This window comes from Cobetia crustatorum (assembly GCF_000591415.1).
GTDB classification, from domain to species: Bacteria; Pseudomonadota; Gammaproteobacteria; order Pseudomonadales; family Halomonadaceae; genus Cobetia; species Cobetia crustatorum.
Window position 1 is genome coordinate 1 of sequence record NZ_JEMF01000013.1, and the last position, 57,671, is coordinate 57,671.

The window sequence follows — 57,671 nt, forward strand, 5'->3', positions numbered from 1 at the left end:
ACGAACACCGCCACAGCGCCATACGGTTCGTCACCCCGGGGGAGCGGCATGCCGGCCTGGATAACGAGGTGCTGGCAAGGCGAGACGCCATCTATGCCGAGGCGAAACGGCAACATCCCGGGCGGTGGAGCAGTGCCACCCGCAACTGGACACCGCGCCGGACAGTCTGGCTGAACCCCGACCAGGAAGACCCGCTGGTTCAACAGGATCAGCGATTAGAAGCCGCCTGATTACAGGTTCCAACAAGCTTGACAGACATCGGAGGGCAGTTGTGTCAGGCTATCCCGCTCATCAAGCTCAAGCTGGCGCTTTGCCACATTCGATTGGGTTGCCCGTATCATCGTTCACATCGTCATCTTTGGATCAGGAAGGCCAGGTATGCCGTCATACGATTCCCTCGCTCGTTCAGCTTCATCCCCCGTTGACGCCGATATTTCCTCGGTGACGTCGCGCCCCGTGTCCTGCGGCGTTTTCCTGTTCGGTCTGCTCAGTCTGGTCCTGCCCTCTGGCTATAGCATCGGGCCGGCACTGCTGGTGTTGCTCAGTGGCTATGGGTTGCTGCGCGAGCCGCGTACGCTGCTGCGCGCGCCTTGCACGGAGGATGTGACCGTCATCGGCGTGATGGCGGGCCTCGCAGCCTTGTTGCTGGTGAGCATCCTACTGCAGGGGGATGCGTGGCAGACGGCAGGCGTGCCTATACGCCTGTTGCTGGCTGTGCCGGTGTTGTTGCTCGTGTTGTCGTGTCCTCCGTCGCTGGGGGCGATGTGGGGTGGGTTGATCCTCGGCAGTGTGCTGACTGGTAGCTGGGCGATGTGGCAGAAGCTGGTGTGGGGTGTGCACCGCGCCGGCGGCTTTACCAACACCATCAATTTCGGCGATATCTGCATGTTGATGGGGCTGATGTGTCTCGCGGGACTTGGCTGGGCCATGAGTCAGGCAGGTGCCCGGCGGCGCTATTGGATACTGGCGCTGCTGGTTGGCGGGGCGTTCGGCATCATCGGCTCGTTGATGTCGGGGACACGCGGCGGTTGGATCGGCTTTCCCTTCGCGGTCTGGGTGCTGTATCGCAGTTATGGTGAGGTGATTTCACGCCGTGTGCTCAGGCTGGGCGTCTTCATGTGTGCCGGGGTGATCGCCTTGATGGTGATGACGCCGGCGACCGGTATCCAGCAACGTGTCGAAGCCGGTGTCTCGGATGTCACGAAGTACGTGGAGGACCGCAATGCCGGCACCTCCGCGGGGGCGCGTCTCGAGATGTGGCGGGGAGCTCTGCTGATGATCGCCGAGCAGCCGTGGCTGGGCAGGGGCGAGGCGGGGTATGCCGAGGCGCGTGATGCGATGATCGAGCGGGGAGAGCTGAGTCGCCACGTCCAATCTTATGAGCATCCCCACAACGAGTTTCTCGATGCTTGGGTCAAGCGCGGAGTACTGGGCTTGCTGGCGTTGCTTGCCCTCTATCTGGTGCCGCTGCGATTCTTCTACCGTCGCCTGGACAGCAACGACCTGACATTGCGCTCACTGGCTGTCGCCGGCGTGCTGCTGCCGCTGACCTTCCTCGACTTCGGGATGACTTGGGTGATGTTCTCCCAGGCCAGCGGCGTGATGGTCTATGCCTCCTGGTTGTCGATCGTGTGGGGCACGCTGCGCGCCCACGAGCGACGCCTCGAGACACTGCAGGCACCCTGAGAGTATTTTGACCTGCGAAGGTGACGGGGCTACAGTACGCGCAAAATTTGAGCAGTCGCTCACGACTATTCACGTGGGGTGGAGGAGGTTGCTTCACCGCTCAGGAGAACTGACATGCAAGACAAGCTCAAGATCGACATCGTGTCCGACGTGATGTGCCCGTGGTGCGTGATCGGCTACAAGCGTCTCGAGGGCGCCATTCAGTCACTCGGCCTGGAAGATAGCGTCGAGATCGAATGGCAGCCCTTCGAGCTGAATCCGGACATGCCGGCACACGGCGAGAATCTGCGCGCCCATATTGAGCGCAAGTACGACACCACGCCCAAGGCCAGTGCCGAGGTACGTCGCAATCTGACCGCTCTGGCAGCCGAGGAAGGCCTGGTCTTCAATTTCTTCGACGACATGCGCATGGTGAATACCCTCGAGCTCCACGTTCTGCTCGAGTACGCCGCCGAACAGGGCATGCAGCATGACCTGATGATGCAGTTCTATGCTGACTACTTCACCTTGCAGAAGGACATGTCGGACCGCGCCGTGATGGCGGACGCTCTGGCCGCGGTCGGGCTGGATGCCACTGAAGGGCTGGCAAAACTGGACGACCCGGAAGCCCTCCAGCAGGTAAGGGCGCACGAAGCCCAGTGGCAGAAGATGGGCATCTCCAGCGTGCCGACCTTCGTCTTCAATCGTCGCAGCGCTCTGAACGGGGCCCAGCCTAAAGAGGTGTTCGAGCAGGTGTTGAGCGAGCTTTCGGGGGGTCAGGCTTGAGCCTCACCGACTGAGGTGTCACTCAAGCACTGATTTTCGGTAGTGACGATCCCGTGACAAAAACGCGGCCCCGCTGAAGAGCAGGGCCGCGTTTTTCGTTCTGGGGGTGTGAGTGTGAAATGGCAGAACTGGCCGATCCGTCACGTGCGGGCTAACAACCCTCAGAGCCCTGCCTTGATGTCGCTCAGCTGTTGGATGAGGGTCTCGAGGACGGCGTCCACCTGGGCTTCGGTGTGCTCGCAGGAGAGGAAGAAGCGCAGACGGGCGCTCTTCTCCGGCACGGCGGGGTGCAGGATGGGCTGGACGTTGAAGCCGGCCTCGAACAGTTGGTTTGAGAGGCGTGCCGCCACCAGGGAGCTGCCGAGGATGACAGGCACCACCGCGACGCCCAGGCTGTCCCCGACATCCAGCCCCAGCGCACGGGCGCGCGTGAGGAAGTAGCCGGAGACGGCATGCAGGCGCGCGATGCGCTGTCTGGCATCGTCGCCCTGGAGCAGTTCGAGGATCTTCAGCGACGGGGCGGCGACCTGTGCCGGCATGCCCACCGAGTAGAGGAAGCCCGGCGCGAAGTAGCGCAGCATGCTGACCAGTTCCTTGCAGCCGGCGATGTAGCCGCCGCAGCCGGATAGCGTCTTGCTCATCGTGCCCATCCAGATATCGACGTCACGCGCATCGATATCGAAGTGCTCCCTCAGGCCGAGCCCACGCTCCCCGAGCACGCCGAAAGAGTGGGCTTCATCGACCATCAGCCAGCAGCGGTACTGTTGCTTGAGGGCGATCAGGCGCGGCAGGTCCGGCACGTCGCCGTCCATGCTGTAGAGGCCTTCGGTGACGATCAGCACGCGCTCGAACTTGCCGCGCTGACTGCTGAGCAGGGCTTCCAGCGCGTCGGGGTCGTTGTGCGCGAAGGGCATGCGACGAGCGCCGGAGAGCTGAGCGCCGACCAGCGAGCTGTTGTGGATCCACTCGTCATGCAGGATGAGGTCCTTCGGGCCGAGCAGATAGCCCAGCGTGGACACGTTGGTGGCATGACCGCTGACGAACACCACCGCATCCTCCACCTCGTAGGTGCGCGCCACCGCCGCTTCCAGCTGCCGATGGATCGGGCGCTCACCGGAGACGGCGCGTGAGGCCGACACCGAGGTGCCGTAATGGGCCGCCGCCTCGGCCGCGGCCTTGATCACCTCGGGATGACGGGAATAGTCGAGGTAGTTGTAGCTGGCGAAGTTGACCAGCTCACGCCTATCGATGCATGTGGTGGCGCCGGCGCAGCCTTCATGAACGCGGAAAAAGGGCTCCGGCACGCCGAAGGCGGCACCGGCCTGCTGCATCATGCTCAGCTGCTGATAACCGGGCTGGCGATCGAAACGCACGAAGTCATCGCTGATCACCAGCGGTGTTGGCTTGCTGGCAAACACATCGTCGCCTGCGTCGTCCGCCACGCGAGCGGTTGTTTGGGTACGACGGGCACGCGCCTTGTCCAGCAGCTGTTGTTTCATGTCGCGGGGAGAGAGGCCGGAGGAGTGACGTGTTGCCAAAGAGGAAGTCCTTGAAGTTGAAGCGATCTTTCCCTTGATGATGATGGGGTGTCGGCAAGAGGGCAAGCCTTTGCGCGCGTGGGAACGAATCTCGATGGGACTTGCTGAGGACCCGCCACATGCGGTTGCGCGCGTGCGGTCGTCGAGTCACCCGTCAGGGCCGCTCAAGCGCCACCCACAATAATGTCCCTTATCCAACGTGTGCTGCCATATCAAGGTCTTATCGCCGTTCTTGGCTGGCCGCCAGGCGAGCGGTTGCACTCAGCGGCCAGGGCGATCAAGCGATAGGAGCCAGAAAGTCGCCAGGCAGTGGGGTACGGGTTAAATGGTTCTTGGCTCTGAGAGTAATGTGCGTATTGAGCTCCTCTCCCCGAAGCCCAGGGTGTTGCCGAATATGTTCATCGATTAGCTGAATGACAAATTCCGCATAACGCGATGAGGCGAGTTCTATTGTCGAGACAGTGCGTCCCATCAGCTGGACGATCACGAGATAAGTAGCCTGCTGCGTTCGGGCAAGGAGCAATGCGTAACCTTCGGTACTCGTAGTGATAGCTAAAGGCACATGATCTACGATGTCTCTATGTGCGTTGACAGACAGGATGCTCATTTCGTCCATGAAGGTGATCTCATCTCATGAAAATATGGGAACTTACTGGATGATGCCTATTGTCCGTTTAGGCAACACCGCTGGCTATAATACTCTAGTAAGTAAAACACTAGTTGTCATTTATTTTTTAGCGCAATAAGTGTAAGAGGGTGTAGATACTTTCGGCATCAAATTTGAAGTTAGCGTCCTAAAATGGTTGAAATATTGATGTTCACTTCATTCCCTGGATTCATCGCTTACTAGTTGATCGACGTCAGCGCCTGTCAACGTAGCCGTATTTCAAGGTGTCTACAGGTCCTTATGGCTGGCATCTCCACTTCGGTCTGCTCGAGGCAAGTGCTGAGGCACGAGCGAATGCTATCTACAAATTCAGCCTCAAATGGATTTGGAACTCAAACGACCGATGCAAAATTGTGCTCGTTTGAGTTCCAAAAGTATCAACTAATTTCAGGATTGGATGATCATCTAGTATTACGCGTTACTTGCTGACCATCTCACCGCGTTTAGAAGTCGCTGTGGCTGCTTCACTGCCATGTTGCTTCACCAGCTGCGCCATGGCCTGGTCTTCCGAGCTGATTTCGGCATCCTCGCCGTCGGTATTTGACATCTTGTGCATCAGGCGCTCCGCGAGACGCCACAGGGTGGCGGCTTCACTGATCATCATCACCGGAATGCTGATCCCCAGACGCACCTCGACTGCCGTCATCAGCTCCACCCCCATCAGTGAATCGAAGCCCATATCATAGACGCTCTTATTGACGTCAATGGCCGTGTCATCGATCAGTAGAATCTTGCTCAGCTCGCCTTTGAGTATCTCAACGATGGCCGTCTGAAGCGCCTCACCTGTAAGCCCTGCCAGTATCGCGGCGATATCATCTTGCTGTGCCTGACTGGAGTCATCCTCACCGGCGCGACGCGCGATTTCCTCAAAGCGGGGTGTAGCGGCGGTTGGTAGGAAGCGTGCAAGCGCGCCCCAGTCCAGTTCTAGCACGCCCAGTGAGCGACCTGGCAGGCCGAGTGCTTGGGCCTGTTGATCCGCGCTGATCATCTTGCCGAGACAGGCCAGGGCATGGTCTGCCATCAGCGCATCGCCACCGAGGCGATTCTTGAGTGCTTCGCGCGTCTTCTCGTTGCGTGCCAGGAAGCCGGCATCCTCGATCGCGCCCCAGCGTGCGCAGGTGGCGGGCAGGCCACGTGCACGACGGTGGGCGGCAAGCCCCTCCAGCCAGTGGTTGGCCGCCACGTAGACGCTCTGTCCCGGGTTGCCGAACAGGGTGGTAGCCGAGGAGTAGAGCACGAAGAAGTCAAGCGCATGCTCGGCACTCAGGTGATCCAGCAGGCGTGCACCTTCCAGCTTCGGCGTCATCACACGCTGGATACCCTCGGCATCGAGATGGCGAATCAGTGCATCATCGATTACCGCGGCGGCATGAATGATGCCCTTGAGCGGTGCGATGCCATCGGCGTCAGCGGACTTGCCGAAACGTGCGAACACCTTTGATAACGCGGCCTCATCGGCGACATCGCAGGCCAGCGCATGCACGCTCACGCCCTGGGCCTCGAGACGCGCGACACCTTGCTGCGCTTCTTCACTGGCCGCGCCGGAGCGCCCGAGCAGTACCAGCTCACGCGCGCCCATTGCAGCCAGCCACTCGGCGCTGCGCAGACCAAAGCCGCCCAGACCGCCGGTGACCAGATAGCTGCCCGCCGGGTCGATCGTCAGTGTTTTTTGATTAGCCGTTAGCGCGTCGGGCTGACGGGACATTGCACCTGTACTAGCTCCCGCCACCGCACTTGCATTTGTCTGTTCAGCGGCGTGTTCGGCAGCGCGCTGAGTGACGACGACCTTGCCGATCTGGCGGGCCTGCTGCATGTAGCGGAAGGCCTCGACTACCTGACTGGCATCGAAGGTGGTGTAGGGCAGCGGTGCCAGGGTGCCGTCCTCGAACAGCGCCATCATCTCGCGGAACAGACGCGTGGTCAGGCCCGGGCATTCCTTCATCAGCTGATCGGAATCGATGCCGAAATAGCTCAAGTTGTTGCGGAACGGGCGCAGCCCCATCGGGGTGTTCTCGTAGAAGTCGCGCTTGCCCAGCTCACAGAAGCGTCCGAACGGCTTGAGCACGCGCAGGTTCTGGACGATGGCTTCACCGGCCAGCGAGTTGAGCACCACATCGACACCGCGGGCATCGACAGATGGATCGCGCTGCTGGCGTGCGGCGAGATCGGCCAGGATATCCTCGGCGAAGCATGGCTGCGCGAGTCATAGACGTTGTCGATGCCCATCAGCGCGAGAAAGTCACGCTTGGCCGGCGAGCCAACGGTGGCGAACACCTCGGCGCCCAGCCATTCGGCGATCTGCAATGCCGCGATGCCCACGCCGCCGGCGCGCCGTGAATCAGTACCTTCTCGCCTTCTTCCACCCGCGCCAGATGCTTGAGCGCGTAGTAGACGGTGAAGAAGGTGGTCGGGATGGTCGCTGCGGCTTCCAGGCTGACGCCGTGGGGCACATGGGCCAGCGCCGTGTCGGCGATCACCAGACGGTCGGAGAAGCTGGCCGGGCCGAAGCCGACCACGCGCTCGCCGACCTTGAATTCGGCATTGGCACCGACCTGAGTGACGATGCCGGAGAACTCGAGCCCCAGGCTCGGGCCGGAGAAGCCGTGTTCGATGGCTTCATCCGACAGCAGGCCGAGGGTGTACATGACATCGCGGAAGTTGAGACCGCTCGCCTCGACACGCACCTCGACTTCGCCGGCTGCCACGGAGGGCAGAATGCGTGGCTGCCATTCCAGGTTGCGCAATTGACCGGGCTGGCTGAAGCCGAGGCTGACGCCGTGTCGCTGAGCGCCTGAGGTCTGCGAGCCTGAGATCTGCGAGAGGGAGCTCTCGCCACCAATGGCCTGCTGAGGCGCTGCTACCTGACGCAGACGTGTCGCGAAGCGGGCGCCAGTGGCATCCAGCACCACTTCCTGTTCGTGATCCGGCGCTTCGAGATCCTGCACCAGCGCGTCCATCAAGGCCGGCGTGCAGGCGGCATCGTGCTCCAGCGTCGGCGTATCCAGCAGGCGAATGGCCAGCGACTGGCTCTCGTTGGCCAGACTGCGCGCAAAGCCCCAGCTGGCCGCATCCGCCGGAGGAGTCGCTGCGGGGGCGCCATCTGTCTGCCACAGCGTCGCCACATCATGTGTCAGCACCCACAGGGTCGGGGCGAGGCGGCTGTCGTCCTGCTCCTGGGCGCTGTCAAAGGCCTGGGCGACCTGTGTCAGTAGCTGTTGGCGTGCGCACTGGAGGGCGTTGGTGCTGTCCGTATCATTCTGCTCAACTGTCGCCGCAGCGCTTGGCAGCGCGATCAGGTGATCAACGTCGCCAAGCTGCTCGATCAGTGCGGAGACGTCCGCGGGCAGGCTGGCTGACAGGCGCTGATGGCTGACCTGATGACCACGCGCGGCCAGTGAGTCGCTCAAGCGCGTCAGCAGTGCCTGATCCGCCGGTGCCTGCGGGCAATCCAGCAACGCGATGGAGAGCTTGTCGGCTTGGCTTGCTACTGATTCGCTCTCGACTGATTCACTTGCCGCCGTCTGGCCTTCAGCGGTTTTCGCAAGAGCCGCAAGCGGTGCCTGAGCGGCAAGCGTCGCGGAGAGCCACCAGGCGCCGGATGTTTCAGCGCCCAGGTGATCGCTGGCCAGGCTATCGCTGGCAGGCGCTGGTGACTCGATGTCGAGGCCCAGCTGGGTCAAGAGACGCTGCCATTGCGCGATGCCCGGATGACTGCGCAGCTGCTCACCATCATCGAGGGCCAGAATCGGCCCGGCCCAGGCCGCCGGCTCACAGCCACACAGCAGCAGCTGCGCGCCGGGGGCCAGACGGGCGATCAGTGCTGTCAGCAGTTCGCGCGCCTGTGACGGTGCCTCGAAGTCCAGATGCACGATGGCGAGCTGAGCCTTGCGGGTCGTGGCGGTGTCTTGGAAGGCCTCGCCCGCGATCACGTCGATCAGCGGCAAGTCATCCTGCAGGCGATTGGCTTCACTGAGGGCACCGTTACTGGCGGCCACGAAGCGGTAATCCAGCGCTGCGTAGCGACCGTTGCGTGCATCCGCCTCGCGCAGTGTCGCGAGACGCTGGCCCAACCAAGGGCCGCCGGCCCCCAGCTCCAGTACATCGAGACGCTGTCCCGCAGGCAGGGCGGCAAGTGCACTGCTGATGCGTTGATCGAGCTGGGCGCTCAACCACTGCCAGCCAGCATTGCCGACCGTCGTCTTGAGCAGCGTCGGGATCAGCGGCTGGCGCAGGTGCTCCAGTGCGGCACTGGCGTCCGTCGAGAGCAGCGCCTCGCGGTCTGCCACCACTTCATCAGCGGTGCCGTCCAGCTGAGTCCCTTCTGACTGAGTCCCGCTCAAGGGCATGCCGCGATTGAGCCATTCATCCAGGTGCAGGTGCAGGCGACCGGCGGCATGCGTCAACGGGAACTGGCCCGGGTAGTCGCGTACCAGCAGCTGCCAGATGTCATTGGCGGCGGGCAGATCCAGCGAATTGATCTGCCAGTCGCCGCTGTCGAGTGCTTCCGTCAGGCCTTGTGATTCGGCCCAGTCGAGCAGGGCACGGCTGAACAGCGGACAACGGCGCTGCCAGCGCGACAGCGCCTCGTGATCGAGATGGGCCAGCTCCGGGTCGCCCGGCGCGGCGTGACGCAGCAGGGTCTCGTGGACGCTGGCGAGCATCAGGCTGTCGAGCAGCGGCTCCAGCTCATCGCGGAAGCACTGGCTGTCGGCCAGCAGCGTCTGTGCGCTGGCGGCCGCGTCGCTCTCAGCAACATTCTCACCATCCTCACCACCATCGGCAGCCTCTGTGGCCTGCATGGCGTCATTCACCAGGCCTGCGAGATCCAGCGCCGGTGCAGACGGCTGAGTGAGCGGGTGCGGGGCGGCAGTCAGTTCGATATCCAGGTAATCCAGATGCGCCGTGCCATCACGCCCCAGGCGTACGGCGCGGAAGCGGGCCTCTTCGGCAACCGCCACGGCGCGGCCTTCGGCGTCGAACAGCTCGAAGTCGGCACACAGGGAGTGCGGGCCACGCGAGCGCAGCACGACACGTGCGGTGACGATCTGCGAGGCGCGTACCTGCTCACGTACCTGCAGGCGTCCGACGCGCACCGGCACGAAGGCCATGCCATTGCTGGCCGCCATCTGGCCCTTGAGCACGCCCAGCAGCGGAATGAACAGCTGGAAGGCGCTGTCGAGCACGCCGGGGTGCAGGTGGAAGTCGGCATCCTGGCTGGCCATTTCCTCGGTCAACGAGAAACGGGCCAGCACCTGCGGACGCGCAGTGCCTGGTGCGTGGTGGTCGGCGCCCGCGTCGACCCAGATCTTCTCGGCGGCGCGGAAATGCGGGCCGTAATGCAGGCCGAGTTGCGCGGCAGCCGCCACGTGCTCATCGCGGCCGAAATCGGCGGCGCGAGTCGGCATGATCGGGGCGGCTCGCTCCAGCAGGCGTCCACGCGTGGCGGTGAAGGCGCGCGCCACGGCGTGCAGATTCCACTTGTCGGCATCTTCCGCGCGTGTCTCACGACTCTCCAGACGCATGGCGCCATTGGCGCTGTCCAGCGACAGGCGGGTCAGACGCAGGGTGCTGTCATCGAGCAGCAGCGGGGCGCGAATCTCGAAGTCTTCCAGATCCAGCACGTCGGGCAGGCTGTCCGCATCGGCGCTGGCGGCCTGCCATTCGTGGGCGGCGGCCAGGCACTGCTCCAGATAGCCGGCCCCCGGGAAGACGGCACTCTCGCCGACCTGATGATCGGCCAGCCACGCGACCTTCTGGGTGTCGAGCTGGGCTTCCCAGGTCAGGCGTTGCTGAGCGAGACGATAACCGAGCAGCGGGTGCACGTAATGACGATCCAGCAGACGCTGGCTTTCGCTGGTGGTCTGGATCCAGCACGGGATGCGTTGCCACGGGTAGCTTGGCAGCTCGACGAACTGACCGGCGACCGGGAACAGGCCGGTGATGTCGACGGCGCCGGAAAGCAGCACGCGACCGCGCAGATGCTCCAGGGCATCTAGCCCGGCATGGCGACGGTCGAGACTGGCGAGCACCTGGCCGGCGGGCGCCTCGTCACTGCGCGCCTTGAGGATGTCGTTCAGGTAGCTGCGCAGGATCGGGTGTGCGCCGATCTCGACCAGCAGGCGATGGCGGCCGAGGGCAGCGTTCTCCTCCGCCTCGGAGTGCCAGTTGACCAGCGACGTGACGGCGGCCTCGAACATGACCGGCTGCCGGATGTTCTCCCACCAGTAGCGTGCATCCAGCTGCTCGCCGGCAATGACGCTGCCGGTGACGGTGGAGATGAACGGGGTATGGGTGGCGCGGGGCGTCAGGCCGTCGAGGGACTCGAGCAGGCCGGGCTTGATCGGGTCCATCGCCGGGCTGTGGAAGGCGTAATCCAGCCCCAGTACCCGTGCGAAGGTGCCCTGGGCGGAGAGCTCCTTGCTCAGCGCTTCCAGCAGCTCACGCTCGCCGGCCAGGGTGGTGCCGCGCGGGCCATTGATGCCGGCCAGTGACAGCGACGCCCATTGCGGCTGCTCCAGCCACTCGCGCATCTCGCACTCGCCGAGACCGACGGCCATCATTGCGCCGGTGCCCCGGGTGCGCCCCTGGTGATAGCTGCGCTGGAAGATGACGCGGGTAGCCTGTGCGAGCGTCAGCGCGCCACTGGCCCAGGCGGCAGCGACTTCGCCGACACTGTGACCGGTGACGGCAGCAGGGCGGATACCGCGTTCGATCAGCCACTCGGTGACCGCGACCTGCAGCGCGAACAGCGTCGGCTGGGCGATCTCGGTGGCGTCCAGGCGGTTCTCGCCTTTCTCGCTCAGGCTACCGTCCAGCTCCTTGAGCAGCTCGAAGCCATTGAAGTCGCGGAAGGCGACATCGAGGCGTTCAAGACAGGCGCGCACGCTGGCGGATTCTTCCAGCAGGGCACGGCCCATGCCGGCCCACTGGCAGCCATTGCCGGAATACACGAACACCGGGCCGCGCTCTTTCTGCACGCTGCTGACGGCGTTTGTGCCATGGCGTGGCGAGGCACCATTGCTGCTGGCGCTCGGCAATGCCGGCAGACGGTCTGCCAGCGTGATGCGCGGATGGTCACCGAGATCCCCCTCGCTGCCGAGGGTGTCGAGGTCCTCAAGCAGGGTAGTGAAGGTGTCTGCGCTGAGCAGGGCACCATGCACATGGTGCTCGCGGCGGGCGGCCAGCTGCCAGGCGAGATCGTAAAGGCTTGGTGCCATGTCGTTTGCGGCGAGCTCACGCAGGTGCTCTGCCAGCTCCAGCGCGGATTGCTTGAGCGCCTGTGGGGAACGAGCACTCAGGCGCAGCGGCGGCGTCTGTTCACCTTCACTGCTCGGTTGCGCTACCGACTGTTCGGGAGCACTTTCCAGCAGCACGTGGGCATTGGCGCCCCCGAAGCCGAAGGAGTTGACGCCGACGACCAGACGACCGTCAGCCTTGAGCTTGCGCGGCTGGGTGACGATATCCAGATTCCACTCGTCGGTACGAATCTTCGGATTCAGACGCTGGATATTGATCGTCGCGGGCACTTCACGGTGCGCGATCACGCCCAGAGCCTTGGCCAGGCCTGCCACGCCAGAGGCGGTTTCCAGGTGGCCCATGTTGCTCTTGATCGAGCCGATCGGCAGCGGGCTGGAGCGCTTCTGGCCGATGGCCGCGCCGATGGCACGGGTTTCCAGCGGGTCACCGACCGCGGTGCCGGTACCGTGGGCCTCGAGATAGTCGATCTCGTCCGGGCTGATGCCGGCCTGCTCGCAAGCCTGTTCCATCAACTGGATCTGCGCCGCCGGGTTGGGCACGGTCAGGCCGGACTTGTAGCCATCGGTATTGACCACGGAAGATGCCACCACGGCGAGGATACGATCGCCATCGGTGATGGCCTGGTCGAGATCCTTGAGCAGGAAGACACCGCCGCCTTCGGAGCGCGCGTAGCCGTCGCCGGCTTCATCGAATACCTGGCAGCGGCCGGTCTTCGACAGCATCGTGGCCTTGGAGAAGATCAGGAAGCCGTACGGATGCAGGTGCAGGCTGATGCCGCCGGTCAGCGCCATGTCGGTCTCGCCGCTTCTGATCGACTGGCAGGCTGATGGAAGGCAACCATCGAAGAAGAGCAGGCGGTATCCAGTGACAGGCTCGGGCCATGCAGGTCGAAGGCATACGACAGGCGGTTGGAGGCCACGCTGGAGGTATTGCCGGTCGCGGTATTCGGGCCGATGGCGCTGAGGTCATCCGCCATGCGATAGGAATAATCCAGGCTGGCGATGCCCATGAAGACGCCACAGCGTGAGCCGCGCATCTTCTCGGCGGGGATGCCGGCGTGCTCGATGGCTTCCCAGCTCATCTCCAGCAGCATGCGTTGCTGGGGGTCCATGCTGGCGGCTTCGCGCGGGCTGATGCCGAAGAAGGCGGGGTCAAAGCCGGTGATGTCGCCCAGTGAACCTGCGGCGAAGCTGTAGCTCATGCCCGGGGCTTTCTTGTCCGGGTGCGAGAGAGACTCCTTGCTCCAGCGGTCGTCGGCGACTTCGGTCACCATGTCCTTGCCGGCCAGGAGGTCGTCCCACAGGGTGGCCTGAGTGGTGCCGGGGAAACGGCTGGCTGCGCCGATGATGGCAACGCGTCGGGTCATGACAAGCTCCTGAACTTCTGAGTCACGGCACTGTGGCGAGCATGTTTCGCGGTCGCCTTCAGCAGCGCACTTCCTAATGTATCGATATTGATGACGCGCGGGTCGCCCTTGCGGCATTGCTCGTCAGTCTTGAAAGGCCCTTCGCAGTCGAGGGCCCACTCCATCAGCTCCGGGTCCTTGTCGCGCACGGCCGCCATGGTCTGGCGGGCGGTGTCGTCGGACTCCGGCAGGGCGCTGGACCAGATGAAACTGTCGGTCACGCCATTGGGCTCGCCCAGGGTCGCATAGACCTCGGGCATGATCGGCACATGGTCTCCATAGAAACACAGCAGCCCGCCGCGCGGCAGTCGCGCCAGCGCGGTGGTGAGCTGATCGATCATCGCGTCGGCATTCACCAGATGACGCAGATAGATGCCCAGTTCCTGACAGTTCTCCGGCAGGTCTCCGTCGTACCACTCCGGCAGACGTGCGCTGTCGAAGGTTTCCAGGTGCAGCGGGCCGTGATTCTCCATGGTGATCACTTGGATGAACAACGGCGTATCGCCGGCTTCCAGCAGACAGTCTTCCACCTTGGCCGCCACGGCGGCATCGCTGATGTACTGGCCACTCTTGTCGGCATCGCTGAAGTGGGCGATGTCGAGGAATTCATCGAAACCGAGCTGTTTCAGCACCTGATTGCGCAGGTAGAAGGTGCCGGGATAGGGATGGATGCACAGCGTGCGATAGCCCATTGCCTTGTAGCTGGCGGCCAGATTGGGCACGGCGCGACGCGCCAGCTGATGGTAGGGGTTGAACTGGTGCACGCCGAGCTCTTCGGCGGTCAGGCCCGTCAGGAAGGCGGTCTCGGTGCGCACGGTATTGGCGCCCCACGCCGGCACGGCCAGACGACCACACGGCAGTCCCTGGGCTAGGGCGGTGAAGTGGCAGCGGTCCAGGTTCGGCAGTAGGTCGTCACGTACCCGGGGGTAGACGCGACGGGCATCGAAGAAGGATTCGCTCTGCACACTGACGACATGGGGCAGTGCCTTGGTGGCGTCCTCGTCATCGAGTTCGCGCAAGGTGGCGTCGAGTTCTTGCTGTGCCTCCTCCAACGGATTGCGCAGTGGCGTCAGCGGGCGACGCGCCAGCCGCGCATAGGCCAGCAGGTAGGCCACCATGCCTAGCTCGCTCAGGTCGAACTCGGGGACCAGCATCACCTTGTTGGCCAGACGGTTGCCCAGGGCGTAGGTCAAGACGCTCGCGCCGATCAGTACGCTGATCAACGGCACCAGCCATAGAGCGGCGTTGCCTGAGTAGACGGCGGAGAAGCCCAGCGCGGGCTCGAGCCAGAGCCCCAGACCGATTGCCAGCGCCCCTGCCGTGGTCGCGGCGATGGTCAGCCCGATGCCGAAGAAGGGGATGTACAGGCGCGGGTGCTTGATGGCGTCGGTGAAGTACTCGAAGTCCTGGCTGAGGAAGGGTTCGCGCAGCGACACGTACTTGGTGTGGCTGACCTGCAGCACCACCAGCCACAGCGCATTGACGACGATCAGCGAGAACCAGGGCCGCTGGGTGATCAAGGTGCACAGTGACCAGCTGGCGCACCAGTACCCGACATGTACCAGTCGGGCGCTGACGGGGCGACGCCAGAATGCGGCTGGTGGTGTCGTCATCTGTTTCAGCAGCAGATGCTCAAGCCCCAGCGTCAACCCGAGGCCGACCAGCAGTGGCCCGGCCATGAAAGACACAAACGCAATGACAAACTCCATGTAATGCCGACCTCGTTAGCCTCTGCCGTCGCAGGGGCTGTGTAGTGTCCGGTCGAGTACTCGACCCTGATCAAGATCCATGGCGGCCAGGGTAGTGGTAAGTCGGCCCCTCGCCGCAGTATTTTCAGGCGCTCTGGTGTCCAGATCCTGATCGTTCCTGCGTGTTCAACTGCCGCTATGGCGTTCCCGTCACTGTCTTTCCCATCGATTCTGCACGATGTACTCCAGTGGCAGGTACTGGGGTATTACGCTAACTCATTGTCATGACAATGGAAAAAAGCTGAGCCATCGCCTGCTACCCATGGCGGGCCGGCTCACGGTTCACGGCTTAGGTTCACGGTTCACGAAGACGCAAGCCCCGATCAATGAGTGTAATTGAACCACCCGAGCAGGCGCTGGGAGATTCCGGCGGGCAGGACACTCAACCACCAGCACCCGAAGTTGAGCGGGAAGGGGAAGCTGATACGCGCCCGGTTACGCGCTGCGCCCTTGAGGATGCGGCGTGCGGCCTTCTCGGGTAGCATCTCGAAGGGCTTAGGGCCTGGCATGGCTTCACACATCGGTGAGGTGACATAGCCGGGCATGACGACGGTGACCCCTACGCCATGAGGTTTGAGCCAGCTGCGCAGGCCTTCGCCATATGCCTTGACCGCCGCCTTGCTGCCGCTGTAACTGGGCGTCAATGCCAAGCCATGCCACGCCGCCAGGGAGCTGAGCAGTACCAGCTGGCCACTGCCGCGCTGTTTCATCGCCATGGCCAGATGGTGCGCCATGCCCAGCGTGCCGATCACGTTGGTCTGCAGCAGGCGGCGTGAATCCTCCCAGCGCTCACCGTTGCCCTGGGGGCCGATATCGGTGTTCATGCCGGCGTTGGCGATGGCGATATCCGGCACGCCGCGCGCGCAGACTTCATCCAGCCAGGTGAACAGGGTCTCTTCATCACACAGATTGAGTACCGTGCATTCCACCTCGGCGCCCAGTTTGCGGCAGTCGTTGGCGATCGCATCGAGCTTGCGCTGCTTGCGGCCGGTGAGGATCAGCGTGGTACCCGACTCGGCGTAGGCGCGCGCTAGGGCACCGCCGATCTCGCCCGTGGCGCCGGTGATCAGGACGCGCCGCAGGCGGCTGGCATCCTGCGCGGCTTTCGCACTGGCGTCGCTTTCTGCAGGTCGGCTATCCGCTCGGTGAGTGCCAGCGTCGCGCTCAGCTTCGGTAGGCTCTGGCTGCTGGGGGGGCATGGCCGTCATCTTTGGTCTCCTTGAATCCCGACACCGAAGGTCGGCAGTTCCCTTGCGTTTCTCATTATGGTCGGGTGAGAGAGGCTGCCATCATTGGCGTGTCTCACCTCAATGCTTGGTCCAGCAGTCTTATTGCATGTTCAGCAACGGCTCATCATCTGCTCCAAGGGAGAGCGCTCGGCACATAGTCTCTTCGTGGCTCCTATTACAGCGAGTTGCATGCCCGGCTTGCTGTAAAACCCCCCATTGAGCTGCACGGTATGAATCACCGTATTGCGGAAATGCCGGAATAACGTCGTATCGGGGCGCTGGCCCTGGGTCCAGAAATCATGCAGCGAACCTTGGAAGGTCAGGCCCGGCAAATTGAATATCGGGTCGCCCATGCAGAAGGTCGGGCAGCGATACTGCAGCGCCACGTTGCCGGTCGTGCTGTTGACCGTAATCATGCCCTTGGCCTGCTGCAGCAGCTTCTCCAGATTGCCGCTCTCCAGATAGACGATACGCCCGATCAGATCGTAGCGGCGCTCCAATGAGCGAATTAGCCCCGGGTAATCCACCAGCCCCATGTCGAGGGGATGGTTCTTGATCACCAGGCGTGCACCGCGTGGCGCATTCAGGGCGAAGCTCTTCATCACCCGCTGGATGACTTCCTGCATGTTGGCGAAGCGCGAGTGGTGGCGTATCTGGGCATCGGTATTCAACTGCAGCGGCAGCATGTAGTAGGGTGCGCCACTGCCCATCAGCTGATCGATACGCATGGCATCACGCCGCTTGTACCAGCGCATCAAGGGCAGTCGTGTTGCATAGCCCGCGTATTCCTGCACGGCGTGAATGCTGTGCGAGCGGTAGCGCGGGAACAGCAGCGGATTGGTCGCGCCCGCCAGGTGATAGGTGATGTCGTGGCGCGCACGCTCACTGAAAGGCGCCTGGAAACGCTGCGGTGTGGGGGCATCTTCGAGATGTCTGCCTGCCTCACGGAACCAGTCTGGATCACGAGGCAGGAGGGAATGCCCATTGACGCCTTCGCGCTCCAGCGTCACCCAGTAAGGGCGGAAGTAGCCCTCCTCGAACACGTGGGTACGGATGCCGAGATATTCCGCCTTGAGCACGGCATCACGATGTACCGGGCGTCGGTCGCCGAACAATACCTGATCGGTGACGTGATGCTTGCGCCAGAGTTCGGCGATCCAGTCGCCGAGGTCCTCGAGCTTGCCGCGATAGGCATACGCCTTGTCGTGGCGCCAGTAGAAGCTGTCGCCGCTGTTGAAGTTGACCTTGATGACCTCATGGCCATCCTGCTTGAGCTTTTTCGCCAGATGCAGGAAGAAGGGCGAGCACACCCCCTGCAGCAACATGAAGACGCGCCGGCGGTCGCCTCCCGGTCGGATGTGAGCAGAGGGTGGCTGCCTCGGAGTGTGCAATTCAACACCACGCAAGGCATCGGGCTGAACTGGCGGTCGTGTCAGGACGACATCATCCGACATCTTGAGCTGGCGCAGTTTTTCGATCGCGCTAGCCACGGAAGTTGTCGGAGAGAGGCCTTGTTCCCCAAGGCTCTCCTGCGCGCGAGCGTCCGCGGGCATGAGGGCGGAAGCTGAATCGGTGAAAGGCAATGCCAGACGTCCATGTAACATGATTCAATGCTTCCCGATAAATAAGGCGCGATAGCCTCGATAAAGACGGGTTTTCCAAGGCAATGCTGGCTTCAAGGTACCTCTGCGAAGCTTGTCACGTTGTTGTTCCAGAATCGTGACGACTGTCTCAGCATTGCATAAGTGACCGTGCTCAGGGGCCACATACACGGGATACTCGATCAGAGCGCCAGCCACCAGGGCATCCACACTCAAGTGCCGAGTTCGTCTTGGGCACTCGACAAGGTCATGGGTCAGCCCCCAGCCAGCATAGAAGGGCAGGCCATGGGTCGTGACGGGCACACCTCGTATCAGGGCTTCAAAGCCGGCGAGCGAGCAGAGCGTGTGTACATGATCCACCTGCTCAAATAACCGACTGATATTGCCGGTGGTCAATTCGAGATCGTACGTCCCGCCTTCAGTCGCCACCTCGCCACTACGTCCCCCTGTGACAACGTCGGGATGCGGTTTATAGATCACGTAGCTTTCAGGGTGCAATTTCCGCGCCGCCTCAAGCAAAGCCTGATTGGTGCGTATCCCGGGGCACGCATGGCGTATCGAGGCATCTGACTCCACCTGGCCGACGACCAATATCACGTCACGGCCCTTGGCCATCGCGCGAAGGTCCGGCAATTCATCACCTTCTGAATTGTACTTGCTCAGTCCCAACTTGATCAGGCGCTCGCGTAATTGGCTTGCACGGCCTAACTCGGCATCGGTGAAATCATGATGCATCAACCAGTGCTCCAGTGTGCTTGAGCGACTGGCGTCAAAATGCATGCCGAGCGGGTCGAGGATCAGCGAAAGTGGCCGCGTGAGATCCACCCCCAGGCCGACTGAGCGCAAGAAACCGTCCTCGATTCGCCACAGAGAGCCCCCTTGTGCAATGACGGAGGCTTCCAGCTCTGCTGTGGTTCGGCTCGCCCAACTCAGCACGCGGGTAGGGTGCGGTGCCTGTTGTTCGCGCTGCGACAACGCTTGCGGATCATGAGCGGTGGTGACACAAGCATTCTTTTGCAGCTTCTGCAGTGCGATGGCATCGCTTTTGACGAAGTCGCAGTGCGCCAATGGCCCCAGGAAGCCGGGCAGGAAATTACGCTTCCAGCGCGAGTACCCCGGCGCTATCCAGTGTCCTGCCAGCCTGGTAGCCATTCGCTTCTGGTCTGCAAGCAGCTGGATGATCTCTTCGAGCGTCGCGACCTGCTGGGTATAGGGATTGGCATAGCGGCTGTATTCGAGATAGGCCGCGGCAAACACCTGCTCAAGCGTGCGTGACTGCCCTCGGCGCGGACATTGCTGGCGATCATCCGTCAGGCCCCAGCCGGCATAGAACGGCATGCCGTGACAGATCACCGGCAGGCCTGCCATCAGGGCCTCGAACCCAAGCTGGCTGGTCACGACATGGACGCCATCGACCTGTTCGAACAGGCACCAGGGGTTGATGTCGTCACTCAGCAGGGTGCAGCCAAGCTTGCGCGCCTCTTCCAGCAGATAGCCGCGCTTCTTGCCGGCGATCACATCCGGATGCACCTTGACCCACACCTCGGCTCCCTCGATTGCACATGCCTCCCTCAGCATGGCAAGGAAAGTCTCCGGGCTGGCCATGCCGCCCACGACAGACGCATCCTCGGCGGTCTGATCCACGATGAGAAGTCGCTGCATGCCAGGCTTTCGGGCAGGGAGCTTGCCCTCTGGTGCATGGTTGTACTTGCTCAAGCGATGCATGCGCAGGCTTTCGAGAGCCGCGCGCGCGCGCGCCAGCAACGCCTCACTCTGACGCGTCGGCGCTTCATTGATCAGTTGCTCGAGATCACTCGGTTGGCGCGCATCGTAATAGATGCCCTGATGATCGACCACCATCGCCATGCCAGGGTAACCGGCGCTTGCCAGGGTCAGAGAACGCAGGAAACCATCCTCCAATGCAACGTAGGGCAATCCATGTTCAAGCGCATATTGGCGCGCACGTTTCGCCGTGGGTTTATGTCCCCAACCGACGACACGCATGATGTTTGTCGAGGATTTCTGGCCCGCGAATTCTGGCGCAGTATTTATCCCTTTCGATGCCCCGAGTTCTGGCAAAGAATCAGCCTCGCTCGCTGCCGGTTGTTGTTCTTTTCCTACATTTTTTTTGCTCAGTGTACCTGTCGAGGCACGTCGCCTGGCAGCGAAAGATAAATTCTTGAAGTTGAGCGAGTTGTCATTTTTCTGACATGAAAGGGGTGTAAGCCCTCTTGTCAGTGGCAGCAACTCGGGAATGAAGCAGGCAAGAAGTGGTTGGCGATAAATACCTGAAGAAAAACAGAGCGATGCCCCAGAGATCGCGTCATTCGTGACATCTGCTGATCCGTGCCGAGCGTGAGAGGCGCAGGGCAGAGCACGCATGAGAAGCTCCCATCCTTGGTTCATTGCCGCCTTCAGCATGCAGGGTGTCCGTTTCAGATAAGAAAAGTGACTGCTTACTCGTGATGCTCAGCACGCCTGGTGAGACTGTCGTGTGAGACCGTTGACTCAGAGTCCGCAAATAGGGAAAGTACGCAAAGTGACGAACGAATTCAATCAAGTCTTTGCTCGCGATATTGATAGCAGGCAAATGATTAACCTGTGCTTTGTTTTGTTTGTCAGCTTTTTCACTGCATGCTTCAGCAGTAATAGCTTTGCTGCTAAAGTGCCACGCTCTGCGATGCATGTTCATTAATGCTTGAGCTTCATATGAACGTGAAGCGCAGGGCTTGACAAGAAGAAGCGGCAGGACGCCAAGGGAACGCTAGTAGATGGAAATCGCGCAGCACATGGATGCTTTTATCACCCTGGTGGTGACGGTAGGAGTGTTGGCAGGGCTTGTCTGGAATCGTTGGCCGGCGGAGTGGCTGATGATGGCCGCTGCCGTGTCGTTGATTCTGCTGGGCGTCATTTCTCCGGCGACCTTCCTGGCCGGATTCGCCAACCCGGGCATCATGACCATCGGCGCGCTTTTCGTGGTCGCCGCCGGCGTGCAGGAAACCGGGGCGCTGCGCTGGATGCTCGAGCGTCTGCTCGGGCGCCCCAGCTCTCCTTCTTCAGCATTGGCACGCCTGATGCCGATCACCTCGCTGCTCAGCGCCTTTCTGAACAATACTCCCGTCGTCGCACTCTTCATTGGCCTGGTTCAGGGCTGGTGCGCGCGCATGAAGATCTCGCCTTCGCGTCTGCTGATGCCCATGAGCTATGCCGCCATTCTCGGCGGTACCTGCACCCTGATCGGCACCAGTACCAATCTGGTCGTCGACGGCCTGCTGCAGTCCCAGGCCAATCTGCCCGGGCTCGGCATCTTTGATATCTCTGCGCTGGGCGTGCCTGTGCTGATCATCGGCACTCTGTGGATGGTACTGATCGGCTGGCGCTTCCTGCCCCAGCGCAAGGGGCTGGTCGAACAGCTCGGCAATGGGCGCGAGTATTCCGTGGCCATGCGAGTGGCCGACAAGGGGCCGCTGCACGACAAGAGCATCGAAGAGGCGGGCCTGCGCAGTCTTCGATTCGGCTATCTGGCCGAGATAGAACGTTCCGGCAAGCTACTGTCCATGGTCGGCCCTGACACCATTCTCCAGTCCGGTGATCGCCTCATCTTTGTGGGTGTCGCGGACACTGCGCATGAAGTGCGTGTTTTCCGCGGGCTGGAAAGCGACGCCGCAGGCCTGGATCTGGATCATCATCAGCGCCGCATGGTCGAGGCCGTCATCGCCCCAAGCTCGCCCGTCGTCGGCATGAACGTACGTGAAGCGCGCTTTCGTACTCGCTATCAGTCCGTGATTCTCGCCGTGTCACGTGATGGTGAACGCATCAACAGTAAGGTCGGTGACATCGTGCTGCGCCCTGGTGACACCCTGTTGCTGGAAGCCGCTGCCGATTTCACGCGCCTGCATCGTTATAACCGCGAATTCCTGCTGGTCAGTACGCTGGATGGCAATGGCATGCCCAATCTGACCAAGGCGCCCATCGCACTCGCCATCATGAGTCTGATGATCATCACGCACCTGGCGGGCATGGCCGAGCTGGTCGAGGCGGCGGTGGCGGCCGCCATTCTGATGGTCTTCACCGGCTGCCTCCCGGCCTCGCAGGCGCGCGCCAGCATTGATGGCAGCGTGCTGGTCGTCATTGCCGCTGCATTGGGGCTGGGACAGGCGATGACCGACAGTGGTGCGGCCCAGATGGTGGCGGACCAGCTCATGCAGCTGGGCGGTGGCTCGCCGCTGCTGATGCTGGCACTCGTCTATCTCACCACGACACTATTTACCGAGATCATCACCAACAACGCCGCCGCCGTGTTGATGTTTCCGATCGCCATGGCTGTCAGCGAGCAGCTGGGGGTCTCATTGATGCCCTATGCGATTGCCATCATGTTCGCGGCCTCGGCCAGTTTCCTTACCCCGCTGGGCTATCAGACCAACCTGATGGTGATGGGCCCGGGGGGCTACAAGGTGTCCGATTACATGAAGGTCGGTTTGCCGATGAGCATTATCGTCGGCGTCACCTCGGTCGCTCTGATTCCGCTGATCTGGCCATTTACGAGCTAAACCATGTTCTGCTTCGTCTGGCAGCCGCTGGCGAGCGTTACCCTTTACATCGTCAGCCTGGCTGGCGAATTAACACTGACAGGAAGGCACATGACGGATACGACAGTGAGCACGACCGACAGCACGACACGCGCCATGTTGAATGCGTTGGAGGCCATTGCTCGCAAGGCGGGCGCTGCCATCATGGAGATCTACGAGAGCGGTGATTTCACGGTTGATATGAAGTCGGATGATTCCCCGCTGACCACGGCAGACCGTGCAGCGCACGCCGTCATCGTCGACGGTCTGAAGGCCATGGAGGTCGAATTCGGCGCCACACCGATCCTGTCCGAGGAAGACGCGGACATCAGCTGGGATGTGCGTAGTGACTGGACGCGTTACTGGCTGGTCGATCCGCTGGATGGCACCAAGGAATTCATCAAGCGCAATGGCGAATTCACCGTCAACATCGCGCTGATCGAGCAGGGCGTGCCGACAATGGGCGTCGTCTATGCGCCGGCCATCGAGACGCTCTACGTCGGTGCCCAGCAAGGAGAAGGCCAGGCCGCCATCGCCGAGAAACAGGTTGGCGAGGGTGAGCGTCAGGCCATCGCCGTCAGTGACGTGCCGAGCACCACCGACAGCTGGCGCATCGTCGGGAGTCGCTCTCACCAGACCGAAGAATTCAAGGCGTTCGTCGCCGACTTCGCTGCCTGCGATATCGTCGCCATGGGCAGTTCACTGAAGCTGTGCCTGGTGGCGGAAGGGGCCGCAGACCTCTACCCGCGCCTCGGCCCGACCTGTGAATGGGATACCGGTGCCGCGCATGCGGTGGTCGAAGCCGCGGGTGGTCAGGTGCTGAATGCCGAGACCCGTCAGGCGCTGCGCTACAACCAGCATGACAGCGTGCTCAACCCCTATTTCATCGTCTGTGCCAAGCCGGCCGCTCCCTGGGCATGAACCAGACGCTAGACAGAGGGTAGGCAAGCGTCACCGGACTGACGCCAGAAGATGTCAGTCTCGTGTCAAAGATACTATGTTCTCTTCGCAGCGAGTTTCGTGTGTCAGCGTGTGCGAAGAGGATAAGGACAACTAGCAGAGTGATCTCAAGGAACCTGTAATGACTGCATCATCTACGGCCGACAAGCTCGGCATCACACCGGAACGTCAGACCCACCTCAAGCAGCTTGAGGCCGAATCCATTCACATCATCCGTGAAGTGGCAGCGGAATTTGCCAATCCGGTCATGTTGTACTCCATTGGCAAGGATTCCGCCGTCATGCTGCACCTGGCGCGCAAGGCCTTTGCGCCGGGCGTCCCGCCGTTCCCGCTGATGCATGTCAACACCACCTGGAAATTCCAGGAAATGATCAAGTTCCGCGACGAGATGGCTGCGGAAGTCGGCATGGAGTTGATCGAGCACATCAACCAGGAAGGCGTCGCGGCGGGCATCAACCCGTTCGATCACGGCAGCGCCAAGTACACCGACATCATGAAGACCGCCGGTCTCAAGCAGGCACTCGACAAGCACGGCTTCGATGCTGCCTTCGGTGGTGCACGTCGTGATGAGGAAGCCTCGCGGGCCAAGGAGCGTGTCTACTCCTTCCGCGATCAGTACCATCGCTGGGACCCCAAGAACCAGCGTCCGGAGCTGTGGAACATCTACAACTCCAAGATCAACAAGGGTGAGTCCATCCGCGTCTTCCCGCTCTCCAACTGGACCGAGCTGGACATCTGGCAGTATATCTATCTCGAATCCATCAAGATCGTGCCGCTCTATTACTCCGCCGTGCGTCCGGTGGTGAAGCGTGACGGCCTCGACATCATGGTCGATGACGACCGTCTGCCGCTGGCCGAAGGCGAAGTGCCGGAAATGAAGTCCGTGCGTTTCCGTACCCTGGGCTGCTACCCGCTGACCGGCGCCGTGGAATCCACCGCCGCGACCCTGCCGGAAATCATCCAGGAAATGCTGCTGACGCGTACCAGCGAGCGCTCCGGTCGTGCCATCGATCACGACCAGGCAGGCTCGATGGAGAAGAAGAAGCGCGAAGGTTATTTCTAGGCCACGCGCCAGGTACCCGGCTCTGTCGCCAGTAACGGCGATGGCATGCTTCAAGGCAAGCAAGACTCTACAAAATTGACAGGACGAGGATGTCCCAAGCGCTGGAAGCGTCGCGCCTCATACGCCACAAGACGCTCGCGCCGGACAGGCCTCGTTCAGGGAGAATGACAGTGTCACACCAGTCGACGATGATCGCGGAAAATATCGAAGCCTATCTCAAGGAACACGAGCAGAAAGACCTGCTGCGTTTCATCACCTGCGGCAGCGTGGATGACGGCAAGTCGACCCTGATCGGTCGCCTGCTTCACGACTCCAAGATGATCTATGAAGATCAGCTGGCCGCCATCACCCGCGATTCCAAGAAGAGCGGCACCACCGGCAAGGTCGATCTGGCGCTGCTGGTCGATGGCCTGCAGTCTGAGCGTGAGCAGGGCATCACCATCGATGTCGCCTACCGCTACTTCTCCACCGACAAGCGCAAGTTCATCATCGCCGATACCCCGGGGCACGAGCAGTACACCCGCAACATGGCGACCGGGGCGTCCACCGCGAGCCTGGCGATCATCCTGATCGATGCGCGTTATGGCGTGCAGACCCAGACTCGTCGTCACAGCTACATCTGCTCGCTGCTGGGTATCCAGCACCTGGTGGTCGCGGTCAACAAGATGGATATCGTCGACTACTCCCAGGAACGCTTCGACGAGATCGTTGCGGACTACAAGGAGTTCGCCAAGGACCTGGAAGTCCCGGATATCCGCTTCGTGCCGCTGTCCGCGCTGGAAGGCGACAACGTCGTCTCCATCAGCGAGCACACCCCGTGGTACGACGATGCCGCCGCCTACGAGGCGCGTCCGCTGATGGACATCCTCGAGACCGTCGATGTCACCGAGGATAGCAACCTGACCGACCTGCGCTTCCCGGTGCAGTACGTCAACCGCCCGAACCTCAACTTCCGTGGCTACTGCGGCACCCTGGCCGCCGGTACCGTCTCGCCGGGTCAGCAGATCAAGGTGCTGCCCTCCGGCAGCATCTCCACCGTCGAGCGCATCGTCACTTTCGATGGCGATCTCGACATCGCCTGGCCGGGTCAGGCCGTCACGCTGACCCTGACCGACGAGATCGATATCTCGCGTGGCGACATGATCGTCGCCGAAGATTCCGATCTGGAGCCGTGTACCGCCTTCACCGCGGATGTGGTGTGGATGCACGAAGACCCGCTGATCGTCGGCAAGGAATACGAGCTCAAGCTCGGCACTTCCAGTGTCATCGGTCGCGTCGGTCGCATCATCCACCAGACCGACGTCAATACCATGGCGCGCAACGAAGCGGAGAACATCCCGCTCAACGGCATCGCCCGCGTGCAGGTCGAACTGACCCAGCCGCTGGCCATGGACAGCTACCAGCGCTCGCCGCATACCGGCAGCTTCGTGTTCATCGACCGCCTGTCCAACATCACCATCGGTGCGGGCATGGTCAAGGAGACCCTGAGTGCCAGCAACATCGTGTGGCACGACATGGCGGTCACCAAGCAGCGTCGCGCCGATCGCAACAAGCAGAAGCCGTGCATCATCTGGTTCACCGGCCTGTCCGGTGCCGGCAAGTCCACCGCCGCCAATGCACTGGAACGTCAGTTGTTCGCCATGGGCTACAACACCTACCTGCTGGACGGCGACAACGTGCGTCACGGCCTGTGTGGTGATCTGGGCTTCAGCGAAGACGACCGCGCCGAGAACATCCGTCGTGTCGGCGAAGTTGCCAAGCTGATGGTCGATGCCGGCATGATCACCCTGGTCAGCTTCATCTCGCCGTTCCAGGCCGATCGCCAGACCGTGCGTGACATGGTCGGCACTGACGAGTTCATCGAAGTCTTCGTCAACACGCCGATCAGCGTCTGCGAAGAGCGCGATCCCAAGGGCCTGTACCGCAAGGCGCGTGCCGGTGAGATCAGCGACTTCACCGGCATCAGCTCGCCGTATGAAGCGCCGGAGAACCCGGAAATCGAGATCAACACGGGTGAACTGAGCCTCGAGCAGACCGCACTCAAGCTGGTCAATCAGCTCAAGCACTACAACGTCATCGGCTGATGCATTCACGCCGATCAGCCCTCGCCGCAAGGCGGGGGCGTTTGCCGTTTCAGGACTCACATATGACTTTATCCCGATTCAAACAGCGCTTGCCGCATGTCGTGCGTCTCGCGGCAGTGGCAGGCCTGGCACTGGCCATCACCGGTTGCGCGACCTCCTATCCGGAATCTACCGGTGCCGGCAGCACCAACCTGGCCAACCTGACCGGCGCTGCGTCACTGCCGGCGGATGTCTCGTCATTTCTCGACAGCGCCGCCCCCGGCAGCGTGATTGCCGTGCCGACTAGCCCTTGGGGCAGCAACGTCGAAGTGGTCGCCCATGAGCGCTACTTCGCGGCCAGCGGACGTATCTGTCGCGAGCTGACGGTCTCCAATTCGCGTGATCTGCCAAGCAAGGAGCTGGCGTGCCGGACCAGCAATGACGGCAAGGCCGGTGAAGGCACCTGGGTGACCCAGCGGTTGGTGACCGGCCTGCTGGAAGAGGCCCGCTGAGGAGCTTTTCAATAACTTCTCAACAACTTCTCGGCACCTTCTCGCTGAAAGGCCCGCACCTGGCTTGGCGTGAAACGACGATTGCAGGAAGCAGGCAAGTGTGACCGGCACTGTCATTCCTGACCGACGCTGCACTATTTTTTGCACGATTTTCTTTGCACTACGAGGGGCCTAGCCCGATGACAATTTCTAGATTCTTGCTCCGGGCCGGGTGCCTGGTGGCGGTAGCGTGCCTGAACGCCAGCCCTGCCATGGCAGCCGGCCTGGACAGTGGTTCCATCCTGTCCAGCAATGACCAGGCCTCAAGCATCCCGCAAAAGACGGATAGTGTAGAAGACAAGGCGCGTGCCGATTGGCGCAGCGGAACCTACGGGCCGCTGACCTCCCGTGCGCAGACCGACCCTGATTCCCTGCCGCCGTTCGGTGAAAACCTCTTTACTGGTGGTTTCCGCGGCATGATGGCCGATGGCCTCAACAGCAGCTACACCATCAAGCCGGGTGACCAGATCACCCTGCGCGTCTGGGGTGGGGTCGAGATGGAGTCCGTGCTGCCTGTCGATGCGCAGGGCAACATCTTCCTGCCGGGCATCGGACCGGTGAAGGTGCAGGGCACCACCAATTCCCAGCTGGATGGCAAGGTACGCAGCGCCATTCAAGAGGTGTATCCCGAGAACGTAAGCGTCTACACCAATCTTCAGGGCGTACAGCCGGTGGGCGTCTTCGTTACCGGGTACGTCAAGAATCCGGGCCGCTACGCCGGCACCCCGAATGATTCCATGCTCTATTTCCTCGATCAGGCCGGTGGCATCGACCAGGCACTGGGCAGTTACCGCAAGATCAAGATCAAGCGCAATGGCCGCGTCATCAATACGGTCGATCTCTATGACTTCCTGATCAATGGCAAGATCGCTCGTCCGCAGTTCCGCGATGGCGATACCGTCGTCGTCGAGGAGCGGGGTCCGGCGATCAGCGTGGTCGGGGATGTCGAGCGTGACTATCGCTATGAACTCACCGACACCCGTCTGAGCGGCGAAGACGTGCTGAATCTGGCGCGCCTCAAGTCCGGTGTCTCGCATGTGCTGCTGCGTGGCTCACGCCCTGATGGCCCCATCTCCCGCTATCTGCCGGTGGCGGAATTCCGCGGGGCAGACGTGCGCGCTGGGGATGAAGTGCTGTTCAGTGCTGACCAGCGTGACGAGACCATCGTCGTGCAGCTGGAAGGCAGCTTCTATGGCCCGTCGCGTTATGCACTGCCGCGCGATGCCCACCTGGGTGAATTGCTCAATGCCGTCGGGGTGCCCAAGGGGCTGACGGACTATCAGAGCATTTCCATCCGCCGTGAAAGCGTCAAGGAGCAGCAGGCGCAGGCGCTGCAGGATAGTCTCAAGCGACTTCAGGCGAGCTATCTAGGCGCGTCTTCCTCGACTACTGAAGAGTCCGAGCTTCGTGTCCAGGAAGCCGAGATGATCGAGAAATTCGTCGAGCAGGCCAAGAAGGAAGAGCCGACCGGGCGGCTGGTCGTGGCACGTGACGATGGCAATATCGCGGATGTGCGCCTCCAGGACGGCGATGTCATCACCATCCCGGAAATCAGCGATTCCCTGCTGATCAGCGGCGAAGTCGTGGTGCCTCAGGCCGTCGTCTACACCCAGGGCATGACGGTGATGGACTACATCAACAGCGCTGGTGGTTTCACCCAGCACGCGGATGAAGACCAGATTCTGGTCGTGCGCCAGAACGGCGCCGTACGCCGTGCCGAGGAAGTCGAGCTGCGCTCGGGTGACCAGATTCTGGTACTGCCGGAACCGCCGACCAAGAACCTGCAGCTGGCTACCAGCATCACGCAGATTCTCTATCAGGTCGCCGTTGCCACCAAAGTCGCGATAGATCTTTGATCATGGCCAGTGACATGAACGGTGACATGACCCCACCATCGAATCACTCGTCAGGTAACAACAAGAGCGGGCACAAGGCCCGCTCTGCCTGGGCCGTGACGCGCAGTGTCTGGTTCGCCATGTTCATGCGTGAAGCCATCGGCCGCACTATGACCGATCGCATGGGCTGGTTTTGGATGATCGCCGAGCCCTCCTTAATGCTGCTCGTAATGATCGGCATTCGTAGCTTCATCCGGGGTGACAAACTTATCGTCAATGCCCCGTTCATCCCCTGGATGCTGGTCGGCATGATGGGCTTTTTCCTGGTTCGAGAAGGTCTTACCCAGGGCTCCGGTGCAATAAATGCTAACCGTGCATTATTCGCATACCGTCAAGTACAACCTGTAGATGGTGTTCTTATCAGAAACTTTCTGGATGGACTTCTTCGTACATTGATCTTCCTGTTGTTCATGCTGGGTGCCCTGATGTTGGGCACGGATTTCCGCCCTGACAGTGGTTTTCAGGCGATCAGTGGCTGGTTGTCCCTATGGGCGCTTGGTTTGGGCTTCAGCCTTGTGGTGTCCGTAGCGGGCACATTGGTGCCGGAAGTCACCAAGGTGGTTAGGATGCTCAGCATGCCGCTGCTAATCTTATCCGGGGTCATCATGCCGCTCAATCATTTGCCACATTATCTGCTTGAGTACTTGATGCTGAACCCAATCGTGCATGGGCTTGAATATACACGCCACGGCTTCTTTGAAGGCTATAAGGTCGTTCATGGCACCAGCATGCTGTATTTCTGGAGCTGGACATTGGGGATGCTGGCCCTGGGCCTGTTGATGCATGTTCGATTCAAGGAGCGTTTGAAAGCCCAATGATCGAAATCAAACATGTCTACAAGCGCTATTACACACATCGTGCAACCGACTGGGTATTGCAGGATATCGATCTCACCATCCCCAGTGGCGTCAGTGTGGGGTTGGTAGGGGGTAATGGTGCCGGCAAGTCCACACTGTTGCGATTGATAGCGGGTATGGATAGCCCTACCCGTGGGGAGATCAAGCGCCACAGCAGTGTCTCATGGCCCATCGGTCTGGCGGGGGGCTTCCAAGGCAGCATGACGGGGCGACAGAACGTCAAGTTTGTTGCTCGTGTTCATGGTGGCCATGGCAATGAGGCCGAGATAATTCGCCGAGTAGAGGCCTTTGCAGAGATTGGCCCCGCCTTTGATCAGCCGATCAAGACGTATTCGTCAGGGATGCGCTCACGACTCAATTTCGGGTTGTCACTTGCGTTCGATTTCGATATCTACCTGTCGGATGAAGCCACCTCGGTGGGGGATCGTGCCTTCAAAGCCAAGGCGTCCAAGGCATTCAAGGACAAGGTTGGCAAGGCCAGCCTGATCATGGTCTCGCATGGTGTGGGGGTTCTGCGAGAGTTATGCCAGGCGGGGATCTATCTACGGGATGGGCGTGCTCACTGGTATGACGATATCAATGACGCCATTGATGCCTACCACAATGACAGCGATGCTCATGTCCTCGAGCGCAAGCTGCATCAACTAACCAATTCGAAAATGACATCACTCATGCAGGCGCAGGTATTCCATCAGGAAGCCAAGGCACACTTTGACAGCTTGCAGATTGCGCTCGAACAACTTCCTCAAGATATCCAGCCACGAGAAAGGCAAGCTTCCGTCCAGGCCGTGAATGAAGCCCGTGAAACTCTGCATGGCGCAAGACGCCTGGTACAGAAGCTCAAGTGATCGTTCTCAATGATAATAGTGACAAGGGTCTTACATGCTCAAATTGATAAAGCGTCAACCTCAATGGTTCGTCGCTATTTCCGCTATCATTCTGGTAGGGCTCTACTGGAGTTTGTGGGCGGATGATCGTTATGTTGCAAAGGCAACCGTAGTACTGGAAAGCCCTCAGGTAAGCACAGCCAGCGAGGTAAGTTTCGGCTCGTTGCTCACCGGGGATAAAAGTGACGGTGATCTATTGCTGTTGCGTGAGTATCTTTTGAGCACTGATATGTTGAAGAAAGTTCAGCACGAACTGAACTTTCGCCAACATTATAGTGAAAAGGGCGATTTCTTTGCGCGATTGAGAGACAAGGACGCGCCAATTGAGCAACTGCATGATTACTATTTGAAGCGTGTAGCTGTCGAGATGGATGAGTATTCAGGTGTACTGAATATCAAGGTACAGGCATGGACACCTGAATTCGCACAACAGTTTGCCAAGTTGTTGTTGCGTGAAGGCGAATCACATATGAATGGTATGGGGCAGCGTCTGGCAGAAGAGCAGGTGCAATTCCTGGACAAGCAGGTAGCTCTGCTCGAAAAGAACTTTCAGAAGACTCGCCAGGCGTTGTTGGATTACCAGAATGAGAATGGCCTGGTCTCACCCACTCAAACAGTGGAAAGCCTGAACACGGTCGTCTCAAGCTTGGAAGCGCAACTGGCCTCCTTGAAAGCGCGCAAGAGTGCGCTGGCCAGTTATCAAAGTGCTCGCTCGAGTGACATGGTGCGTACGGAAAGTGAAATCCGTGCATTGAGAGACCAGATCGATAAAGAGCGTAAGCGTCTCGCACAGCAGTCTGGGAACTCTCTGAATGCTGTTTCAAGTCAATATGAAACACTGCAATTACGTGCAGACTTTGCCAAGCAGACGTATTCCAACGCACTGGCAGCACTAGAGAATACTCGTATCGAGGCGGCACGGAAATTGAAGCAGGTCAGTGTTCTGCAAAGTCCTTTGTTGCCTGAATACCCTGAACAACCGGAGCGACTCTATAACACCAGTATTTTCGCTATTGTGGTCATCTTCATGGCATTCATCTTCAGCATGATCATGTTGATCGTAAAAGACCATCGCGATTGATAATTAGATTGTCATTGATGATAGTAATTGTAGGATAAGTAAATCACAGGGAATTTGAAATGCTGCCACAAATAAGTCAAAGACTTCTACGCAAGAAGCGCAAGAATGGGAGTTTGTCGTTTTCAACAGGTAAAACAAGTGATACAATTTCTACAGATGCGTCTGCTGCAGCTAAAATTGAACTGGATACAGACTTTTATAAATCACGATATGAAGATTTAGTATCACTGACAGATGAGCAGCTCAAAGAACACTGGTTGAAGCATGGCTTCAAGGAAGGCCGGTTTGCTTCAGCCAGTCATGAGTCGGGTAATGCAAAGCTTGTACTCGAAGATGAATGGACAGCTACGCACAAGTCCCCAGATTTCGCTTTTGATCCTGATTTTTATGCAAGTCTGTATGCTGATCTTGCGTTAGCGGGAATTACGGAATCTATAGCTCTTGAGAAACACTATAATTCCTTTGGCAAGAAAGAAAAGCGGCATGGTTCGATTAGAGAATGGTTGAAGGCAAATAACTTGCCTTTGGACTTCATGCCAGAGGATATCAAGTTTCGCGATATCCATGAGTGCAATCTTGAAGTAGGCCTAGAAATCACTTCTCAGGATGTCTTGAATTCAATTGCCGGGCTTTACACAACGCCTGTTGCCTTTTTCAGTGATGATGCCAAAAGCGCACGACATTACTTGATGATGGCGAAGCATTATCTGGCTATAGGCGAGAAAGAAAAGGCTAAGAAGCAACTTGAAGCCAGTAATTGTTTTCACGCCTTGTCAGGCGCGCTCGAGTTATTGGGCAATATCTATCTTGATGAAGGGCATAATCGCATTGCGCTTGGATATTATAACGCGGCCAAAGTGTTACCTAATCCCCCAAAGTGGCTGTTCTTCAATCGTGCAACCTGTCTGTCAAGGCTCCAACAATATGAAAAGGCATTGACGACTCTGGCCGAAGGGTTGGAAGTCTATGGTGACTTCACGTTTCAGCAGGATAAGCTGGATGAGTTCGCTGAAGAAGCCTGGAATAATATTTATCCCGCTCTGCTCAGCTACGTCGGACAGGGAAATCGCGATGAGCTGATCAAGGCTTTCGACGCATTCAGTGAGGTCGTCTATGATGCTTACTTGCGTGCCTGCGGTACCAGCAAGAACCCCGAGCGACTTCACTCACTCAACCTTAACCGAATCTTGATAGTCGGCGATTATCACGTTGCACAATGTGAACGCTATCGTATCAATCAAAAGGTGGAGCAACTCGAGGCGGTTGGCAAAGAGGTTACTGCAATCAACTGGCTGGACCTTGATCAACAGGCTCAGGCATTGGCGACTCACGATGTCATTATTTTTTATCGTGTGCCTGCCATGCCCAAGGTACTCAAAGCCATGGCGCAGACAAATGCGGCTGGGAAGCTCAGTATCTATGAAATCGATGATCTACTGTTTGATCCTGTTTACCCCCCGTCACTGGCAAGCTATGGTGGCTACGTCTCGCTTGATACCTATCGAGAACTGACACGCGGGATGGCGCTATTCCATGCTGCCGCCAAACAGTGTCGTCTGGGGCTGGCATCGACAGAACCTCTTCGGGAGCGTCTGGCTGAGCTGGTGTTCGGCGGGGAGTGTCTGTTGCACCGCAATGGACTGGATAGTCTCAATGAGTTTAGCCAGCCTCAGGAATCTCCCAAACAGACACTGGATATCTTCTATGGCAGTGGCACACAGGCACACAATCAGGATTTCATCGACCTGGCACTGCCTGCGATAGAAAAATTGTTGAAGCGCCATGCTCATTTGCGTCTTGTTGTCGTAGGTTATCTAAAATTACCCAAGACGTTTACAGAGCGCTTTGCCAAGCAACTATCCATGATTCCACCTTTGAAAAGTGTGCAGGGATATTGGTCATTGCTTCGCCGTGCAGATATCAACTTGGCTGTTCTGCATGATGACGTCATCAATGAGTGCAAGTCAGAGCTGAAATGGTTTGAAGCGGCATGTCATGGCGTACCATCAGTCGTCAGTAGCACCCGCAACTATCGTGATGTCATTCGTGATGGTGAAGATGCCTTCCTGGCTGTCACGGCGGATGATTGGGAAAAAGCTATTACACGCCTTGTGGAAAGCAAGGAACTACGCAAGTCAATGGGACAGGCGGCGCAAGAGCGCACGCGTAAAGAGTATTCCCTGGAAATACTGGGCACTCAGCTCGTATCCAATCTCGAAGCTTATGCCAATGAATTGATGGACAGAGCACATTGTGAGCGTGGTGAAGAAGGTACGACGAAATTGGTAAGGAAGCGCCGCAAGATCGCGCTTGTCAATGTGTTCTTCCCACCGCAATCCATCGGCGGGGCGACTCGCGTACTGGATGATAACTTCAAGGCATTACGCAAGCATTATGACGATGACTTTGAATTGGTTGTCTTCACTGCTGACAGTGAATGTCGCACCCCGCATCAGTTGTCCATCTATCGTCATGATGGAGTACGTGTCTATCGTACGGCGACTCTCTGGCGTGAGAATATGGACTGGCATGCCAAGGATGAGCGTATGTACGAGATGTTCACTGAATTTCTCGCGTGCGAACAGCCAGATATGGTGCACTTCCACTGTGTACAACGGTTGACAGGTTCCGTTGTGGAAGCTGCCCGGGATACGAAAGTACCCTATATCGTTACGGCACATGACGCATGGTGGATTTCAGACTTCCAGTTCCTGGTGGACCATACTGGGACGGTATATCCGGAGGGGCATCCCGATCCCTTTGACCCAATTGAACTTCCGCCCAGTATCACTCAGGAAGCCTCCGTAGAGCGAAAGCTATATCTCAAAGGGTTGTTGAATAGCGCTTATAAAGTACTGACGGTCTCGAATGCCTTCGCAGATATTTATCGCAAGAATGATATTCTTGATATAGAGGTCACCCCCAACGGAATCTCTGATGATTTGCCCTGGGCACCCAAGGATACATCCTATACGAATCGAGTTGTTGGCGGGCATGTAGGCGGGATGGCTGAACATAAAGGCTATTATTTACTCAAGCAGGCTGTCATGGAAACCCAGCCAGAGAATATGGAATTCCTGGTGGTTGACCACTCCAAGGAAGAAGGTTATGAATCCCGTCAATATTGGGGCAATGTGCCAGTCAGGTTCATCGGTCGCGCTAGCCAAGATAAGGTTGTTGATATTTACCGACAGATTGACGTGTTATTTGCACCTTCAACCTGGCCGGAAAGCTTCGGTTTGGTTACACGAGAAGCAGCTGCATGTGGTTGTTGGGTTGTAGCATCGAATTTGGGAGGCATTGGCGAAGATATAATTAACGGTGGCGGTTTTGTAACAAAGCCAGATGTTGATAGCTTAGTGTCTATTATAAGTAATAAGCTTAGACCTACAAAGTCCATATGTAGTCAACCAAGTCCTATTTTTGCAATGTTACAAGTCCAAAAATTGGTCAATGAGGTCTACCTGAATGAACACTAAGCAATTTGTTATTGGCATTGGATCTCAGCGTGCTGGTTCAACGTTATTGCATCGTATCCTAGACGAATGCTCGTCTGTATACATGAATCCCGTCAAGGAGCTACATTTTTTCGACTCTTTTTTTGAAATAAGAAACCCTCAAATTCTAAAGGACTTTTCCAGTAGGCAATTAAAACGTGAGTTAGACCGATTGTCGGGAAGTACGAATACTGTCTTGTCCAAACAGTATAAAAATTATCTTAGAACTAACTTTATATTATCTAATACAGATATTAAAGATGTTAATTATTTGGATCTGTTTAGGCCTTGTGTAAATGAAAGTGAAATGCTGGGTGAGATAACCCCTGAATATATGCTGCTTTCAGATTCAGAAATTTCCATTATGAGAAGGATAGTAGGAGATGCTAAAATAATACTTCTTATCAGAGATCCAATGGAACGTCTAATATCTTCATATAAACTACTTAATGTATATGGCGTTGATAATCCGAGCGCTGTAAGTATCGATGAAGAAAATCTGATTGAACACTTAAATAATAATACACAATGGATACTGCAGCAGGATCAATTAAACGCATATTGTGATGCTATTAGTAGATTCAATCGACACTTTACAGATGTGCTAGTGGTACCGTATAAAAAAATTTTTAAAGCACCAGATGAAGTCATACACCAGTTATCCTCTTTATTAACCGAAGAGATAGATTCTGCGAAGTATAAAGATATTATTAAAAACAAAGTAAATTCTTTATCTAGTGATTTAGCTATATCAGGAGCACTTAAAAAAACAATATACGGTCGGTATGAAGCTGAATATGAAAATTTAAAAGATTACTTAGGTGAAGGCTTCGATTTTATATGAAAAAAATAAATATCGTAGGCCCATCTCATATTGTTAGACTAGAAAATACATACACTCATGATTCTCTTGTACTTCCATCGGAAGTCACTTTTATAGGTAAAGGTGGTCTACCTGTATGGCATGACATTTTATCGAAACTACCAGTCAAAGCTTCGGATAAAAATTTAATAGTTGTAGGTGATTTCAGACTCGGTAATGGCTATATAGATACAGGCTTGAAATCTGATATTACAGGGATAAACAAGCATTCAATCAAACCAAGTGTCGATAATAAATGCTACCGATATACCATAGAATCGTTGTCAAAGTACGAAAAGGATTGGGATGTACAGCCTGTATATATTTTTTGGAGTTTGGCTGTACGTGAGGCAAAAAATAAAATAAAGAGAAATTATTTTTGTGAGAATGGTTTCTATAGACATCCCGTTTGGAACTTGAAGGAAGTTGAGGCAAAATTTAATAGTACGTTTTCACTTGCTGATTTAAGTCCTAGGCAATTAATAAGTATGTGTATCGATGAGTCTAACCATCCTTCCTTTTTAGGTTATGTATTCTTATCTAAGCTAATTAATTATTTGTATTTAGGTGCAGAGAATTTACGTGCACTTGATCTATATAAGGAGAGCTATAATTATATACATTCTAACTTCGTGTATGAGGGGGCTACACCCAATATCTTAGGTAAAACTATACTTCAGAGGTTTTTTAAATTAGCACAATATGATGGTATTTTGAATGAGGGTATAAATGACCCTATTAATATTAATGAATTGCCAGCTGCTATAGAAAAGTATAAAGGAGAAAATATATACATATCTAATATTAGGTATCATGAAGATTTCCCTAGATTTTGTAAAGATATTGATTCTATTAAAGAAATAATTACAGAATGTAATCATGGACAGTTGAAGATTGTTTTTTGGGATATTTATGCTCGTTGTGTTTTCGATTCAAGACATAATAAGAATGTAGATAGTACTTATATGCATCTTTATAAATTGCTATGGTCGAATTTTAGTAATTATATGTTGGACTTACCTTCCCCTAATACATTTGAATCGTTTTCCTTGGTAGAACTAAATAAAGCTGGTCAGCCAACATATAAAATGTTGTGCTATCTTGTTGATAATTCAAATTCTTATGATAGTTTTTCAAACAATTTTAAAAAGAAAATAGAATTAATGGTGGAGGAATAATGACAAATTATACTGATTTAATTGAGAGGGTTTTCTCTGAACTTGATAAAAACCCGGAAGACTACTATTTGCATCAAAATGACTTGGCAGATAAAGCATATATGACTAAGTTCTTTTTTTTCTGCACGTAGAGATATTTCCAGTGATAATCTCTGTCTGTATATGCTTTCTAATATTAGCAGGCTACCAGCTGGAGATAATTATATAGGTGGGTTTGTAACACTCCTATGTTATAGAATATTTGAAGATATATCTAGGCTTGATTGGATCTTACCAATACTACAACTTAAAAAAACTTACGATGAAGCTTGTTCGATCTATACACCGGATGATGCACGTTGGTATTTTTCTTCAAGTAATACTATTTCTACTGCCTTACTAGCTTTGGGCTACAATAATGAAGCTCAGAATGTGCTTGAAAGTACCGTGCTAATTTCACTAATTCTGCCCATACGCCATTGTTATACATGAATAAATCCTTAATTCTTTATCAGTTGGCTCTTGTTTACGCTAAAGATAATAAATATCATGAAGCTATTAATCTTTTTGAAAGATGCTTTCTGAATTCTAAAGCGGGAATCGATGAGATTTTTCATCCTAGGAATAATTACTTCTTGCGAATGTATTCAGATTGTGAAATGCTCTTGAAGTTATCAAGGCATTCTAGTATTGCTATGAATAGATTGGCGGGTAAAGTCGATTCGCGAAGTGGAACACGTTTTACAATGTTTGCTGGTAGTGAATCAGCCAAAATAAACGCTTTATTACCTTTGAAACGCTTCAATCAAGAGATTATCCCTAAAGACAATTGGTTTAAAAGTTGCCAGATGAAATTAAATGGCAGTATATGAACTTTATAAACAGGCTTACTAGAGTGTCAATATGACGAACAAGATTACAGCTTTCTTACCTTGTAGAAAAGGCAGCCAAAGAGTACCAAAAAAGAATATCAAACCTTTCAGTAATTTCCCTTTTGGCTTGATTGAGATCAAGCTTAAACAATTGATCGCAGCTCACCGTATCGATGAAATTGTATTATCCACAAATGACGAAGAAATATTGTCTTATGCTGAAACACTGACTTCGAACAAGCTAAAGATTCACGTAAGAGACGATGCATTATGCACCAGCGAGACCAGTACTGATGACTTGGTAGCGCACGCAGATAGTCTGGTCGATGAAGGTCACATTCTATGGACGCATGTGACTTCTCCCTTCGTAAACCAGAATGTTTATGATTCCCTCGTGATCTCTTATTTAAATGCTTTAAAGTCAGGTCATGATTCCTTGATGACAGCTAATGAAATCCATGGCTTTATTTGGAATCAAGATGAACCAATCTCTTATGATAGAACAAAAGAGAAGTGGCCTCGCACTCAAACAATCACTCCTCTTTATGAGTTGAATAGTGCGGCCTTTATTGCACCAAAAGAGATTTATCAGGCCAACAAAGATCGAATTGGTGATCAGCCGTATATACACGTCTTGGACAGGATAGTAGGTTTTGATATTGATTGGGTGGAAGATTTTGTTATAGCAGAATCTATCACGCAAAATAAATTAGCTCAGCTATAGGTGAAGATATGATCTATCTGGATTGCACATTGCGCGATGGTGGCTATTATAATAACTGGGATTTTCCGGAGTCTGTCGTCAAGGAATACATACGTGCGATGGATGATTGTGGTATCACTATTGTAGAAATGGGACTAAGAAGCCTCAAGAACACTGGTTTTAAAGGTGCTTCTGCCTTTTCGACTGATGATTGGCTTGCATCCCTTGAAATTCCTGCCTCTCTTAAAGTCGGCGTCATGGTCAATGCTTCGGAGCTCCTGGTTGAGGGAGAGCTTGATTATGCCGTGCTGGAAAAACTATTCCCCAACGTAGCTGAAGCTACGCGTCTGGACGTTGTCCGTATCGCTTGTCACTTCCATGAGTTCGAAAGATCTCTACCCGCCAGTAATTGGCTGAAGGAAAGGGGCTTCCTGGTAGGTTACAACTTGATGCAGATTGCAGACAAGTCCCAGGAAGATGTGGAAAAAGCTGCCCAACAGGCTTCTGCATACCCACTCGATTCACTTTATTTTGCAGACTCCATGGGAAGTATGTATCCAGATGATGCTGCGAAGATCATTCGCTGGTTACGCTCGGCTTGGACAGGCGCTCTTGGCATTCATACTCACGATAATATGGGATTGGCTCTTTCGAATACCAAGCGTTCCATTGAAGAGGGCGTAACTTGGGTTGATTCAACGGTCACTGGTATGGGCCGTGGCCCAGGTAATGCCAGTACCGAAGAAGTCGCTATCAATCTGATCGAGGGTATATCTCTTCCCAATACTATCTCCTTGCTGGAGTTGATTGATACTTACTTCAAGCCATTGCAAGCCAAGTGTGGCTGGGGCAAGAATCCATACTATTTCTTGGCAGGTATGTATGGTATTCATCCTTCTTATATACAGGAGATGCAGGCTGACTCTCGTTATTCTACATCCGATATCATTTCTGTCATTAATAAACTCAAGAAGTTAGGGGCTAGCAAATTCAGTAGTAATACGCTTGAAATAGCCAAGTCTTCAACTTTACATGATGTAGATGTTGAAAAGAGCCTTGACCTCAAGGGGGAGTTCTCTGGAAAAAATGTACTTTTGCTTGGCACTGGGCCTTCATCCTCCAAGTACGCAAAGCAATTACAACAATTCGCTACTATCAACGATTGTGTTGTCATTGCAATGAACACTGACAGACATTTGTCTGAAAAGGCAATCAATTATCGCATAGTTTGCCATCCGGTCCGTATGCTTGCTGACCAGAACAGCTATGATAAACTTGAGCAGCCTTTGATTGCTCCGTTGCTGAATCTTTCTTCTTCTGTTCGTGAGAATGTCGGTTCTGGCAAATTGATCAATATGTCACTCAAGGTGGAAGATGATACTTTCGCTATCAGTGATTCCGAGTTGACTTGTCCTAAGCAACTAGTTGCCGCTTACTCGTTGGCTGTCAGTGCTGCAGCGGGCGCTAAAGCTGTTTATTTGGCAGGTTTTGATGGCTATGCCCCAGGGGACAAGCGAAACCAAGAGATGCAACTAGTTCTCGATGCCTTCGCTCAAAGTGATATTGCGCTGCCGGTCACTTCCATTACGCCTTCTGTCTATGATGTTCAGAAGAAGAGTCTGTATGGGGAAGTTGCATAATGTTGGATATACGTGATTATGGCACGATAATTTTTGATTGTGATGGCGTAATTCTGGATTCAAATAAGGTCAAGTCAAAAGCCTTTTATAACGCTGTCATTGATTTCGGACATGAGCCAGCTCAAAAACTCGTTGATTTTCATGTTGCCAATGGCGGTGTATCTCGCTATATAAAGTTTGAATATTTTTTTACCGATATATTGCGTTACACCAGCTATGAATCAGAGTTGAATTCAGCACTTCACCGGTATGCTCAGGAAGTACAGCTGGGGTTGGCACAGTGTGCCATTACGCCAGAACTGTTGAATTTGAAAAAACAGACATCCTCTTCCTGGATGATAGCCTCTGGTGGAGATCAGAACGAGCTACGAGAGTTGTTCAAGGCGCGTGATCTGGATAAGCTTTTCGAATTAGGGATATTTGGTAGTCCAGACAAGAAAGAAGATATTGTCAAACGTGAATTGCTTGGTGATAGTATCAAAGGGCCAGTACTCTTTGTGGGCGATAGTCGGTACGATCATGTTGTCGCCAGCAGTCATCAACTTGATTTTGTTTTTGTCAATGCTTGGTCTGAATTCTCTGATTGGAATGATTATTTCAGTGATAAAGATAACGTGCACATTTGCGAGCGAGTCTCCGATCTCCTTGCATCCGATAAGCAAAGGTAAGTTATGTCCCGATTTTTAATTACTGGCGGTGCCGGCTTCATTGGCTCCGCGGTCGTCCGTGAACTGATCCGTTCTACCCGGCATACCGTCATCAACCTCGATGCGCTGACCTACGCCGGTAACCTCGAATCCTTGGCGGATGTCGCGGATTCCGAGCGCTATCACTTCGTGCAGGCCGATATCTGCGACGGCGAAAAGATGAAAGCTGTCTTCGCGGAATTCCAGCCGGATATCGTGATGCATCTGGCAGCCGAGAGCCACGTGGATCGCTCCATCGATGGTCCCGCGGATTTCATCGAGACGAACATCGTTGGTACCTATCAGCTGTTGGAAGCTGCACGTCAGTATTGGAAGGGCTTGAAGGAGACTGATGCCGAGAAGGCCGCTGGCTTCCGCTTCCATCACATCTCCACCGATGAGGTGTATGGCGATCTGGAAGGGCCAGAAGATCTCTTTACCGAGACGACCCCCTATGCGCCGAGTTCACCGTACTCTGCCAGCAAGGCGAGCTCGGACCACCTCGTGCGTGCCTGGCAGCGTACTTATGGGTTGCCGACGTTAGTGACCAACTGCTCCAACAATTATGGCCCGTACCACTTCCCCGAAAAGCTCATCCCGCTGATGATCCTGAACGCTCTGGCGGGCAAGGCGCTGCCGGTGTACGGCGATGGAAAGCAGGTACGTGACTGGCTGTACGTGGAAGACCATGCCCGTGCGCTGATCAAGGTCGCCACCGAAGGGAAGATCGCCGAGACGTATAACATCGGTGGCCATAACGAGAAGCAGAACATCGAAGTCGTCAAGACACTCTGTGCACTGCTGGAAGAGCTGGTCCCCGAGAAGCCCGCTGGCATTGCCAAGTACGAAGACCTGATCAGTTACGTGACGGATCGCCCCGGTCACGATGTACGCTATGCCATTGATGCCGCCAAGATCGAACGCGAGTTGGGCTGGGTACCGCAGGAAACCTTCGAGACCGGTCTGCGCAAGACGGTCGAGTGGTACCTAGCGAATGAAAGCTGGTGGCAGCGTGTTCAGGACGGCAGCTATCGCGGTGAACGTCTGGGTACCGGGAGCTGATGATGTCGACTTCCCATCGCTTTGGTCGCATTCTGATTCTGGGTGGCAATGGCCAGGTCGGCTTTGAGTTGCAACGCAGCTTCGCTCCCTTCGGTGAGGTGCATGCGCCGCGCCGCAGCGACGTCGATGCTAGTGATCCTGACGCTGTCGCTGCACTGATTGACACCTGGCAGCCCCAGTTGATCCTCAATGCGGCGGCCTGGACGGCCGTCGACAAGGCAGAAGAGGAGCGTGAGGGCGCCATGCGTCTCAATGCCGAGCTGCCGTCATTGCTGGCGCAGAAGGCCAGCGCGCTGGGCGCGACACTGGTGCATTACTCCTCGGACTATGTCTATCCCGGTGATGGTGACCAGGCCTGGCGCGAAGATAGCCCGACGGCGCCGCTGTCAGTCTATGGGGAAAGCAAGCTGGCAGGCGATGAGGCGGTACTTGCCAGTGATTGCCGTCATCTAGTGTTCCGCACCAGCTGGGTCTATGCCGCTCGCGGCAACAACTTCATGAAGACGATGCTCAAGCTGGGGCGCGAGCGTGACAGCCTCAACATCGTCAATGACCAGATCGGCGCACCGACACCGGCGCGTCTGATCGCGCAGCTCACCTGTGAGGCACTGCGTCAGCAGATAGACAGTGGCCTGTATCACCTGGCCCCGCAGGCACCACCAGCTGGCATGGTTTCGCCCAATCGATCTTCCGGCAGGCCATTGAGCAGGGTGAAACCCTGGCGATCGACCCACAGACGCTGGGTGGCATCCCGACAGCAGATTACCCGACGCCTGCGACACGCCCTCTGAATTCGCGGCTTTCGGTAGAAAAATTAGAAACTGCTCTCGGCCTTCAATTTCCTAACTGGGTGTCACAATTACAATTAACAATAAACGAATACACTAGCTTAAAATAATCTGAACAACAGGGGACTATATGTTAAATAAAGAAATATCTAAAAAAGTCGATGCCATTAAAGATAACCCTGAAATTGAGATAACAAACACTTACGAAGATATCCTTTCAGCAGCTATTTATTTTTACAGTATAGGTAATAAAGAAAAAGCTAACTATTACGGAACTCGGCTATTAAAATTTGACTTAGATGAGTATGGTTGCCATTGGCTGTTAAAAACAACTAGTAATAATGAAGGTTATATTTGCGACAAGCACAATCTTTTTAGTTGTGATCGGTTGAGACTTGGAAAAGTAGTTAATAAACATCAAAAGGATTATTTAAAATATATAAAAAATTTGAAAGAATTAAATGATAATCTTCCTATTCATAAGGATAAAGTTGCAGTATGTATTACTGGGCAAGTGAGAGGATTTGAACTTACAAAAAAATCTATTATGGATAATGTCGTAGATAACAATAATTCCGACATTTTTATTTGCGTTTGGGATAGCATTGGCGGTATGCCTACACGGTTTATACAACAAACAGATCCTAATATAAAAAAATTGATCAAAAGGATAAATCCGAAAAATATTAAAGAGTTATTCCCTGAATATCAAAATTATATTGATGTTAAGTATGGAGTCAATAAAAAATATATTCTTACACAATTTTCAGACATAGAATCAAAGAGTCTAGAAATACTTAGTGAAGATCATTTTGAGTTTTCAGGGGATTTTGAGTTATATAATAATGTAAATAAAAATCAAGAAAAGCTTTTTTACACTATTAACAATGCTATGTTAAGTGTTCTTGAACAAGAAAAACAGCAAGGATATAGATATCGTTATATTATTAAGCTAAGGCCAGATAAGAAAATCGTTGATAAAATAGATTTAACTAATATAGAGAGAGGGCAGTTATATTTTAATAATAACGAAAGTTTTGGGCCTGGAGATCAAACAGCGATAGGTTTCAGGAATGATATGATTGTTTTTATGTGTTTTTACGATTATTTTAAAAATAATAAAAAAGCGTATATTGACCTATTCAATGATAATTACCGTATTGCTTCGCATGATAGTATCGGGCAATTTCTTTGGAGTGCAGGTCTAAACTTTAGTCGCTATAGTGGTAATACGCCTAATGGCCGACTTCATAATATGACTATGAGTAAAGATGAGCTTTATTCGCTACCAATTTTTTCCTATTTCGATAAGATTTTAACCCCTACGCAAAAGCAAAGAATAATAAAGCATGCAGCTGCTTTTGATGATGAAATTTCCATATTAATAAAGTCGGCATCATTGCTTGAGAAGTATGATATAGATACTGCTTTAAAAGTTTTAGAAGTAGTTAGATTATTACGGCCTAATAGAAAATCCATTCAAGATACAATTAAGCGTTATAATGAAACGAAAAAAACGTTAAAATCTAGTGGAGGTCTATAATGTTTTTGATTACTATGGCCGGTCAAAGTAGTAGATTTTTTAGAGAAGGTTATACTTCTCCCAAGTTTATGTTACCGTTATGGGGAGAGACTGTATTTGATTTATCCATCAAGTCTTTCTCTAATTACTTTAGCACAGAAGACTTTGTTTTCGTTATTAAAAAATCAGAACTCATCTCTGAATTTGTAAAATACCGTTGCTCTGAGCTCGGTATACTAAACTTCACCTTAGTAGAGTTAGATCATGATACAGAAGGGCAAGCCGAAACAGCTTATTTAGCTCTAAAGACTATAGAAAAAGATTCACCAATAATTATTTTTAACATTGACACTTTTAGATATAATTATATTAAGCCATCATTTGTTGAAAATTGTGATGGTTATTTAGAGGTGTTTAGAGGCGTAGGTGTTAATTGGTCATTTATAGCTATAGATGAAATGGGCAAGGTAACTAAAACAACAGAAAAAGAACCTATATCTAACTTATGTAGTGATGGATTATATTATTTTAAATGTAAAAGTGAGTTCATTAAATTTTTTGAGAAAATACGATGCAATAATGACAAAACTAAAGGAGAGTTTTATATTGCGCCTATGTACAATTATCTTATAATTGAAAACTATTGTATAACATATGACCTTATAGAGATGCATCAAATAGATTTTTGTGGCACGCCTGATGAGTATGAAGCACTAGTCGCTAGAGGACCTTTAGCATGAAAAGATTAATCATTGATATTGATAATACTATCTGTGTCACTAATAATCAGGATTATAAAAATTCTTTGCCAGATCACGATGTAATTGAAAAAATCCATGAATATAAGAATGCAGGCTTTGAAATAGTATTTTTCACAAGTAGGAATATGAGAACTCATAATGGTAATTTGGGACTTATTAATAAGCTAACTTTACCTGTTATTATGCAATGGTTGGAAAAGCATTCCATACATTATGATGAAATATATGTTGGTAAACCATGGTGTGGAACAGATGGCTTCTATGTTGATGATAAGGCTATAAGGCCTGATGAATTTAAGTCTTTAAGTTATGAAAAAATAAGGCTATTAATAGGAGAGGGTTTATGATTTTAATCAACTCCGCTAGTTATGTTATACCTGAGTTTAGAGTAGAGTTCGGAAAAATACCTCCATGCTTAATGCCAATAGGCAATAAAAAACTCGTTGAACTACAAGTTTCTTCTCTAAAGAGTAACTTGTTAGAACCAATTTATTTAACATTGCCGACTAGTTATAGTTTATCGGCTGATGAGAAAGATTTATTTTCATCATTAAATGTTACTTTAATAAAAGTACCTGATAACTTAAAGCTTGCTGAGTCAATTTTGTATGCTTTGAATATTGCTGCATATGACTCTGAAACGCTATATTTGCTTCATGGTGATACTTTATTTGATGATTTTTTATGTATTCCTGATAGCATGCTAGTAAGCTCACACTTCCAAGATTATAACTGGGAATTAGAAGAGATTGATCAAAACATCTATGCTTGGTGTGGTTTTTTTTCTTTTTCTAGAAGAAAAGAATATATTAAGTCACTTGCAATTAGTCAGGGTGACTTTATTAAATCAGTTAAGAGCTATGATGAATCCTATCCTCTCAAGAGATTGATTTCGGAAGATTGGAAGGATTTGGGTCATGTTAATACATATTTTTCAAGTAGATCTAAGCTCACAACTCAAAGATCGTTTAATTCTCTAAATATAGATGATGGTGTTGTATACAAGAAGGGTGAACCATATTTTAAGATTGAAGCTGAGTATAATTGGTTTAATTCTATCCCTCCAGACTTAAAAAAATATTCTCCTCAGCTTATAGACTTTGGTTATAATCTACAGGGAGAAAGTTATTATTGTTTGGAATACTTGCCTAATGTCCCGCTTAATGAAGTGTATGTGCATGGCAAAAACTCATTGAGTTATTGGGATAATGTTTTCAATTTAATTGATGTGTTTCTCGAGAAGTGTAGGAAAAGTTATACGGTCGGTGATGTTGATGATTTAAGGGGGCTGTCAAGCACCTTGTTTAAAGATAAAACTTGGGATCGTTTTGTTGCTTTCTCGAATGATAACAATATTAATCTCGAGTGTGATGTTACAGTATCTGGTACTAGACTGCCTAGCTTGAGGATCATCGTAGATACATGTATTGAGCATACTTCTCGCTTGCCAATTATTTCAAGTATAATGCATGGTGATCTATGCTTTAGTAATATATTGTACGACTCCCGTGCTTCTGCGATAAAAGTAATTGATCCGCGTGGATTAGGCTATAATAATGAGATCTCTATCTACGGTGATCAAAAATATGACCTAGCTAAGCTGCTGCATTCTATAATTGGTCTTTACGATTATATTATCGCTGGCAGATATACAGTAAATAAAAACTCTTGGTATGATTGTGATATTGAATTCCCAATAGACGATCGAGTGCTTAGAATACAAAGTAATTTCATGGAGCTAAACTTAGTTGACAATTTAAAGTTGACTGAATTAATCCCTGCAACAGTATTGCTTTTTATTTCTATGCTGCCATTGCATTCAGATCGTCCAGATAGACAATTCGCTATGTACACTAATGCATTGCGATTATATGCTCAATATATACATTCTCCATAATTGCATGTGTTTATTATGGTGACAGACTACGTTGTTGGCATTATATGTGTGATGGTTGCATCTTGTGTTTTTATTATATATCAGAATGGAAGTGCTCCCGAAGGTAGTTACCAAGCTGAATTAAATTTCACATGCCTTCATTAAACTACCAACTTTAAAAAGTGAGCTAATATGTCTCGTAAGGGGATTATTCTCGCCGGTGGTTCCGGTACACGTCTGCATCCGATCACTCGCGGCGTTTCCAAGCAGCTGCTGCCTATCTATGACAAGCCGATGATCTTCTATCCGGTCTCTGTCCTAATGCTGGCCGGTATCCGTGAGATCCTGATCATCTCCACCCCGGAAGACCTGCCGCAATATGAAAAGCTGCTGGGCAATGGTGAGCAGTACGGCGTGCGCTTCGAATATGCCGTGCAGCCGAGCCCCGATGGCCTGGCGCAGGCCTTCATCATCGGTGAGGAATTCATCGGTGATGATTCGGTCTGTCTGGTGCTGGGTGACAATATCTTCCACGGTCAGCACTTCTCTGATCAGTTGAAGCGTGCGGCGGACCAGCCGAGTGGCGCGACGGTCTTCGGCTACCTGGTGCAGGACCCGGAGCGCTTCGGTGTCGTGGAGTTCGATGAGTCCGGCAAGGCGATGTCCATCGAGGAGAAGCCGCTGAAGCCCAAGTCACCGTATGCCGTGACTGGTCTCTACTTCTACGACAATGACGTAGTCGAGATCGCCAAGTCCGTGGAGCCGTCCGAGCGTGGCGAGCTTGAAATCACCAGCATCAACAATGCCTATCTGGAACGTGGTGATCTGCGTGTCGAGCGCTTGGGTCGAGGCTTCGCCTGGCTGGATACCGGCACCCATGACAGCCTGTTGGAAGCTGGCCAGTACGTGCAGACCATCGAGCACCGCCAGGGCTTGAAGGTGGCGTGTCTGGAAGAGATTTCCTGGGCCAATGGCTGGATCACCGACGTGCAGCTTGAGGAGCAGGGCACGGCACTCAAGAAGACCGGTTACGGCCAGTACCTGCTCAAGCGTCTGGATGACAAGCGCCGCGGCAATCAGTGATACAGCGATCGGTGACACAGCCTGCAATGACATGCCGTTCAATGACATGTCCTTCAATGAAAGTTCATTATGAGCTGTGTCATGCCTTTGGTACGAATTGGCTAAAGGCAATGCTAATGTAGTCAATCTCCCGCAGTCGTCCCGACCAAGACGACGACTGCGGGAATTTTTATGGCAGGCGGCCATGGCTTCCCTGGCGAGCAGTGATGTGACGGTAAGCTACGTACTCTTCACGCTGTATCGTGCCAGGCAACGCCGTCAGTGATGCTGCTGTCATCGGCAAGGCCGCTTGACGCGATAAGGCCTGGCAAGAGGTGGTTTGACGAGAAGAGACGTTGAGACATCTGGCTGCCAGCGCTATTTCTGTCCCCCGACAAGGAGCAATTCCCGCATGAATTTTGAAAAACTCGCCATCTCGGATGTCGTGTTGCTGACCCCGAAGAAATTCGGTGATGAGCGCGGTTTCTTCATGGAAACCTTCCGTCAGAGCGAATTCGTCGAACACTGCGGTAATTACACCTTCGTGCAGGACAACCACAGCAAGTCCCGCCAAGGCATCCTGCGCGGCTTGCATTACCAGTTGAATCAGCCGCAGGGCAAGCTGGTACGTGTCACACAGGGCGAAGTCTTCGATGTGGCCGTCGATATGCGCAAGAGCAGTCCGACATTCGGTCAGTGGGTAGGTGCACATCTGAGCGAAGACAATCAACAGATGTTGTGGGTGCCGCCGGGATTCGCTCATGGTTTCTATGTCATCAGCGAATCAGCCGAATTCCAGTACAAGTGCACTGACTATTACGCACCGGGTGATGAGTATTCGCTGAAATGGAATGACCCCAGCGTGGGTGTCGAGTGGCCGCTGGTGAATGGTGAAGCGCCGCAGCTGTCGGCCAAGGATGAAGACGGTGATCCTTTCGAGATGGCCGCCGTTTTTGTGTAAGTTGTAATATTAATTGCTGTTCATTGAATAGATGTCTCACTTCCTACTAAGTGAGACATCTTGTTATAAATTTTTTAAGTTTTGCATCGCCTTATTACTTTTTTGTTTTTATGTTTTATTTTGTAAGGTAATTTATTGATGCTGAGATTACGAAAAAAATCAAAAGAAATTGATTTTGCAGTTGTTGCCATTGTAAAAAATGAAGCGCTATATCTCAAGGAATGGTTGACTCATTACCGTAATCTTGGGGTAACTCATTTTTTTATTGCGGATAACGGTAGTACTGATGGTACTCAAAATATCTTAAATGATGGGTTTAAGAGTGGAGATGTTACATGGGAAACTTGGGTTCCATCCGTCAAAGCACAAATCACATGGTATAAGGAATGCCTTGCGCGATTTGGAAATCAATGTCAGTGGATGGCTTTTTTCGATGTGGATGAATTTTTAGTTAACGTCGGTAATAAAGAGAGTGCTGGAGATATAAGAGGGTTAGTTGGCTCTCTATTGGATAAGCCGAAAGTTGGCGGTATTGCGATAAACTGGCGTATATATGGCTCATCTGGGTATAATAGATACCAGCCAGGAGCTGTGACCTGGCGTTTCAATAAGGCAAGTAAGGTCGATCGCGCGGTAAATCAGCATGTGAAATGTATTTTCAGGCCGGAACGCGTGAAAAAAGTTTTTGTACATGCACCCGAGTTGATCTCTGGCTTCCATTATATTACTCCAGGAGGCGATGTAGCCTGCTTCATAGAGCAAAATGTCAAGTCTGGACGTACGGAAGAAGTCTGTAAAGAGAATTTTATTATAAATCATTATAACGTCAAGTCTCAATGTGAATTTATTGACATAAAAGCTTCTCGTGGACGTGCGAATCTAGGGGCAGACAAGTGCCGTGAAATGTCGTATTTTCTTGGCCATGACCTCAATGATGAACACACAGATGTTACAAAATTCAATAGACTACAGAAACAACATTATGACGATTTAGCCGTAAATTCTCAGTGTCGTAATCCTCTCTTTTTTGTTCACATACCGAAAACAGCTGGCACTAGCTTTCGGTTAGGGGCTGCAGAATTCTTCGATAAGTTTAATATATGGCATGACTATGGCGCCAAGAGTAAAGAAACTCACCCAGAGATCTTAAGGAATATATACGAACTTAAGGATGGTTACGCTTTTGCCAGTAAAGTCAGGGATAGAGGTGTAAAGCTTATTGCAGGACATACACCTGCATCTAAATACTTATCTGTCACGGGTATTCGTAACACAATTAGTTTTTTGCGTGATCCAGTCCAAAGAGTCATTTCTGATTACAATCATTTTGTAAGGCATAATAATTACTCTGGTACACTAGAGGACTTTGTTACACGTCCTGAGCTACAGAACCGGCAGTCGAAATTTCTTGCTGGAGCTCCTATCCAATGTTATGGATTTATTGGCCTTACTGAAGATTATCAGCATTCACTGGAAATAATAAACAGTAATTACAGTTTGTCTATTGCATCTCGTCAGGATAATGTTTGTAGTGCGGTAGGCAGGGAGCATACAATAAGTAGTGAGGAGCGAAAGCTGATAGAAAAGTATAATGGAAAAGACTTGGAGTTATATGAAGAGGCTAAGCGAATTTTCTCTCTTCGTGTTGATCTACATAAAGCGTTTCTTCCTTACGTTCATGGTGGTATTCAAAAGTTAACAACAAAAAATATATTAGGTTGGGCGTGGTGGAGCTTAACAGATGAGCCGGTAGAAATTGATATTCTTGTCAATGGCTTAGTAGCGGGGAGAGTTACTGCGACTCATCTTCGCCCTGGCATGGTACGATGGGGAGCGCCTCGTGAGGGTTATGTCGGTTTCCATTTCGATTTCAAGAAGCCTGTCCCCGCTGGTGCTGTTATTAGCTGTCGAGCTGTCATGACAGGCCAGACAATCGATTCTTCAAGTGTAATGGATGATTGAATTCATTACTGTTGATATTTCTAGGTGCAGTATAATGGGATATGGTTTTCACTCAATAGCTCTTGCATGCGAAAATTTGTGGGAAAATATGTGTAGCATCAAAGTGAATGACACTTTTGATGATTACCGTAACATTTCCCGCTTGGATAGTAATGGTGGTCTTCTGGCTGAAACTGAAGATCCCCAGATGATTTTACGTTCAAGAGCCTGGCTCCCAGGTTGGTACATGCTGGAAGCGACGGTGCTACATGCGACCGCTGCGAGAGAGTCAAGACTGTATCTCAATGAGGGACACGGATATTCCAATGAAAATAGTGTCTCTTTACCTATCAAGAATGGCCGGATTTCCAAACGCATCATCTATATCGGTAAAAGTGGTACGCGGTTGAGGTTTGATCCTGTCGACGCTCCAGGAAGCTTCAGTGTGGAGCATCTGCGCCTGATCTTGCTCACCCCCGGCTTTGCTCGGGATCGTATCCGAAAGCGTGTCGTGCGGCTGCATCATGACTTCAGAGGAATGTCTCTTGAGGACATGGTGAATCAACTTGCTACGCAGTATCACGCTCATGGCTATCAGACCTCTGAAGAATGGTTGATGGCCTGTTATGCCGATACCTTCCACAATCGTCGTGGCCAAGAGGATTATCAGGCCTGGATCGCAACGAATGAGGCACCTGTAGAAGAGAGGCCTTTGGCACGTGAGCCGCTCATTTCCATCCTGGTGCCTGTCTACCGACCTGAACTCGAGAACTTACGTGCCTGCATGGATTCCGTACTGGCACAGAGTTATCGCAACCTTGAGATTTGCCTGGTAGACGATGCCTCCGGAGATGAAGAGTTGACTCGCACTCTTGAAGAATACCGGGTGCGCGATGAACGGGTTCGAGTCGCCGCTCATGATCGCAATCAACATATCTCTCATGCCAGCAACACAGCTCTGGGAATGGCGACAGGAGATTTTGTCGCGCTGCTTGACCATGATGACGTCCTTGCACCTCAAGCGCTGTATCTCGTGACACAGGCCATCAACGAGGCACCTGAGGCGTTGGTGTTCTATTCCGATGAAGACAAGCTCGATGAGCGGGGCCGACGCCATGACCCTCACTTAAAGAGCGGTTGGAATCCTGACTTGTTGCTATCTCAGAATTACTTGTCTCACCTGGGAGTGTATTCGACGGCATTGGTGCAGAAAGTCGGCGGTTTTCGGGCTGGGTATGAAGGAAGTCAGGACCATGATCTCGCATTGCGGGTAACGAATGGCCTGTCCGCAGCGCAGGTTGTTCACATCCCCAGGGTGCTTTATCACTGGCGTGCCGGTAAAGGGTCTACTGCGTTGGATAGCGGGGCGAAGGAATATACCAGTCAAGCGGGACTCAAGGCCGTGCGTGATCACCTGGCACAGGCTTCGTTACCCGCGTCTGTCACTTCCGGAAGCCTGCCTAATACTTACCGCGTCACGTGGCCTGTGAGAGGGCGGCCTCTTGTCAGCTTGATAGTGCCGACCCGCGATGGTGTGGATATCCTCAAGCCGTGCGTCGAGGCCTTGTTGGAGAGAACATCCTATACACACTTCGAGCTTTTGATATTGGACAACGAATCCACTTGCAAGAAGACCTTGTCCTTCATGCAGGAAGTCAGTCAGCGTGACTCACGGGTGAGAGTGCTGCAGTGGAATCATCCTTTCAATTATTCTGCCATCAATAACTTTGGTGTGAGCGAGTCTCGTGGCGAGATCATCGGGCTGATCAACAACGATATCGAGCCCATCAATGCCGATTGGCTGGATGAGATGGTGGGGCAAGTACAGCGTGAAGAGATTGGCTGTGTCGGCGCCAAGCTATATTACCCCAACAATACCGTTCAACATGCCGGAGTGATTCTTGGTATCGGCGGTGTCGCGGGCCACGCTCACAAGTATTTTCATAGATCGGAAGCCGGTTACTTCTCCCGGTTGATGCTGACGCAGAACCTGAGTGCCGTCACGGCAGCCTGTCTGTTGGTCAGGCGTGAGGTCTTCGAGGCTGTTGGCGGGCTCAATGAAGAGCATCTTGCTGTTGCCTTCAATGACGTCGATTTCTGCTTGAAGGTGAGAGAGGCTGGCTACCGTAACCTCTGGACACCTTACGCGGAACTGTATCATCACGAGTCAGTCTCTCGCGGTCAGGATGACAACCCCGAAAAACAGGCACGGGCACAGCGAGAAGTCTCTTACATGCTGGACAATTGGGGCGATCAGCTGACGACGGACCCTTACTACAACCCCAACCTGACTCTCGTCCACGAAGACTTTTCGTTACGCTGAGCAGGGCACTGCCCCGTCGTGCCTGTAGCTGCCTATTGAACATCGTCTCGCAAGGAACGCCATGTCCCGTTCACGATTTCTGCTCAAGGCTCCCCTGTGGGGCCTTGCGCTTTTCACCGGTGCCAAGTCCTTCATCGCCAATCCGCTGATCGGGAGTGAGCGTCTGAATCGCCGGGGGCTGCACGTCTGGCGGGTGAAGGCGGCGTCTCGGATCATGCGCTGGCGCATGGTCATGCTCAGTCGCGGCTTGCCGACAGCGGAGCGTGAGGCCTATCTGCGTGATGGCTACCTGCTCAAGCAGAACTTCCTGTCGCCAGAGCTGTTCGCGCAGCTCAAGGCAGAGCTTGAAACTGTGCATGATCACGGTCCCGGTGAGGTACGTGAGTGTTGTCAGGGTGATACCCGCACGCATCGCGTATTGCTGGACCCGGAGACCCTGAGCGAGCTGCCGGTGGCTAAGCAAGTGCTGGCTGACCCTCAGCTCAAGCGTCTGCTGCGTTTCTGCGCCGGCCATCGTCGCCTGCCCATCGTGCATCTCGAGAAGGTGTTCAATGGCGCCCGCGAGAGTGTTGAGGCTGACCCGCAGAAGTCCCTGCACGTGGATACCTTCCAGCCGACCATGAAGTTCTGGCTTTACCTGGAGGAGGTAAGCGAGCGCAACGGACCTTTCATGTTCGTGCCCCAGTCCACGCAGTTGAACAAGGGCCGTCTGGATTGGGAGTATCACATGAGCCTGACGGCGCGTGAGCATGCCAATCGCTATACCCAGCGAGGGTCCTTCCGGGTCGAGGAAGGTGTACTGGCTCGCTTCGGTCTCAATGCGCCCACGCTGTTCAAGGTGCCTGCCAACACGCTGTTGATCGCGGATACCTTCGGCATGCACGGCCGTGGTCCTGCCGAGGCGGGCAGTTCGCGTCTGGCGCTGTGGGGAATGAGTCGCACGACACCCTTCCTGCCGTTGCCGGGGCTGGGCGGCGAATGGCTCAATCGCCTGCAGTATCGTGTGCTCAAGGCGGAGCGGGCGCGGGATGACAAGCGTGCCGCAGCGCGTGGTGTCGAGTCTTCCTGGCATGTCGTGACACGTGACTCCTCGCGTGCGCAGGACCCGTCCTGATGTCGGCTGAAGCTTCACCCTTGGCAGGTGTGCGGTGGGTCGTTCTCAGCGATGGTGCTCGACCCACCGAGGATATCTACTTTCTTGAGTCAGCCGCACCTGCTCTTCGCCAGCAGGGGGCCATCGTCGAGCGTTTCGACACCCGCCGCTATCACCTGCCGACGCGATGGGCATTGCGTCGCCTGGCGGGTGCCAATCTGTTGATCGTTCGCTCTTTGGGCGAGCGCTGGGTGCGTCTGCTCGAACGTCATCGTGAGCGCTTCGGGCGTATCGTCTATCTGATCGACGATGATCTTGGCGCCGTGACCCGTTCCGATGGCTTGCCTGCCGCCTATGTGGCGCGTTTGAGCGGCTTGGCGATGCGTCAGCCCGCACTGCTTGCGCTCGCGGATGAGGTAGTGGCCTGTTGTGAGGCGCTGGTGGCCCAGCTTGGGCGAGAGCATGCCAATGTCTCGTTGCTGACACCGGCAATGCTGACGCCGGAAACTGAGCTGGCCGATTTCACTCAGTCTGACTGGACCATCGGCTACCACGGTACCCGTGCGCATCGTTATGATATCGCGCACCTGGCGCCGGCACTCACGCCAGTGATGGCGTCACATCCCCAGGCACGCCTCGAGATCATGATGGGGCGACATGTGCCGGAATCACTTACCGGTATTGGAGGGTTGGAGACACCAGAGGCGCTGCCCTGGAAGGTCTTTCAACAGTACCAAGCGACACGCCGCATCCAGATCGGGCTCGCACCGCTTCTCGAGACGCCGTTCAATCAAGGCAAGTCGTGGATCAAGTTTCTCGACATCACGGCGATGGGCGGCGTCGGAATCTACAGCCGCAGGGCACCTTATACCGACATCGTCGAACACGGTGTCGATGGCTTGCTGGTTGGGGATGATCCTGCTGACTGGCAGGCGGCGCTCGAGCAATTGCTGGCTGACCCGGCCGCCACGCAGACCATGGCAGAGCGGGCATTGCAGAAAGCCCGAGATATTGGCGCTATACAGACGTGCATCAACTTCTGGAGTTCGCGCTGACTTGAGCGACCACAACCCCCAAGGCCCGCGGCTAATCCTGCGGGTCTTGTCGTTTCTGGATCTGGTGCCGTCCAACCCGGCGTTGCCAGCGGCGATTTAGTGCTCAACGCAGGTAACACGTTGATTACATCTGCTACACACCAGCAAAATTTGAGTGGTGTGATGCCCAGAAATCATTAAGCTCAAAGTAAGCGTCCCAGAGTCAGTGTGTGCTCTCGCTCGCGCTTGTTTGGCGGTGACGCCGAACGTGCCGGGACCATGAATGCCTCGAGTAAAGGAGACTGACATGACCGCCTTCCCGACCACTCCTCGTTGGATCGTACTCAGTGATGAAGCCCAGGCGCTAGAAGATATCTACTTCTTGCTGCCTGCCATGGCCGCGTTGCGCAAGGAAGGCACACGTGTCGAGCGTTTTGAAACCCGCCGCTGGAAGTTCTCCCCCAAGCTTGCTCAGGCGCGCCTTACCGGCGCTTGCCTGCTGATCGTGCGTAGCCTCGGGCGAGAATGGATCGAGATGCTGGAAACACACCGTGAGCAGCACGGTCGTATCTGCTACCTCGTCGATCATCTGTATTCGCCTGAGCTGCTGTCAGCGGAGCAGGACACCTCCCCCCCTGAAGCAGGCTCTGAGGCTGAAGCTGCCCAATTGCAACAGCGATTGTTCGCGCTGGCGGATGAGATCGTCGTGGTCAGCGAGCAGCTGGAGGCCGCTCTGGCGAGTCTGCATCCCAAAGTCAGCCTGTTGACGCCGCCACTGACCGGCAAGCTGCCGGATCTTCACCATCTCGAGCAGAGCGACTGGTGCATCGGCTTTCACGGCACTCTGGCGCATCGTGAGGACATCCTCACGCTGGCCCCCGTGCTGCGCGATATCCAGACCCGGCATTCGGACAGTGAAGTGGAGTTGATGATGGGCCGTCATCTGCCGCTGGCGCTCAGCGATATTCCCCGCCTCAAGACGATGGAGGCCGTCAGCTGGGAGGCCTTTCAGGATTATTGCTCACGGCGTCGGATCGCCATCGGGCTGGCGCCCTTGATGGAAAACTCCGACAACCGCGCCGCCTCCTGGCTGCGGTTTCTCGATATCACCCGCATGGGCGGGGTGGGCATCTACAGTCGACGGGCGCCCTATGTCGATCTGATCGAGGACGGCGTCGATGGCCTGTTGGTGGGGGATGACCCAGCAGAATGGATTGCCGCCCTCGAGCGCCTGCTGGGCGACCGTGATGCGACGCGTGCCATGGCGCACAATGCGCAACACAAGGCCCATGAAGTGGGTGACCCGCTGCGGGTGCTGGATTTCTGGCGCGCCCGTTCCACGGTGGCGCGTGCCCGCTAGCAGGAGTGTTCATGTAGCCTGCTTTAGATAGCCCGAACGAGATAGCCTGACCGAAATCGCCCGATCCAATCACTGTTTGCTCAAGCGCCGCGCCCCTCAGGGGTGCGGCGCTTTGTTATGATCTAGCCATCTTTTTGTTCTGAGTCATTTGCCCTGTTGAAAAGGAGTGCTGCATGGCCACCCCCGAGTTACCCGATGACTTGCCAAGCGCGACGTCGCGATCATCGCAGAAGGATGTCGAGGTGGCGCACAGCCAGCGTCTCGCCAGCCCGGCGGTGGCTCGCAATCGTGACGTGATTCTTGATGTCCTGCGGGATGTGCTGGCACAGCGGCGTCAGGTGCTGGAACTGGCCAGTGGCAGCGGCGAGCACGCCGTGCATTTCGCTCACGGATTGCCTCATCTGGAGTGGCAGCCCAGCGATGCCAGCCCGCGTGCCTTGGAATCCATCGCGGACTGGCGCGCCGAGGCCGCCTTGCCCAACCTCAAGGCGCCGATCACGCTGGATGTGCAGGCCGAGTGGCCTGAGGTAGCCTGCGATGCGCTGGTGGCGATCAATCTGATCCATATCTCACCATGGCGAGTCACGTCCGAGCTGATGTTGCAGGCCGGTCGACGCCTTCCGAAGGACGGTGTGCTGTATCTGTACGGC

General features: G+C 54.3%; 37 protein-coding genes and 4 pseudogenes (1 of these 41 running past the window's edge). 33 read left to right on the forward strand and 8 right to left on the reverse strand.

Annotated features, from left to right (window positions below; all coding sequences use genetic code 11):
- The 3 genes and pseudogenes from BF12_RS18420 to BF12_RS0102805 all read left to right on the forward strand — a co-directional run.
- Nucleotides 1-230: pseudogene (locus BF12_RS18420) on the forward strand (IS3 family transposase); the annotation flags it as partial.
- A gap of 148 nt (nt 231-378) precedes the next feature.
- The gene (locus BF12_RS0102800) at nt 379-1,686 is read left to right on the forward strand and encodes an O-antigen ligase family protein (protein ID WP_024950940.1); all 1,308 of its coding nucleotides are present in this window, start codon (nt 379-381) and stop codon (nt 1,684-1,686) included.
- 114 nt (nt 1,687-1,800) lie between these two features.
- Nucleotides 1,801-2,451 (forward strand): DsbA family oxidoreductase, encoded by a 651-nt coding sequence (locus tag BF12_RS0102805; protein WP_024950941.1) that lies wholly within the window; start codon nt 1,801-1,803, stop codon nt 2,449-2,451.
- Between the two features lie 161 nt (nt 2,452-2,612).
- Here BF12_RS0102805 and BF12_RS0102810 read toward each other — a convergent pair whose 3' ends face one another.
- The 8 genes and pseudogenes from BF12_RS0102810 to BF12_RS0102840 form a co-directional block, all read right to left on the reverse strand.
- The gene (locus BF12_RS0102810; RefSeq protein ID WP_035158801.1) at nt 2,613-3,950 is read right to left on the reverse strand and encodes an aminotransferase class I/II-fold pyridoxal phosphate-dependent enzyme; all 1,338 of its coding nucleotides are present in this window, start codon (nt 3,948-3,950) and stop codon (nt 2,613-2,615) included.
- Between the two features lie 1,124 nt (nt 3,951-5,074).
- The gene (locus BF12_RS21000) at nt 5,075-6,769 is read right to left on the reverse strand and encodes an SDR family NAD(P)-dependent oxidoreductase (protein WP_051510676.1); all 1,695 of its coding nucleotides are present in this window, start codon (nt 6,767-6,769) and stop codon (nt 5,075-5,077) included.
- A gap of 131 nt (nt 6,770-6,900) precedes the next feature.
- Nucleotides 6,901-6,975 (reverse strand): annotated as a pseudogene (locus tag BF12_RS23525) (hypothetical protein); the annotation flags it as partial.
- Between the two features lie 251 nt (nt 6,976-7,226).
- Nucleotides 7,227-13,279: pseudogene (locus BF12_RS23660) on the reverse strand (type I polyketide synthase); the annotation flags it as partial.
- Nucleotides 13,276-15,027: an LTA synthase family protein gene (locus BF12_RS0102825; protein WP_051510682.1), complete on the reverse strand. Its 1,752-nt coding sequence runs from the start codon at nt 15,025-15,027 to the stop codon at nt 13,276-13,278. The gene BF12_RS0102825 and the pseudogene BF12_RS23660, both read right to left, overlap by 4 nt.
- A gap of 362 nt (nt 15,028-15,389) precedes the next feature.
- Nucleotides 15,390-16,274: an SDR family NAD(P)-dependent oxidoreductase gene (locus tag BF12_RS0102830; protein WP_024950945.1), complete on the reverse strand. Its 885-nt coding sequence runs from the start codon at nt 16,272-16,274 to the stop codon at nt 15,390-15,392.
- 131 nt (nt 16,275-16,405) lie between these two features.
- Nucleotides 16,406-17,899, reverse strand: coding sequence for a capsule polysaccharide biogenesis protein (locus tag BF12_RS0102835; protein ID WP_024950946.1), 1,494 nt, complete (start codon nt 17,897-17,899; stop codon nt 16,406-16,408).
- 3 nt (nt 17,900-17,902) lie between these two features.
- Nucleotides 17,903-19,900 carry a capsule polysaccharide biogenesis protein gene (locus BF12_RS0102840; protein ID WP_024950947.1) on the reverse strand — a complete coding sequence of 666 codons (1,998 nt, stop codon included), beginning with the start codon at nt 19,898-19,900 and terminating at the stop codon, nt 17,903-17,905.
- A gap of 767 nt (nt 19,901-20,667) precedes the next feature.
- On the opposite strand from BF12_RS0102840, the gene BF12_RS0102845 reads away from it, so the two are divergent.
- The 30 genes and pseudogenes from BF12_RS0102845 to BF12_RS0102985 all read left to right on the forward strand — a co-directional run.
- Nucleotides 20,668-22,446 carry an SLC13 family permease gene (locus BF12_RS0102845; protein WP_248623605.1) on the forward strand — a complete coding sequence of 593 codons (1,779 nt, stop codon included), beginning with the start codon at nt 20,668-20,670 and terminating at the stop codon, nt 22,444-22,446.
- Nucleotides 22,447-22,536: 90 nt separating this feature from the next.
- Nucleotides 22,537-23,385 (forward strand): 3'(2'),5'-bisphosphate nucleotidase CysQ, encoded by an 849-nt coding sequence (gene cysQ, locus BF12_RS0102850; RefSeq protein WP_084487939.1) that lies wholly within the window; start codon nt 22,537-22,539, stop codon nt 23,383-23,385.
- A 160-nt stretch (nt 23,386-23,545) separates the two neighbouring features.
- Nucleotides 23,546-24,487, forward strand: coding sequence for a sulfate adenylyltransferase subunit CysD (gene cysD / locus BF12_RS0102855; protein ID WP_035158792.1), 942 nt, complete (start codon nt 23,546-23,548; stop codon nt 24,485-24,487).
- A 170-nt stretch (nt 24,488-24,657) separates the two neighbouring features.
- The gene (cysN, locus tag BF12_RS0102860; RefSeq protein WP_024950951.1) at nt 24,658-26,571 is read left to right on the forward strand and encodes a sulfate adenylyltransferase subunit CysN; all 1,914 of its coding nucleotides are present in this window, start codon (nt 24,658-24,660) and stop codon (nt 26,569-26,571) included.
- Nucleotides 26,572-26,633: 62 nt separating this feature from the next.
- On the forward strand, nt 26,634-27,062 hold the full coding sequence (locus tag BF12_RS18430) for an RT0821/Lpp0805 family surface protein (protein WP_024950952.1): 429 nt from the start codon (nt 26,634-26,636) through the stop codon (nt 27,060-27,062).
- 179 nt (nt 27,063-27,241) lie between these two features.
- The gene (locus BF12_RS0102870) at nt 27,242-28,957 is read left to right on the forward strand and encodes a polysaccharide biosynthesis/export family protein (protein WP_024950953.1); all 1,716 of its coding nucleotides are present in this window, start codon (nt 27,242-27,244) and stop codon (nt 28,955-28,957) included.
- A 26-nt stretch (nt 28,958-28,983) separates the two neighbouring features.
- Nucleotides 28,984-29,814 (forward strand): ABC transporter permease, encoded by an 831-nt coding sequence (locus tag BF12_RS0102875; RefSeq protein WP_051510687.1) that lies wholly within the window; start codon nt 28,984-28,986, stop codon nt 29,812-29,814.
- Complete coding sequence (locus BF12_RS0102880) at nt 29,811-30,701, forward strand: ABC transporter ATP-binding protein (RefSeq protein ID WP_024950955.1); 891 nt, start codon at nt 29,811-29,813, stop codon at nt 30,699-30,701. The genes BF12_RS0102875 and BF12_RS0102880 overlap by 4 nt, the downstream gene beginning before the upstream one ends.
- A gap of 34 nt (nt 30,702-30,735) precedes the next feature.
- Nucleotides 30,736-31,821 (forward strand): KpsE/RkpR family capsule polysaccharide export protein, encoded by a 1,086-nt coding sequence (locus BF12_RS0102885; RefSeq protein ID WP_024950956.1) that lies wholly within the window; start codon nt 30,736-30,738, stop codon nt 31,819-31,821.
- 59 nt (nt 31,822-31,880) lie between these two features.
- A complete protein-coding gene (locus BF12_RS23070) occupies nt 31,881-35,300 on the forward strand; it encodes a glycosyltransferase (RefSeq protein WP_024950957.1) in 3,420 nt (1,139 codons plus the stop codon).
- Nucleotides 35,290-36,162, forward strand: a complete 873-nt coding sequence (locus BF12_RS21510; protein WP_084487941.1) for a sulfotransferase — start codon at nt 35,290-35,292, stop codon at nt 36,160-36,162. Before BF12_RS23070 ends, BF12_RS21510 begins: the two co-directional genes overlap by 11 nt.
- Nucleotides 36,159-37,358, forward strand: coding sequence for a hypothetical protein (locus tag BF12_RS21905; protein WP_156941117.1), 1,200 nt, complete (start codon nt 36,159-36,161; stop codon nt 37,356-37,358). The genes BF12_RS21510 and BF12_RS21905 overlap by 4 nt, the downstream gene beginning before the upstream one ends.
- 467 nt (nt 37,359-37,825) lie before the next feature.
- Nucleotides 37,826-38,209, forward strand: coding sequence for a hypothetical protein (locus BF12_RS21910; protein WP_156941118.1), 384 nt, complete (start codon nt 37,826-37,828; stop codon nt 38,207-38,209).
- Nucleotides 38,210-38,240: 31 nt separating this feature from the next.
- The gene (locus BF12_RS0102910) at nt 38,241-38,933 is read left to right on the forward strand and encodes an acylneuraminate cytidylyltransferase family protein (RefSeq protein WP_024950959.1); all 693 of its coding nucleotides are present in this window, start codon (nt 38,241-38,243) and stop codon (nt 38,931-38,933) included.
- A gap of 8 nt (nt 38,934-38,941) precedes the next feature.
- Nucleotides 38,942-40,552, forward strand: a complete 1,611-nt coding sequence (locus tag BF12_RS0102915; RefSeq protein WP_035158794.1) for an aldolase catalytic domain-containing protein — start codon at nt 38,942-38,944, stop codon at nt 40,550-40,552.
- Entirely contained in the window at nt 40,552-41,220 is a 669-nt protein-coding gene (locus BF12_RS0102920; protein ID WP_035158796.1) for an HAD family hydrolase, read from the forward strand. Before BF12_RS0102915 ends, BF12_RS0102920 begins: the two co-directional genes overlap by 1 nt.
- Before the next feature lie 3 nt (nt 41,221-41,223).
- Complete coding sequence (rfbB, locus tag BF12_RS0102925) at nt 41,224-42,300, forward strand: dTDP-glucose 4,6-dehydratase (RefSeq protein WP_024950962.1); 1,077 nt, start codon at nt 41,224-41,226, stop codon at nt 42,298-42,300.
- A 2-nt stretch (nt 42,301-42,302) separates the two neighbouring features.
- Nucleotides 42,303-43,198, forward strand: a pseudogene (gene rfbD / locus BF12_RS18440) (dTDP-4-dehydrorhamnose reductase).
- A 20-nt stretch (nt 43,199-43,218) separates the two neighbouring features.
- A complete protein-coding gene (locus BF12_RS0102935) occupies nt 43,219-44,631 on the forward strand; it encodes a hypothetical protein (RefSeq protein ID WP_024950963.1) in 1,413 nt (470 codons plus the stop codon).
- A complete protein-coding gene (locus BF12_RS0102940; RefSeq protein WP_024950964.1) occupies nt 44,631-45,350 on the forward strand; it encodes a glycosyltransferase family 2 protein in 720 nt (239 codons plus the stop codon). The genes BF12_RS0102935 and BF12_RS0102940 overlap by 1 nt, the downstream gene beginning before the upstream one ends.
- A complete protein-coding gene (locus BF12_RS21515) occupies nt 45,347-45,718 on the forward strand; it encodes an HAD family hydrolase (RefSeq protein WP_084487942.1) in 372 nt (123 codons plus the stop codon). The genes BF12_RS0102940 and BF12_RS21515 overlap by 4 nt, the downstream gene beginning before the upstream one ends.
- On the forward strand, nt 45,715-47,268 hold the full coding sequence (locus BF12_RS21915; RefSeq protein WP_156941119.1) for a hypothetical protein: 1,554 nt from the start codon (nt 45,715-45,717) through the stop codon (nt 47,266-47,268). The genes BF12_RS21515 and BF12_RS21915 overlap by 4 nt, the downstream gene beginning before the upstream one ends.
- Before the next feature lie 171 nt (nt 47,269-47,439).
- The gene (gene rfbA / locus BF12_RS0102945; RefSeq protein ID WP_024950965.1) at nt 47,440-48,330 is read left to right on the forward strand and encodes a glucose-1-phosphate thymidylyltransferase RfbA; all 891 of its coding nucleotides are present in this window, start codon (nt 47,440-47,442) and stop codon (nt 48,328-48,330) included.
- A 391-nt stretch (nt 48,331-48,721) separates the two neighbouring features.
- Complete coding sequence (gene rfbC / locus BF12_RS0102950; protein ID WP_024950966.1) at nt 48,722-49,270, forward strand: dTDP-4-dehydrorhamnose 3,5-epimerase; 549 nt, start codon at nt 48,722-48,724, stop codon at nt 49,268-49,270.
- A gap of 138 nt (nt 49,271-49,408) precedes the next feature.
- Complete coding sequence (locus BF12_RS21520) at nt 49,409-51,232, forward strand: glycosyltransferase family 92 protein (protein WP_084487943.1); 1,824 nt, start codon at nt 49,409-49,411, stop codon at nt 51,230-51,232.
- A gap of 226 nt (nt 51,233-51,458) precedes the next feature.
- Nucleotides 51,459-53,534, forward strand: a complete 2,076-nt coding sequence (locus tag BF12_RS0102965) for a glycosyltransferase family 2 protein (protein ID WP_169734502.1) — start codon at nt 51,459-51,461, stop codon at nt 53,532-53,534.
- Between the two features lie 61 nt (nt 53,535-53,595).
- Complete coding sequence (locus BF12_RS0102970; protein WP_024950969.1) at nt 53,596-54,648, forward strand: phytanoyl-CoA dioxygenase family protein; 1,053 nt, start codon at nt 53,596-53,598, stop codon at nt 54,646-54,648.
- Entirely contained in the window at nt 54,648-55,682 is a 1,035-nt protein-coding gene (locus BF12_RS0102975; RefSeq protein WP_024950970.1) for a glycosyltransferase, read from the forward strand. The genes BF12_RS0102970 and BF12_RS0102975 overlap by 1 nt, the downstream gene beginning before the upstream one ends.
- A 286-nt stretch (nt 55,683-55,968) precedes the next feature.
- Entirely contained in the window at nt 55,969-57,021 is a 1,053-nt protein-coding gene (locus BF12_RS0102980) for a glycosyltransferase family protein (protein ID WP_024950971.1), read from the forward strand.
- A 173-nt stretch (nt 57,022-57,194) separates the two neighbouring features.
- A protein-coding gene (locus BF12_RS0102985; protein ID WP_024950972.1) for a DUF938 domain-containing protein crosses the window boundary here: on the forward strand, nt 57,195-57,671 show its 5' portion. Its footprint extends 198 nt past the window's final position; the window shows 477 of its 675 coding nt (coding positions 1-477); its start codon is at nt 57,195-57,197; the stop codon falls past the right edge of the window.

What these genes read in the sequence shown, in the direction of transcription:
- BF12_RS0102800 (WP_024950940.1), top strand. Translation starts at nt 379, where the DNA reads ATGCCGTCATACGATTCCCTCGCTCGTTCAGCTTCATCCCCCGTTGAC.
- BF12_RS0102805 (WP_024950941.1), top strand. Translation starts at nt 1,801, where the DNA reads ATGCAAGACAAGCTCAAGATCGACATCGTGTCCGACGTGATGTGCCCG.
- BF12_RS0102810 (WP_035158801.1), bottom strand. Translation starts at nt 3,950, where the DNA reads ATGAAACAACAGCTGCTGGACAAGGCGCGTGCCCGTCGTACCCAAACA.
- BF12_RS0102825 (WP_051510682.1), bottom strand. Translation starts at nt 15,027, where the DNA reads ATGGAGTTTGTCATTGCGTTTGTGTCTTTCATGGCCGGGCCACTGCTG.
- BF12_RS0102830 (WP_024950945.1), bottom strand. Translation starts at nt 16,274, where the DNA reads ATGACGGCCATGCCCCCCCAGCAGCCAGAGCCTACCGAAGCTGAGCGC.
- BF12_RS0102835 (WP_024950946.1), bottom strand. Translation starts at nt 17,899, where the DNA reads ATGTTACATGGACGTCTGGCATTGCCTTTCACCGATTCAGCTTCCGCC.
- BF12_RS0102840 (WP_024950947.1), bottom strand. Translation starts at nt 19,900, where the DNA reads ATGCGTGTCGTCGGTTGGGGACATAAACCCACGGCGAAACGTGCGCGC.
- BF12_RS0102845 (WP_248623605.1), top strand. Translation starts at nt 20,668, where the DNA reads ATGGAAATCGCGCAGCACATGGATGCTTTTATCACCCTGGTGGTGACG.
- cysQ (WP_084487939.1), top strand. Translation starts at nt 22,537, where the DNA reads ATGACGGATACGACAGTGAGCACGACCGACAGCACGACACGCGCCATG.
- cysD (WP_035158792.1), top strand. Translation starts at nt 23,546, where the DNA reads ATGACTGCATCATCTACGGCCGACAAGCTCGGCATCACACCGGAACGT.
- BF12_RS18430 (WP_024950952.1), top strand. Translation starts at nt 26,634, where the DNA reads ATGACTTTATCCCGATTCAAACAGCGCTTGCCGCATGTCGTGCGTCTC.
- BF12_RS0102870 (WP_024950953.1), top strand. Translation starts at nt 27,242, where the DNA reads ATGACAATTTCTAGATTCTTGCTCCGGGCCGGGTGCCTGGTGGCGGTA.
- BF12_RS0102875 (WP_051510687.1), top strand. Translation starts at nt 28,984, where the DNA reads ATGACCCCACCATCGAATCACTCGTCAGGTAACAACAAGAGCGGGCAC.
- BF12_RS0102880 (WP_024950955.1), top strand. Translation starts at nt 29,811, where the DNA reads ATGATCGAAATCAAACATGTCTACAAGCGCTATTACACACATCGTGCA.
- BF12_RS0102885 (WP_024950956.1), top strand. Translation starts at nt 30,736, where the DNA reads ATGCTCAAATTGATAAAGCGTCAACCTCAATGGTTCGTCGCTATTTCC.
- BF12_RS23070 (WP_024950957.1), top strand. Translation starts at nt 31,881, where the DNA reads ATGCTGCCACAAATAAGTCAAAGACTTCTACGCAAGAAGCGCAAGAAT.
- BF12_RS21510 (WP_084487941.1), top strand. Translation starts at nt 35,290, where the DNA reads ATGAACACTAAGCAATTTGTTATTGGCATTGGATCTCAGCGTGCTGGT.
- BF12_RS21905 (WP_156941117.1), top strand. Translation starts at nt 36,159, where the DNA reads ATGAAAAAAATAAATATCGTAGGCCCATCTCATATTGTTAGACTAGAA.
- BF12_RS21910 (WP_156941118.1), top strand. Translation starts at nt 37,826, where the DNA reads ATGAATAAATCCTTAATTCTTTATCAGTTGGCTCTTGTTTACGCTAAA.
- BF12_RS0102910 (WP_024950959.1), top strand. Translation starts at nt 38,241, where the DNA reads ATGACGAACAAGATTACAGCTTTCTTACCTTGTAGAAAAGGCAGCCAA.
- BF12_RS0102915 (WP_035158794.1), top strand. Translation starts at nt 38,942, where the DNA reads ATGATCTATCTGGATTGCACATTGCGCGATGGTGGCTATTATAATAAC.
- BF12_RS0102920 (WP_035158796.1), top strand. Translation starts at nt 40,552, where the DNA reads ATGTTGGATATACGTGATTATGGCACGATAATTTTTGATTGTGATGGC.
- rfbB (WP_024950962.1), top strand. Translation starts at nt 41,224, where the DNA reads ATGTCCCGATTTTTAATTACTGGCGGTGCCGGCTTCATTGGCTCCGCG.
- BF12_RS0102935 (WP_024950963.1), top strand. Translation starts at nt 43,219, where the DNA reads ATGTTAAATAAAGAAATATCTAAAAAAGTCGATGCCATTAAAGATAAC.
- BF12_RS0102940 (WP_024950964.1), top strand. Translation starts at nt 44,631, where the DNA reads ATGTTTTTGATTACTATGGCCGGTCAAAGTAGTAGATTTTTTAGAGAA.
- BF12_RS21515 (WP_084487942.1), top strand. Translation starts at nt 45,347, where the DNA reads ATGAAAAGATTAATCATTGATATTGATAATACTATCTGTGTCACTAAT.
- BF12_RS21915 (WP_156941119.1), top strand. Translation starts at nt 45,715, where the DNA reads ATGATTTTAATCAACTCCGCTAGTTATGTTATACCTGAGTTTAGAGTA.
- rfbA (WP_024950965.1), top strand. Translation starts at nt 47,440, where the DNA reads ATGTCTCGTAAGGGGATTATTCTCGCCGGTGGTTCCGGTACACGTCTG.
- rfbC (WP_024950966.1), top strand. Translation starts at nt 48,722, where the DNA reads ATGAATTTTGAAAAACTCGCCATCTCGGATGTCGTGTTGCTGACCCCG.
- BF12_RS21520 (WP_084487943.1), top strand. Translation starts at nt 49,409, where the DNA reads ATGCTGAGATTACGAAAAAAATCAAAAGAAATTGATTTTGCAGTTGTT.
- BF12_RS0102965 (WP_169734502.1), top strand. Translation starts at nt 51,459, where the DNA reads ATGCTGGAAGCGACGGTGCTACATGCGACCGCTGCGAGAGAGTCAAGA.
- BF12_RS0102970 (WP_024950969.1), top strand. Translation starts at nt 53,596, where the DNA reads ATGTCCCGTTCACGATTTCTGCTCAAGGCTCCCCTGTGGGGCCTTGCG.
- BF12_RS0102975 (WP_024950970.1), top strand. Translation starts at nt 54,648, where the DNA reads ATGTCGGCTGAAGCTTCACCCTTGGCAGGTGTGCGGTGGGTCGTTCTC.
- BF12_RS0102980 (WP_024950971.1), top strand. Translation starts at nt 55,969, where the DNA reads ATGACCGCCTTCCCGACCACTCCTCGTTGGATCGTACTCAGTGATGAA.